General features: G+C 61.6%; 56 protein-coding genes, 1 tRNA gene and 1 pseudogene (1 of these 58 only partly in view). 36 read left to right on the plus strand and 22 right to left on the minus strand.

What is annotated here, in order from left to right; translation table 11 throughout:
- The 6 genes from SOP95_RS10455 to SOP95_RS10480 form a co-directional block, all read right to left on the minus strand.
- A protein-coding gene (locus tag SOP95_RS10455; protein ID WP_323607059.1) for an acetyl/propionyl/methylcrotonyl-CoA carboxylase subunit alpha crosses the window boundary here: on the minus strand, positions 1–367 show its start. Its footprint begins 1,595 nt before the window's first position; 367 of the gene's 1,962 nt are visible here — the first part of the coding sequence; its start codon is at positions 365–367; its stop codon lies off the left edge, out of view.
- Positions 368–484: 117 nt separating this feature from the next.
- Positions 485–1,282: an enoyl-CoA hydratase/isomerase family protein gene (locus SOP95_RS10460; protein ID WP_323607060.1), complete on the minus strand. Its 798-nt coding sequence runs from the start codon at positions 1,280–1,282 to the stop codon at positions 485–487.
- On the minus strand, positions 1,279–2,436 hold the full coding sequence (gene atuD / locus SOP95_RS10465) for a citronellyl-CoA dehydrogenase (protein WP_323607061.1): 1,158 nt from the start codon (positions 2,434–2,436) through the stop codon (positions 1,279–1,281). Before atuD ends, SOP95_RS10460 begins: the two co-directional genes overlap by 4 nt.
- A gap of 17 nt (positions 2,437–2,453) precedes the next feature.
- Entirely contained in the window at positions 2,454–4,070 is a 1,617-nt protein-coding gene (gene atuC / locus SOP95_RS10470; RefSeq protein ID WP_323607062.1) for a geranyl-CoA carboxylase subunit beta, read from the minus strand.
- Between the two features lie 3 nt (positions 4,071–4,073).
- Positions 4,074–4,943: an SDR family oxidoreductase gene (locus SOP95_RS10475; protein WP_274073115.1), complete on the minus strand. Its 870-nt coding sequence runs from the start codon at positions 4,941–4,943 to the stop codon at positions 4,074–4,076.
- Between the two features lie 12 nt (positions 4,944–4,955).
- The gene (locus SOP95_RS10480) at positions 4,956–6,758 is read right to left on the minus strand and encodes an acyclic terpene utilization AtuA family protein (RefSeq protein WP_323607063.1); all 1,803 of its coding nucleotides are present in this window, start codon (positions 6,756–6,758) and stop codon (positions 4,956–4,958) included.
- A gap of 178 nt (positions 6,759–6,936) precedes the next feature.
- Here SOP95_RS10480 and SOP95_RS10485 point away from each other — a divergent pair, with 178 nt between their 5' ends.
- The 3 genes from SOP95_RS10485 to SOP95_RS10495 all read left to right on the plus strand — a co-directional run bounded on the left by SOP95_RS10485 (position 6,937) and on the right by SOP95_RS10495 (position 9,541).
- Entirely contained in the window at positions 6,937–7,560 is a 624-nt protein-coding gene (locus SOP95_RS10485) for a TetR/AcrR family transcriptional regulator (protein WP_274073117.1), read from the plus strand.
- A gap of 93 nt (positions 7,561–7,653) precedes the next feature.
- Positions 7,654–8,448: a substrate-binding periplasmic protein gene (locus SOP95_RS10490; RefSeq protein WP_323607064.1), complete on the plus strand. Its 795-nt coding sequence runs from the start codon at positions 7,654–7,656 to the stop codon at positions 8,446–8,448.
- 88 nt (positions 8,449–8,536) lie between these two features.
- Positions 8,537–9,541: a GNAT family N-acetyltransferase gene (locus SOP95_RS10495; RefSeq protein ID WP_323607065.1), complete on the plus strand. Its 1,005-nt coding sequence runs from the start codon at positions 8,537–8,539 to the stop codon at positions 9,539–9,541.
- Positions 9,542–9,601: 60 nt separating this feature from the next.
- On the opposite strand, the gene SOP95_RS10500 is transcribed toward SOP95_RS10495, so the two are convergent.
- Positions 9,602–9,769 carry a DUF2897 family protein gene (locus SOP95_RS10500; protein ID WP_274073120.1) on the minus strand — a complete coding sequence of 56 codons (168 nt, stop codon included), beginning with the start codon at positions 9,767–9,769 and terminating at the stop codon, positions 9,602–9,604.
- 369 nt (positions 9,770–10,138) lie between these two features.
- Between SOP95_RS10500 and kdpF the strand changes: the two genes are divergently transcribed.
- From kdpF to SOP95_RS10535, 7 genes and pseudogenes are all read left to right on the plus strand, one after another.
- Positions 10,139–10,228, plus strand: a complete 90-nt coding sequence (gene kdpF / locus SOP95_RS10505) for a K(+)-transporting ATPase subunit F (protein ID WP_007899818.1) — start codon at positions 10,139–10,141, stop codon at positions 10,226–10,228.
- An 8-nt stretch (positions 10,229–10,236) separates the two neighbouring features.
- Positions 10,237–11,931 carry a potassium-transporting ATPase subunit KdpA gene (gene kdpA, locus SOP95_RS10510; protein ID WP_323607066.1) on the plus strand — a complete coding sequence of 565 codons (1,695 nt, stop codon included), beginning with the start codon at positions 10,237–10,239 and terminating at the stop codon, positions 11,929–11,931.
- Between the two features lie 10 nt (positions 11,932–11,941).
- On the plus strand, positions 11,942–13,999 hold the full coding sequence (kdpB, locus tag SOP95_RS10515; protein ID WP_274073122.1) for a potassium-transporting ATPase subunit KdpB: 2,058 nt from the start codon (positions 11,942–11,944) through the stop codon (positions 13,997–13,999).
- Between the two features lie 36 nt (positions 14,000–14,035).
- Positions 14,036–14,125: pseudogene (locus tag SOP95_RS10520) on the plus strand (outer membrane lipoprotein carrier protein LolA); the annotation flags it as partial.
- A 17-nt stretch (positions 14,126–14,142) separates the two neighbouring features.
- Positions 14,143–14,688 (plus strand): potassium-transporting ATPase subunit KdpC, encoded by a 546-nt coding sequence (gene kdpC, locus SOP95_RS10525; protein ID WP_323607067.1) that lies wholly within the window; start codon positions 14,143–14,145, stop codon positions 14,686–14,688.
- A 121-nt stretch (positions 14,689–14,809) separates the two neighbouring features.
- Positions 14,810–17,461, plus strand: coding sequence for a sensor histidine kinase KdpD (locus SOP95_RS10530; RefSeq protein ID WP_323607068.1), 2,652 nt, complete (start codon positions 14,810–14,812; stop codon positions 17,459–17,461).
- 48 nt (positions 17,462–17,509) lie between these two features.
- Positions 17,510–18,208, plus strand: coding sequence for a response regulator (locus tag SOP95_RS10535; protein ID WP_323607069.1), 699 nt, complete (start codon positions 17,510–17,512; stop codon positions 18,206–18,208).
- Between the two features lie 115 nt (positions 18,209–18,323).
- Here the strand turns inward: SOP95_RS10535 and SOP95_RS10540 are convergent, their stop codons facing one another.
- Positions 18,324–19,364, minus strand: coding sequence for a patatin-like phospholipase family protein (locus SOP95_RS10540; RefSeq protein ID WP_274073125.1), 1,041 nt, complete (start codon positions 19,362–19,364; stop codon positions 18,324–18,326).
- 218 nt (positions 19,365–19,582) lie between these two features.
- Here SOP95_RS10540 and SOP95_RS10545 point away from each other — a divergent pair, with 218 nt between their 5' ends.
- From SOP95_RS10545 to SOP95_RS10555, 3 genes are all read left to right on the plus strand, one after another.
- Complete coding sequence (locus tag SOP95_RS10545; RefSeq protein WP_008061821.1) at positions 19,583–19,861, plus strand: hypothetical protein; 279 nt, start codon at positions 19,583–19,585, stop codon at positions 19,859–19,861.
- A 90-nt stretch (positions 19,862–19,951) separates the two neighbouring features.
- Entirely contained in the window at positions 19,952–20,710 is a 759-nt protein-coding gene (locus SOP95_RS10550) for a CHAD domain-containing protein (protein WP_274073126.1), read from the plus strand.
- Positions 20,711–20,934: 224 nt separating this feature from the next.
- Entirely contained in the window at positions 20,935–21,732 is a 798-nt protein-coding gene (locus SOP95_RS10555; RefSeq protein WP_323607070.1) for an acyl-CoA thioesterase, read from the plus strand.
- A 13-nt stretch (positions 21,733–21,745) separates the two neighbouring features.
- Here SOP95_RS10555 and SOP95_RS10560 read toward each other — a convergent pair whose 3' ends face one another.
- Positions 21,746–22,111, minus strand: a complete 366-nt coding sequence (locus tag SOP95_RS10560; protein WP_323607071.1) for an Mpo1-like protein — start codon at positions 22,109–22,111, stop codon at positions 21,746–21,748.
- A 120-nt stretch (positions 22,112–22,231) separates the two neighbouring features.
- Complete coding sequence (locus SOP95_RS10565) at positions 22,232–23,713, minus strand: methyl-accepting chemotaxis protein (RefSeq protein ID WP_323607072.1); 1,482 nt, start codon at positions 23,711–23,713, stop codon at positions 22,232–22,234.
- A 177-nt stretch (positions 23,714–23,890) separates the two neighbouring features.
- Between SOP95_RS10565 and SOP95_RS10570 the strand changes: the two genes are divergently transcribed.
- The 7 genes from SOP95_RS10570 (at position 23,891) to SOP95_RS10600 (ending at position 29,062) form a co-directional block, all read left to right on the plus strand.
- Positions 23,891–24,421 (plus strand): hypothetical protein, encoded by a 531-nt coding sequence (locus tag SOP95_RS10570; RefSeq protein ID WP_323607073.1) that lies wholly within the window; start codon positions 23,891–23,893, stop codon positions 24,419–24,421.
- A gap of 82 nt (positions 24,422–24,503) precedes the next feature.
- Positions 24,504–24,695 carry a PLDc N-terminal domain-containing protein gene (locus SOP95_RS10575; protein WP_008061810.1) on the plus strand — a complete coding sequence of 64 codons (192 nt, stop codon included), beginning with the start codon at positions 24,504–24,506 and terminating at the stop codon, positions 24,693–24,695.
- Between the two features lie 87 nt (positions 24,696–24,782).
- A complete protein-coding gene (locus SOP95_RS10580; RefSeq protein WP_274073131.1) occupies positions 24,783–25,016 on the plus strand; it encodes a hypothetical protein in 234 nt (77 codons plus the stop codon).
- 220 nt (positions 25,017–25,236) lie between these two features.
- Complete coding sequence (locus SOP95_RS10585) at positions 25,237–25,581, plus strand: ribonuclease E inhibitor RraB (protein WP_007971898.1); 345 nt, start codon at positions 25,237–25,239, stop codon at positions 25,579–25,581.
- 302 nt (positions 25,582–25,883) lie between these two features.
- Positions 25,884–27,293 carry a circularly permuted type 2 ATP-grasp protein gene (locus SOP95_RS10590; protein WP_323607074.1) on the plus strand — a complete coding sequence of 470 codons (1,410 nt, stop codon included), beginning with the start codon at positions 25,884–25,886 and terminating at the stop codon, positions 27,291–27,293.
- 12 nt (positions 27,294–27,305) lie between these two features.
- Positions 27,306–28,256, plus strand: coding sequence for an alpha-E domain-containing protein (locus SOP95_RS10595; RefSeq protein ID WP_274073133.1), 951 nt, complete (start codon positions 27,306–27,308; stop codon positions 28,254–28,256).
- Positions 28,253–29,062 carry a transglutaminase family protein gene (locus SOP95_RS10600; RefSeq protein WP_323607075.1) on the plus strand — a complete coding sequence of 270 codons (810 nt, stop codon included), beginning with the start codon at positions 28,253–28,255 and terminating at the stop codon, positions 29,060–29,062. Before SOP95_RS10595 ends, SOP95_RS10600 begins: the two co-directional genes overlap by 4 nt.
- 112 nt (positions 29,063–29,174) lie before the next feature.
- Here the strand turns inward: SOP95_RS10600 and SOP95_RS10605 are convergent, their stop codons facing one another.
- Positions 29,175–29,996: a c-type cytochrome gene (locus SOP95_RS10605; RefSeq protein ID WP_323607076.1), complete on the minus strand. Its 822-nt coding sequence runs from the start codon at positions 29,994–29,996 to the stop codon at positions 29,175–29,177.
- 596 nt (positions 29,997–30,592) lie between these two features.
- On the opposite strand from SOP95_RS10605, the gene SOP95_RS10610 reads away from it, so the two are divergent.
- The 3 genes from SOP95_RS10610 to SOP95_RS10620 all read left to right on the plus strand — a co-directional run bounded on the left by SOP95_RS10610 (position 30,593) and on the right by SOP95_RS10620 (position 34,783).
- A complete protein-coding gene (locus SOP95_RS10610; RefSeq protein ID WP_323607077.1) occupies positions 30,593–31,798 on the plus strand; it encodes an acetyl-CoA C-acetyltransferase in 1,206 nt (401 codons plus the stop codon).
- Between the two features lie 24 nt (positions 31,799–31,822).
- Entirely contained in the window at positions 31,823–33,967 is a 2,145-nt protein-coding gene (locus tag SOP95_RS10615; protein WP_323607078.1) for a 3-hydroxyacyl-CoA dehydrogenase NAD-binding domain-containing protein, read from the plus strand.
- A gap of 93 nt (positions 33,968–34,060) precedes the next feature.
- A complete protein-coding gene (locus SOP95_RS10620; RefSeq protein ID WP_274073138.1) occupies positions 34,061–34,783 on the plus strand; it encodes an amidotransferase in 723 nt (240 codons plus the stop codon).
- Between the two features lie 95 nt (positions 34,784–34,878).
- Here SOP95_RS10620 and SOP95_RS10625 read toward each other — a convergent pair whose 3' ends face one another.
- From SOP95_RS10625 to SOP95_RS10635, 3 genes are all read right to left on the minus strand, one after another.
- The gene (locus SOP95_RS10625) at positions 34,879–35,850 is read right to left on the minus strand and encodes a magnesium and cobalt transport protein CorA (RefSeq protein WP_274073139.1); all 972 of its coding nucleotides are present in this window, start codon (positions 35,848–35,850) and stop codon (positions 34,879–34,881) included.
- A gap of 140 nt (positions 35,851–35,990) precedes the next feature.
- The gene (locus tag SOP95_RS10630; protein ID WP_274073140.1) at positions 35,991–36,713 is read right to left on the minus strand and encodes a lysophospholipid acyltransferase family protein; all 723 of its coding nucleotides are present in this window, start codon (positions 36,711–36,713) and stop codon (positions 35,991–35,993) included.
- A gap of 204 nt (positions 36,714–36,917) precedes the next feature.
- A complete protein-coding gene (locus SOP95_RS10635; protein WP_274073141.1) occupies positions 36,918–37,607 on the minus strand; it encodes a crotonase/enoyl-CoA hydratase family protein in 690 nt (229 codons plus the stop codon).
- A gap of 64 nt (positions 37,608–37,671) precedes the next feature.
- Here SOP95_RS10635 and SOP95_RS10640 point away from each other — a divergent pair, with 64 nt between their 5' ends.
- The 9 genes from SOP95_RS10640 (at position 37,672) to SOP95_RS10680 (ending at position 42,141) form a co-directional block, all read left to right on the plus strand.
- The gene (locus SOP95_RS10640; protein WP_323607079.1) at positions 37,672–37,908 is read left to right on the plus strand and encodes a hypothetical protein; all 237 of its coding nucleotides are present in this window, start codon (positions 37,672–37,674) and stop codon (positions 37,906–37,908) included.
- 8 nt (positions 37,909–37,916) lie between these two features.
- Positions 37,917–38,006: transfer RNA gene (locus SOP95_RS10645), tRNA-Ser, on the plus strand.
- A gap of 320 nt (positions 38,007–38,326) precedes the next feature.
- Complete coding sequence (locus SOP95_RS10650; RefSeq protein WP_274073285.1) at positions 38,327–38,509, plus strand: hypothetical protein; 183 nt, start codon at positions 38,327–38,329, stop codon at positions 38,507–38,509.
- Positions 38,510–38,571: 62 nt separating this feature from the next.
- Positions 38,572–38,892, plus strand: a complete 321-nt coding sequence (locus SOP95_RS10655; protein ID WP_274073156.1) for a YbjQ family protein — start codon at positions 38,572–38,574, stop codon at positions 38,890–38,892.
- A 143-nt stretch (positions 38,893–39,035) separates the two neighbouring features.
- Positions 39,036–39,224: a hypothetical protein gene (locus SOP95_RS10660; protein WP_274073157.1), complete on the plus strand. Its 189-nt coding sequence runs from the start codon at positions 39,036–39,038 to the stop codon at positions 39,222–39,224.
- A 312-nt stretch (positions 39,225–39,536) separates the two neighbouring features.
- A complete protein-coding gene (locus SOP95_RS10665; protein WP_047531564.1) occupies positions 39,537–39,905 on the plus strand; it encodes a hypothetical protein in 369 nt (122 codons plus the stop codon).
- A gap of 113 nt (positions 39,906–40,018) precedes the next feature.
- Entirely contained in the window at positions 40,019–40,486 is a 468-nt protein-coding gene (locus SOP95_RS10670) for a glycine zipper domain-containing protein (RefSeq protein WP_323607080.1), read from the plus strand.
- A 107-nt stretch (positions 40,487–40,593) separates the two neighbouring features.
- The gene (locus tag SOP95_RS10675) at positions 40,594–40,812 is read left to right on the plus strand and encodes a hypothetical protein (protein WP_274073159.1); all 219 of its coding nucleotides are present in this window, start codon (positions 40,594–40,596) and stop codon (positions 40,810–40,812) included.
- 633 nt (positions 40,813–41,445) lie between these two features.
- Positions 41,446–42,141 carry an HAD-IA family hydrolase gene (locus SOP95_RS10680; protein ID WP_274073161.1) on the plus strand — a complete coding sequence of 232 codons (696 nt, stop codon included), beginning with the start codon at positions 41,446–41,448 and terminating at the stop codon, positions 42,139–42,141.
- Positions 42,142–42,261: 120 nt separating this feature from the next.
- On the opposite strand, the gene SOP95_RS10685 is transcribed toward SOP95_RS10680, so the two are convergent.
- Complete coding sequence (locus tag SOP95_RS10685; protein WP_323607081.1) at positions 42,262–43,008, minus strand: 3-oxoacyl-ACP reductase family protein; 747 nt, start codon at positions 43,006–43,008, stop codon at positions 42,262–42,264.
- Positions 43,009–43,134: 126 nt separating this feature from the next.
- On the opposite strand from SOP95_RS10685, the gene SOP95_RS10690 reads away from it, so the two are divergent.
- On the plus strand, positions 43,135–44,058 hold the full coding sequence (locus SOP95_RS10690; protein WP_323607082.1) for a LysR family transcriptional regulator: 924 nt from the start codon (positions 43,135–43,137) through the stop codon (positions 44,056–44,058).
- 62 nt (positions 44,059–44,120) lie between these two features.
- Here SOP95_RS10690 and SOP95_RS10695 read toward each other — a convergent pair whose 3' ends face one another.
- The 3 genes from SOP95_RS10695 to SOP95_RS10705 form a co-directional block, all read right to left on the minus strand.
- Positions 44,121–44,849, minus strand: a complete 729-nt coding sequence (locus SOP95_RS10695) for an aspartate/glutamate racemase family protein (RefSeq protein WP_323607083.1) — start codon at positions 44,847–44,849, stop codon at positions 44,121–44,123.
- A 56-nt stretch (positions 44,850–44,905) separates the two neighbouring features.
- Positions 44,906–46,447: an NCS1 family nucleobase:cation symporter-1 gene (locus SOP95_RS10700; protein ID WP_274073164.1), complete on the minus strand. Its 1,542-nt coding sequence runs from the start codon at positions 46,445–46,447 to the stop codon at positions 44,906–44,908.
- A 578-nt stretch (positions 46,448–47,025) separates the two neighbouring features.
- Positions 47,026–47,766, minus strand: a complete 741-nt coding sequence (locus tag SOP95_RS10705; protein WP_274073165.1) for a phosphoadenylyl-sulfate reductase — start codon at positions 47,764–47,766, stop codon at positions 47,026–47,028.
- A 163-nt stretch (positions 47,767–47,929) separates the two neighbouring features.
- Here SOP95_RS10705 and thrH point away from each other — a divergent pair, with 163 nt between their 5' ends.
- A complete protein-coding gene (gene thrH / locus SOP95_RS10710; protein ID WP_323607084.1) occupies positions 47,930–48,547 on the plus strand; it encodes a bifunctional phosphoserine phosphatase/homoserine phosphotransferase ThrH in 618 nt (205 codons plus the stop codon).
- An 84-nt stretch (positions 48,548–48,631) separates the two neighbouring features.
- On the opposite strand, the gene pabB is transcribed toward thrH, so the two are convergent.
- The 4 genes from pabB to rloA form a co-directional block, all read right to left on the minus strand.
- On the minus strand, positions 48,632–49,969 hold the full coding sequence (pabB, locus tag SOP95_RS10715; RefSeq protein ID WP_323607085.1) for an aminodeoxychorismate synthase component I: 1,338 nt from the start codon (positions 49,967–49,969) through the stop codon (positions 48,632–48,634).
- 190 nt (positions 49,970–50,159) lie between these two features.
- Positions 50,160–51,146 carry an alpha-L-glutamate ligase-like protein gene (locus SOP95_RS10720; protein WP_274073168.1) on the minus strand — a complete coding sequence of 329 codons (987 nt, stop codon included), beginning with the start codon at positions 51,144–51,146 and terminating at the stop codon, positions 50,160–50,162.
- Complete coding sequence (rloB, locus tag SOP95_RS10725) at positions 51,146–52,681, minus strand: osmotic stress tolerance membrane protein RloB (RefSeq protein ID WP_274073169.1); 1,536 nt, start codon at positions 52,679–52,681, stop codon at positions 51,146–51,148. The genes SOP95_RS10720 and rloB overlap by 1 nt, the downstream gene beginning before the upstream one ends.
- 5 nt (positions 52,682–52,686) lie before the next feature.
- Positions 52,687–53,223, minus strand: coding sequence for a retropepsin-like aspartic peptidase RloA (gene rloA, locus SOP95_RS10730; protein ID WP_323607086.1), 537 nt, complete (start codon positions 53,221–53,223; stop codon positions 52,687–52,689).
- 303 nt (positions 53,224–53,526) lie between these two features.
- Here rloA and SOP95_RS10735 point away from each other — a divergent pair, with 303 nt between their 5' ends.
- Entirely contained in the window at positions 53,527–54,243 is a 717-nt protein-coding gene (locus SOP95_RS10735) for a GntR family transcriptional regulator (protein WP_172668661.1), read from the plus strand.
- Complete coding sequence (prpB, locus tag SOP95_RS10740) at positions 54,240–55,130, plus strand: methylisocitrate lyase (protein WP_274073170.1); 891 nt, start codon at positions 54,240–54,242, stop codon at positions 55,128–55,130. The genes SOP95_RS10735 and prpB overlap by 4 nt, the downstream gene beginning before the upstream one ends.
- The last annotated feature ends 108 nt before the right edge of the window (positions 55,131–55,238 follow it).

Consider the following 55,238-nt stretch of genomic DNA (forward strand, 5'->3'; position numbering starts at 1 on the left):
GTTTCGACAGCCGTTTGCTGCCCATCAGTTCGATGGCTTCGGGGCTGGGGCCGATGAAGGTGATGCCGGCGTTTTGGCAGGCACGGGCGAAACCGGCATTTTCCGAGAGGAAACCGTAGCCCGGGTGGATGGCGTCGGCCCCGGTACGTCGGGCCGCCTCGATGATCGCTTCGATGTTCAGGTAGGACTGTTGCACCGGGGCCGGGCCGATGTTTACCGCTTCGTCGGCCATGTGCACGTGCAGGGCGTCGGCGTCGGTATCGCTGAAGACGGCGACGGTGCGGTAGCCCAGGGCCTGGGCGGTGCGCTGGATGCGGCAGGCTATTTCACCGCGGTTGGCGATCAGGATTTTGTTGAATCCGGGCATGTTTTATTCCCTGGGTTTTTGCGGTGAATGTGACGGCCCCTTCGCTGGCAAGCCAGCTCCTACAGGGGGCGGTGGCGTTCACAAAACCTTGTAGGAGCTGGCTTGCCAGCGAAGCTTTTAAGAGGCCCACCCCGGTTTCCTTTTTTGTACAAAAGCCAGGGTCCCCTCGACCCCTTCAGCCCCGGTCACCGCCTCGCTGAACCACTCAGCCGCCTGATCCAGCAGCTCATCCGATGGCTGCCCCGCACTCGCCAGCAACAATTTCTTGGTCGCCGCATTCGCCTCCGGCGCACAACACAACACATGCGCCAACACCTCATCGAGCCGTTCGGCCAACGCCTGCGCATCGTGCTCGACAAAATGCACCAGCCCCATCCGCCGCGCCTGGGTGCCGTCGAAACGTGCCGCCGTCAGTGCCAGGCGGCGTGCCTGGGTCAGGCCGATGCGCTGGACCACGAACGGCGCGATCTGCGCTGGCAACAGGCCGAGGCTGGTTTCCGGCAGGCCGAATTGCGCCTGGTGATCGGCCAGGGCAATGTCGCTGACGCAGGCCAGACCGAAGCCGCCACCGAGCACCGCGCCTTGCAAGACCGTGATCACCACTTGCGGCGCGTGCTGCACTTCCTGCAGCAACGCACCGAACAGCCGATTCAGATCGCGGTGCGCGCTCGGGCCCTGGGCGCGCGCGTTGGCCATGTCCTTGAGGTCGGCGCCGGCGCAGAAATGCCCGCCGGCACCGCCGATCACCAGGGCCCGAATCCCCCGGTCCTCGTGCACCGCCGCCAGCACCGCACGCAGTTCGCTGACCATCTGCAGGCTCATGGCGTTGCGGCTGTCCGGTCGATTGAGAGTGATGTGCAGCACGCCGTTGTGCAATTCGAGCAGCAGGGTCTGGCAAGCGGGCAGGGTGCTCATGGCTTTTTCCCCGGCAGGATGCCCATGAGCTTGCAGATGATCCCCAGCATGATTTCGTCCGCGCCGCCGCCGATCGACACCAGGCGTACATCGCGATACGCGCGGGCCACCGGGTTGTCCCACATGAAGCCCATGCCGCCCCAGTATTGCAGGCAACTGTCGCTGACCTCGCGGCCCAGGCGACCGGCCTTGAGCTTGGCCATCGACGCCAGGCGCGTGACGTCCTGGCCCTTGATGTATTGCTCGGTGGCTTGATACACCAGCGCCCGCAGGCACTCGATCTCGGTTTGCAGTTCGGCCAGGCGAAAGTGAATGACCTGGTTGTCGATCAGCGCACTGCCGAAGGTCTTGCGCTCCTTGCAGTACTCGATGGTGCTGTCGACGCAATACTCCAGGCCCTTGATCATGTTGGCCGCACCGAACAGGCGCTCCTCCTGGAACTGCAGCATTTGCATCATGAACCCGGCGCCTTCATGGCCGATGCGGTTGCGCTGTGGCACCCGCACGTTGTCGAAAAACACCTGGGCGGTTTCCGAGCTGCGCATGCCCAGTTTGTCCAGGTGCGAGCTGAGGCTGATGCCGGGGCTGTTCATCGGCACCATGATCAGCGATTTGTTGACGTGGGGTTTGTCGTCCGAGGTGTTGGCCAGCAGGCAGATGAAGTCGGCGCTCGGCGAGTTGGTGATCCACATCTTGCTGCCATTGATCACGTAATCGTCGCCGTCCTTGCGCGCGCTGGTTTTCAAGCCGGCCACGTCGGAGCCGGCGCCGACTTCGGAGACGCCGATACAGCCAACCTGCTCGCCGCTGATGGCCGGCCGCAGGAATTCATCGCGCAACTCATCGGAACCGAAGCGCGCCAGGGCCGGGGTACACATGTCGGTCTGCACGCCGATCGACATGGGAATGCCGCCGCAATGAATGGTGCCGAACTCTTCGGCGGCGACGATCGAGTAGCTGTAGTCCAGGCCCATGCCGCCGAACTTTTCCGGTTTGGAAATGCCCAGCAGCCCCAGGTCGCCGGCCTTGCGAAAAATCTCGTGGATCGGAAAGCGCCCGGCCTTTTCCCATTCCTCGACGTGGGGATTGATCTCGTGATCGACGAATTGGCGAACGGTGCGACGCAGTGCTTCGTGTTCCTGGGTGAAGATCATTCTTGTTGTTCTCCTGATTAGAACCGGGCTACACCAAAACTGTTGGCTTGCAGCGGCCGCACCTCGGCCTCAAAACAGATATCCAGCAAGTAACCGAGCAGGGTCCGGGTATCCCGTGGGTCGATCAGGCCGTCGTCCCACAGATTGGCGCTGCCATACAGCGCCGTGGATTGGCTGTCGAGTTTCTGCGCAGTGACCTGTTCGAGCATGTCGAGCATCTTCGGGTCGGGCACCAGGCCGTCCTTGGCCTGCTTGGCCTCGGTGACGATGCGCAGCACTTTGCCGGCCTGGGCGCCGCCCATCACGGCGGTGCGGCTGTTGGGCCAGGCGAAGATGAAACGCGGGTCCAGGCCACGCCCGCACATCGCGTAGTTGCCGGCGCCATAGGAACCGCCCACCACGACGGTCAGTTTTGGCACCCGGGCATTGGCCACCGCCTGGATCATCTTGGCGCCGTGCTTGATCACCCCTTGCTGCTCCGATTCGGTGCCGACCATGAATCCGGTGGTGTTGTGGAAAAACAGCAGCGGCGTCTGGCTCTGGTCGCACAGCTGAATGAACTGCGCCGCCTTGCTCGCGCCCTTGGGCGTGATCGGCCCGTTGTTGCCGATGAAGCCACAGGCGTGCCCGTGGATTTTCAGTTGGCCGCAGACGGTCTGCTGATCGAACTCGGCCTTGAACTCGAGGAAGTTCGAGCCGTCGGCGATGCGGGCGACGATCTCGCGCACGTCGTAGGGCTTTTTCGGGTCGTCCGGGATCAGGCCCAACAACTCGTCGATGGGGTAGAGCGGCTCTTGCCATTGCCTGGCAGGCAGCACCGGCAGGCGCGCATTCCACGGCAGCAGGCTGACGATCTCGCGCACCAGGCGCACGCCGTCGGCATCGTTCTCGGCCAGGTATTCGGCGGTGCCGGCCGTTTGCGCGTGCATCTCGGCGCCCCCCAGTTCCTCGTCAGTGGCGACTTCTCCAGTGGCCGCTTTCAACAGCGGCGGGCCGGCCAGGAACAGCTTGGCCTTGCCGCGTACCACCACCACATAGTCCGACAGCCCTGGTTGATAGGCGCCGCCGGCCGTCGCCGAGCCGTGGACCACGGTAATCTGCGGCAGGCCCATGGCCGACATGCGCGCCTGGTTGGCAAAGCTGCGCGCGCCTTCGACGAAAATCTCCGCCGCGTAATTGAGGTTGGCGCCACCGCTCTCGGCGAGGGTAATCACCGGCAGTTTGTTTTCCATGGCGATCTGTTGCAGGCGCAGGGACTTTTTCAGGCCCGAGGGGGAAATGGTGCCGCCCTTGATCGCACTGTTGTTCGCCACCACCAGTACCCGTATACCCGACACGTAACCGATCCCGGCGATCAAGCCGCCACCGGCCGCGCTGCCATCTTTGTCGTCGTGCAGCTTGTAGCCGGCCAGGCCGGCCAGTTCGAGAAACGGCGCACCTGGGTCGAGCAACAGGTTGAGGCGTTCGCGAGGCAGCAACTGCGCGCGTTTTTCGAACTTGGGTCTGGCCTCGGCCGCCTTGTCCAGCAGGGTCTGTTCAAGGCTGCGCAGCTGCTCGACGGCAACCAGCATTGCCGCGCGGTGGCGGGCGAACGGTTCGCTGCGGGGGTCGAGTTGCGACTGAATCACCGGCATGGCTTATTCCTTGTCCTTGAGCACATCAGGCAGGTACGCGCGGTGGAAGCCGTTGTACGACTCGCTGTGGGTCGCCTTGTGGATCGGCCAGGCCCGCCCGCCGAGGCTGGCCGCGCCGTCGATGCGCAGGGTGCTGCCGCTGATGAACGCCGCGCCCGGGCTGAGCAGGAACACGATCGCCGCGCTGACTTCCGATTCGGTGCCGATGCGCTTGAGCGGCACGTGTTCACGCAAGGTCGGAATCACCGCCTTGAACGCACCTTCGTAGGTGTCCATGCCGCTGGACGCGATCCAGCCCGGCGCCACGGCGTTGACCCGGACCCCGGCGTGGCCCCATTCGAAGGCCGCGGTCTTGGTCAGGTTGTCCATGCCCGAGCGCGCCGCGCCCGAGTGGCCCATGCCCGGCATGCCACCCCACATATCGGCGAGCATGTTGACGATGGCGCCGCCATGTTTGCTCATGGACTGGTTGAACACTTCCCGGGCCATCAGGAAGCCGCCCAGCAGATTGGTGCGCATCACCGTTTCGAAACCCTTCAGGTTGATCGAGGCCAGTGGTGACGGGTACTGGCCGCCGGCGTTGTTGACCAGGCCGTGAATCGGGCCGTGCTTGCGGATCAGTTCGCTGACCAGATGCGTGACCGCTTCTTCCTCGCGGATATCGCAAGTGCTCCAGTCAGCCCTGCCGCCATCTTCGGCAATTTCGGCGGCGACGGTTTTCAGCTTGTCGGCCTTGCGCCCGACCAGCAGCACATGGGCGCCGAGGGCCGCCAGTTCGTGAGCGGTGCAGCGGCCGATGCCACTGCCGCCACCGGTGACGATGATGGTCTGGCCGGCAAACACATCGGCTTTGAAAATCGAATCGTAGGCCATGGCGGCAATCCTCTAGTTGACCTGGTCGGCGATGCGCTGGGGCACCGGAATCTGGATTTCCAGCAACTGCTGGGCGAACGCCTTGCCCTGCGGATCGATCCGCAGGCTGGCCACGCCACCGCCACCCAGGGCGTTTTCCAGGAGGAAATTCAGGCTGTGGGTGGCGGGCAAGTACCAACGCTCGACGCGCCCGTGGATCGGGTCGAGGACGTGGCTCATCCAGTCGACGATCACCTCCGGGGTCAGGGCTTCGGCGATCCACGGCAGGTACTGCGGGTCGCGGGCCATGACGCCGATGTTGCTGTGGTTGCCCTTGTCACCGGAGCGGGCGACCGCGAGCTTGACCAGGGCGACGCTGGCGTCGGCCGGGCCCGAAGGCCTGGGTGGCTCGAACGGCACCGGCAAGTCGGCGCTGTCGAGCACATCGAGGGCGGGCAGGGCGCAGGGGTGGCGCTGACCCATGAGTTCAATGTCCAGCGTGCAGGCGTTTTTGTCGATCAGGAACGAAAACAAGCGGATCAGCGGATACACCGTCGGCCGGCCACCGACGATCCCGGTCAGCCCCGGCGCCATACCGGTGGCGGCCTGGGCGATTTCCCGGGAGAACAGGATCAACGCCTGTTTGTGCGGATGGCGCACCGCGAGCTTGATCACCACTTCGCGGCTGTCCTGGCGCTGGCCGTGGGGGCCGTACGTGGCTTCGCTGCCAAGCAGTTCAATGTTCACCTCGCTGTAGGGCGCCCAGCCGCGCTGGCTGAACATCTGCGAGGTCTTGTTGATGATCGCTTCACTGACACGCCGGGCCTTGTCCACCGCATCGATGCCGGCGATCAGGCAACTGGCGGTGCAGCGAAAACCGTCCGGGTAGGTGGCGCTGACCTTGTACTGGGCGGTGGGCGGCAAGCCTTTTGCGCCATGCACCCGGACCGCGTTTCGGCCTTGCTGCACGAGCCGGACCTGGGTGAAATCGCAGACCACGTCGGGCAGTAGGTACGCCCGTGGGTCGCCGATTTCATAGAGCATCTGTTCGCCCACGGTCAGGGGCGTGACCAATCCGCCGCTGCCTTCGGGCTTGCTGACGATGAACTGGCTGTCGGCGCTGACTTCGACGATGGGAAAGCCGATGTGCTCGTAGTCGGGCACATCGCGCCAATCGGTGAAATTGCCGCCGGTGCATTGCGCGCCGCATTCGATGATGTGCCCGGCCAGCGCCGCCTGGGCCAGTTTGTCGTAGTCGTGCCACGACCAGCCGAACTCATGCACCAGCGCGGCACTGACCACGGCGCTGTCGACTACGCGCCCGGTGATCACGATGTCTGCGCCCAGGCGCAGGGCTTCGACGATGCCGGGCGCGCCAAGGTAGGCGTTGGTCGAGACACACATTGGCGGCAGGGGGGCGCCGCTGAACATTTCATGAATGCCCTGGCTGCCTAGCTGCTTGAATTGCGGTTGCAGGTCATCGCCCAGCAGGACGGCGATCTTCAGGGTGACGCCGGCCTCGTCGCAGGCCGCTTGCAGGGCAGCGGCACAGGCTTGGGGATTGACGCCGCCGGCATTGCTGATCACGCGGATCTTTTGTTCGGCGAGTTGGGAGAGCAGCGGCCCGAGGACTTCGACGAAGTCAGTGGCGTATCCGGCCTGGGGATCTTTCATCCGCGCGCCCGCCATGATCGACAGGGTGATTTCGGCCAGGTAGTCGAAGACCAGGTAGTCCAGGTGCCCGCCTTCCACCAGTTGCTCGGCGGCGGTCGAGGTGTCGCCCCAGAAGGCGCTGGCGCAGCCGATGCGAATCGTTCTTGGCGCAATCAACTCCATAACCACCTCCGGCAACAATGCTTCGAGACTACCAAGCAAGCGCTTGGTTTGTAAACGGCTGAACTATCTTCTGCCCGAGCGCTTGCTTGGTCGTCGCCAGTTGCTTAAATTGCCAGCGCAACCCCAATGTTTTCGCGGGGAGCGCGGCATTGGACTGATCGACTGTAGGAGAGAACGGGTGGATGAGCAAAAAGCCTTGAGCGTCATGCGCGAGTTGGTCGACAGCGGGCAATTGACCGACCCCGACAGCGCCCGTGGCAAGTTGCTGCAAGTGGCGGCCCACCTGTTTCGCCACAAAGGCTATGAACGCACGACCGTGCGCGACCTGGCCGGTGCCGTGGGCATCCAGTCGGGGAGCATTTTTCATCACTTCAAGAGCAAGGACGAGATCCTGCGGGCGGTGATGGAGGAGACCATTCGCTACAACACCGCGTTGATGCGGGCGGCCATCGCCGAGACGGGCGACGTGCGCGAACGGGTGCTGGCGCTGATCCGCTGCGAATTGCAGTCGATCATGGGCGGCAGTGGCGAAGCCATGGCCGTGCTGGTCTACGAATGGCGATCGCTGTCCGAGGAGGGCCAGGCCCAGGTCCTGGCGCTGCGCGATATCTATGAAGACATCTGGCTGCAGGTGCTGGGTCAAGCCAAGAGCGCCGGTTTTATCCGCGGCGATGTGTTTATCACCCGGCGCTTCCTGACCGGGGCGCTGTCCTGGACCACCACCTGGTTTCGTGCCGGTGGCAGCATGAGCCTGGATCAACTGGCGGAGGAGGCCTTGATCCTGGTGCTGGAGGGCAAGTAAGGCGGGTGTGCGGGTCGGCAGGAAACTGGCTAACTGGGCGAAACCGCCTAGCTTGAATGCATTGATGCAGTACTTCGGGAGTGGGTTGTTTTGATGTCTTCGCCAATTCGGACGGCTTCGCGGTTTTTACTGGCGGTGGTCGCGGCGTTATCGGTTCTACCGACCCAGGCTGCACAACTGGTGCGCATCGGTGCCGCACACTTTCCACCCTACACGGTGCGCCCTGAATCCGGGGCCGACACCGGCCTGTTGCCGCAACTGGTCGAGGCCCTCAACACCCTGCAAAGCGACTACCGGTTCGTGCTGGTACCCACCTCCATTCCCCGTCGTTTTGGCGATTTCAAGCAAGGCCGGGTGGACATGGCGATCTTCGAAAACCCCAATTGGGGCTGGAAGGACATTCCCCACACCAGCGTCGACATGGGCCTGGAAGATGCCGAAATCTTCGTCGCCCAACGCCTGCCGGAGCGCCAGCAAAGTTACTTCAGCGACCTCAGCGGCAAGCGCCTGGCGTTGTTCAGCGGGTACCACTACGAGTTCGCCAACTTCAATGCCGACCCCAAGTATCTCGCCACTCACTACAACGCCACGTCGACCTACTCCCATGACAGCAACCTGCTGATGGTGCTGCGTGGGCGCGCCGATGTCGCCCTGGTCACACGGTCCTACCTGAGCGACTACTTTCTGCGCAACCAGCAAGTCGCCAGCGAGTTGCTGGTATCCGAGCGCGTCGACCAGATCTATCACCACTACGCCATTCTGCGCCCGGCCGCGCCGATCAGCGGGGAGGCCTTCGGCAAGTTGCTGCAAGGGTTGCGGGACAATGGCCAGATGCTGAAGATTTTCGACCCCTACAAAATTGCGGTCTTGCCGGCGCCGGCTAACTGAGCGGGGCACCGTAAGTCGTGTATCGCTTAAATTTTCCGGCTTGGCTCACGTCAAACGTTGACCTGTCGACGAATCGTGAGCCCGACCCATGTCCAATCCGAATGTCCTGCCTTTACCAAACGGCAGCCGTCTCGTAGCCGATGAAACCGAAACCGGGCTGAGCCTGAGCCTTGAAGGCCAGTCGCTGATCCAGCTACACCTGACCCGCGCGCCCGAGTTGCTGCTGCAATTGCACGAGGGCGCTCCACGCCCCGACAGCCGGGCCATCTGGGCCGCGTGTTACTGGTTGTTCGCCCGTGACCCTGCTTGCCAGCGACTGGTCTGGCAACTCGATGAAGCGCCACCTGAAGCGTTGCTCAGCGCATTGCTGGTGTCTACCGAAACGGTCGGCCAGTTCCGTTGCGAACGCACGCTGTTCTGGCAGTTGCCGCAGCCGTGGCTGGGTCAGTCGCTGACGGGCTGTTACCCACAGCGGATGGTATTCAGCGGCGGCAAGCGTCACCCGTTGCGCCCACCGAAGCCACGGGGCGAGGTGTATCGGCGTTTCGATGCCAGGCTGGGGGCCTGGATTTCCCTGCGTACGGTGGACATCGACGAGGATCTTGCGCGTTTCAATCGCTGGCAGAACAGCCCTCGAGTGGCGAATTTCTGGCAGGAGCAGGGCAGTCTCGAACAGCATCGAGAGTACCTGGGCAAACTCCAGGACGATCCCCATACCCTGACCTTGATCGGTTGTTTCGACGATCAGCCCTTTGCCTACTTCGAAGCGTATTGGGCCAAGGAAGACCGCATCGCGCCGTTCTACGAGGCAGGTGATCACGACCGTGGCATTCATATGCTGGTGGGGGAAGAAAATCATCGTGGGCCGCACAAGGTAGCGAGCTGGCTGTCGGCGTTGGTGCACTACCTGTTTCTCGACGATCCACGTACCCAACGGGTCGTCGCCGAGCCCCGTGCCGACAACGCGAAGATGATCGGGCACATGCAAGGACAGGGATTTTACTGCGAGAAGGAATTCGACTTTCCACACAAGCGCGCAGCGTTAATGGCGCTGGGGCGCGAGCGGTTCTTCGATCGCTGCTCGTTGACCTGAACCGGAAGTAACGGCAGTAAATCGTCCGAATGCCGCGAAGGACTTCGGACGATTTTGCAGCTAGCGGTCCTGCGCTTCCTTGGCGTCCATTTCCGCATTGCGTTCGGCGACGCGTTTGCGCTGTTCATCGGTCAGCTCAACCTTGTGGGCGGTGTCACGCAGCATCATCAGACCGCCAACGATAGAGCCAATGGCAACTATCAGAATCAACCAGGCATACCAGGGCATGGGACCTCCTTGAAAGCCGGTCGGCGGGCGAGGGTTTCGCTTGCCGAACGTGCATACCACTTTGAGCGATTGGATTTCGCTGTGGTTCCATTCTATGCCTGTTTCACACCTGCGATGTTGCCTGTCATGCCGCCATCGCGAGCAAGCTCGCTCCCACAGGGTTTTCGCAGTGTCTGGGTGAACGCATTCCCCCTGTGGGAGCGGGCTTGCTCGCGAAGGGGCCAGCCAGAACAACGCAGTAACCAAGCCATAAACCCAGTCTTTACGCTTTCTTTATACCCCGCGCGCACCCTCGCTCTCGTTCCTTTACAGCCTCCCTGCCGACAATACCTCCACACGCGGCAATACGCCGTAACACGGAGAACTTCCATGAGCGTTCTGGACGGAGTGTCACTGCTGCTGGCAGTGGGACTGTTCATTTATCTGTTGGTTGCGCTGTTGCGCGCAGACCGGAACTAGGAGCGGCTATGCACAGTTATGACTATTGGCTGATCCTGGCGTTTTTCGCGCTGGTTTTGGTCCCGGCACCGTTCCTGGGGCGGTTCTACTACAAGGTCATGGAAGGCCAGCGCACCTGGCTGACGCCCATCCTTGGTCCGGTGGAACGCGGTTGTTATCGTCTGGCCGGCGTCGATCCCCAGGTCGAACAGAGCTGGCAGAAGTACACCCTGGCCTTGCTCGCCTTCAACCTCGCGGGTTTCCTGTTGCTGTTCGCAATCCTGCTGTTCCAGGACCACTTGCCGCTGAACCCGCAAAACCTGCCCGGCCAGGAGTGGACGCTGGCGTTCAACACCGCCGTCAGCTTCATGACCAACACCAACTGGCAGGGCTACAGCGGCGAAGCATCCCTGAGCTACCTGAGCCAGATGGTTGGCCTCACCGTGCAGAACTTCGTCAGCGCCGCCACCGGCCTGGCGGTACTGGTAGCCCTCTGCCGCGGCATCGGTCGCAAATCCACGGCGTCGCTGGGCAACTTCTGGGTCGACATGACTCGCGCCACCCTCTACGGCCTGCTGCCACTGTGCCTGCTGCTGGCGCTGTTCCTGGTCTGGCAGGGCGTGCCGCAAACCTTCGCGCAGTACGTCAATGCGCTGACGATGCAGGGTGTCGATCAGGTCATCCCGCTGGGGCCGGCCGCCAGCCAGATTGCGATCAAGCAACTGGGCACCAACGGTGGTGGCTTCTTCGGCGTCAACTCGGCGCATCCGTTCGAGAACCCGACGGCCTGGAGCAACCTGTTCGAAGTGGCGTCGATCATCCTGATTCCGGTCGCGCTGGTGTTCACCTTCGGCCATTACGTCAAGGACCTGCGCCAGAGCCGCGCGATCATTGCCTGCATGCTCGCCCTGTTCCTGATCGGCGGCGCGACCTCGATGTGGGCCGAGTACCAGCCCAACCCGAGCCTGGCCAACGTCGCCGTCGAACAGACCGCACCGCTGGAGGGCAAGGAGGCACGTTTCGGTACCACCGCCACGGTGCTGTGGTCGGTGACCACCACGGCGGCCTCGAACGGTTCGGTCAATGGCATGCATGACAGCCTCAACCCGCTCAGCGGCATGGTCGCGCTGGTCAACATGATGGTCGGCGAAGTGATCTTCGGCGGCGTCGGTGCCGGCCTCTACGGCATGTTGCTCAACGTGCTGATCGCAGTGTTCCTCGCCGGCCTGATGATCGGCCGGACCCCGGAATACCTCGGCAAAAAACTGCAGGCCCGCGAGGTGCAACTGTTGGTGGTGACCCTGCTGGTCATGCCGCTCGGCGTGCTGGTCCTCAGTGCGATTGCCGCCAGCCTGCCAGGGCCCGTGGCCTCGGTGAGCAACCCCGGCGCCCATGGGTTTAGCCAATTGCTCTACGCCTACACCTCGGCCAGTGCCAACAACGGTTCGGCGTTCGCTGGCTTCGGCGCCAATACGGCGTACCACAACCTGATGCTGGGCCTGGGCATGTTGATCGGTCGCTTCGGCTACATCCTGCCGGTGCTGGCCCTGGCCGGCAGCCTGGCGATGAAGAAGACCGCACCGATCGGCCAGAACAGCTTCCCGACCCACGGTCCGCTGTTCGTGACCTTGCTGACCGTGACCATCTTGCTGGTGGGTGGTTTGACCTTCCTGCCGACGCTGGCGCTGGGTCCGATTGCTGAACATCTGAGCATGGGCTTCTAAGGAATCCATCATGAATATGCCTGTAAGCAAAACCGCCGTCGTCAAGGCGCCGGAACAACCAAAAACCGCTATCTCGGCCCTCTGGCGCCCGGCGCTGGTGCAAGCGTTCGTCAAGCTCGACCCACGGCAATTGCAGCGTGCGCCGGTGATGCTGGTGGTCGAACTGACGGCGATCCTGACCACCGTGCTGTGCTTCATTCCCGACACGGCGGTGCCGACCTTCGTCGCCGCGCAGATTGCCCTGTGGCTGTGGTTCACCGTGCTGTTCGCCAACTTCGCCGAGGCCCTGGCCGAAGGTCGCGGCAAGGCCCGCGCCGACAGCCTCAAGGCCGGTAGCGAAGGCTTGAGCGCCCGACGCAGGACCAGCAACGGCAGCTTTCAAGTAGTGCCAGCCGCCAACCTGCGCAAAGGCGATGTGGTGCGCGTCGAAGCGGGGGAGATGATCCCCGGCGACGGCGAGGTGATCGAAGGCATCGCGGCGGTCAACGAAGCGGCGATCACCGGTGAATCGGCGCCGGTGATTCGTGAGTCCGGTGGCGACCGCTCGGCCGTGACCGGCAACACCCGCCTGGTGTCTGACTGGCTGCTGGTGAAGATCACCGCCAATCCCGGCGAGTCGACCCTGGATCGCATGATCGCCCTGGTCGAAGGCGCCAAGCGCCAGAAAACCCCGAACGAAGTGGCGCTGGACATCCTGTTGATCGGCCTGACCCTGATCTTCCTGCTGGTGGTGGTTACCCTGCAGCCGTTCGCCCACTTCGCCAATGGCAGCCTGCCGCTGGTGTTCCTGGTGGCCTTGCTGGTCACGCTGATCCCGACCACCATCGGCGGCCTGTTGTCCGCCATCGGTATCGCCGGCATGGACCGCCTGGTGCGCCTGAACGTGATCGCCAAGTCCGGTCGCGCCGTGGAGGCAGCGGGGGACGTGCACGTCCTGCTGCTGGACAAGACCGGCACCATCACCTTCGGCAACCGTCGTTGCTCGGCGGTGTATGCCGCGCCGGGTGTAAGTAGCAAGGAACTGGCCGAGGGTGCGTTGTTCGCGTCCCTGGCCGACGACACCGCTGAAGGCAAGTCCATCGTCGAGTACTTGCGCGGCCTTCATCCGCAGGCCGAGCCGTCCGCCGAACTGCTGACAGCCGTGCCGTTCAGCGCCGAAACCCGCCTGTCCGGTGTCGACTATCAGGGTCGCGTGTATCGCAAGGGTGCGGTGGATTCGTTGCTGGCGTTCGTGGGCCTCAAGCGCGCTGAACTGGCGCCGGCGCTGTCCCGTGAAATCGACAAGATCGCCCAGAGCGGCGGCACCCCGTTGCTGGTCTGTGCCGACGGCAAACTGCTCGGCGCGATCCACCTCAAGGACGTGGTCAAGCCGGGCATCCGCGAGCGTTTCGCCGAGCTGCGCAAACTGGGGATCCGCACGGTCATGGTCACCGGCGACAACCCGCTGACCGCCGCGGCGATTGCCGCTGAAGCGGGCGTGGACGACGTGTTGGCCGAAGCCACGCCGGAGAAAAAACTGGCGCGCATCCGCCACGAGCAAAACGACGGGCGCCTGGTGGCCATGTGTGGCGACGGTGCCAACGACGCCCCGGCCCTGGCCCAGGCGGACGTGGGCATGGCGATGAACGACGGCACCCAGGCGGCGCGCGAAGCGGCGAACATGGTCGACCTCGACAGCGACCCGACCAAGCTGCTGGACGTGGTGCAGATCGGCAAGGAACTGCTGGTGACCCGCGGCGCGCTGACGACCTTTTCCATCGCCAACGACGTGGCCAAGTACTTCGCCATCCTGCCGGCCCTGTTCGCCGCGATCTACCCGCAACTGGGCGTGTTGAACGTCATGCAGCTGCACAGCCCGCAGAGCGCGATTCTCTCGGCGATCGTGTTCAACGCCCTGATCATCGTGGTGCTGATTCCGTTGGCGCTGCGTGGTGTGCGGGTGCAGGCGGCGAGTGCGGCGGCGTTGTTGCGACGCAATCTGCTGATCTATGGGCTTGGCGGGATTGTCGTGCCGTTTGTGGGAATCAAGGCGATCGACATGTTGTTGACGGCGTTGCATCTGGTTTGAAACAACATCCCCTCTGTAGGAGCTAGCTTGCTAGCGATGGGCGTTAACGATGACGCGTTCCGTCTGGATGAACGCGGCGCCCTCCGGTTCTTCGCGAGCAAGCTCGCTCCTACAGGTTTTTGTGTGAATTCGAGGATTTTGAAATGTCCACAATGATACGCCCGGCCCTGAGCCTGCTGGTCCTGATGACCCTGATCACCGGCGTCGCCTATCCCCTGGTGGTCACCGGCGTGGCCCAGGTCGCCTTCCCGGACCAGGCCAATGGCAGCCTGGTGCGCGATGCCGACGGCAAGGTTCGCGGCTCAACGCTGATCGCCCAGGATTTCGTCGGCGACGCCTGGTTCCACCCACGGCCATCGGCCGGTGCCTTTGCCACCGTGTCGAGCAGCGCCAGCAACCTGTCGCCGAGCAACCCGGCCCTGGCCACCCGGGTGATCGACGATGCCAACAAACTCCAGGTCCCAGGGCAGGGGCCGGTACCGCTGGCAATGCTCACCACCTCCGGCAGCGGCCTCGATCCGCACTTGCCACCGGCCGCGATTGCCTATCAACTGGCGCGTGTCGCGGCAGCGCGCAATCTGCCGGTGGCGACCCTGCAGAATCTGTTGGATGCGCACATCGAGCAGCCATTGGTGGGCCCACCCGTGGTGAATGTGCTTGAGTTGAATCAGGCGCTGGAAAAGCTCTAAATCAAAAGATCGCAGCCTTCGGCAGCTCCTACAGGTGTCCGCCGATCCCCTATAGGAGCTGCCGCAGGCTGCGATCTTTTGAGGCCACACCCAAATCCGAAATCGAACAAGGCAAAGACAAATGAGCGACTCCGGCCGCGCCGACGCGCTGTTAGCAGACCTGCCCCGCGATGGCCGTGGCCGGCTCAAGGTGTTCCTCGGCGCCGCGCCCGGTGTAGGCAAGACCTACGCCATGCTGCAAGCCGCCCACAGCCAACTGCGCCAGGGCGTGAAAGTCATTGCTGGCGTGGTCGAAACCCATGGCCGCGCCGAGACCGAAGCGTTGCTCGGCGGCTTGCCGCAACTGCCGTTGGTGCGCTCGTCATACCGTGGCGTGGAGCTCGAGGAAATGGACCTCGACGGTCTGCTCGCGGCCAAGCCAAGGCTGGTGCTGGTGGACGAACTGGCCCACACCAACGCCCCCGGCAGCCGACACGAAAAGCGCTGGCAGGACATTCAGGAACTGCTCGCCGCGGGCATCGACGTGTACACCACGGTCAACGTCCAGCACCTGGAAAGCCTCAATGATCAGGTGCGCGGCATCACCGGCGTGCAGGTGCGCGAAACCCTGCCGGACTGGGTGTTGCAGGAAGCCTACGAACTGCTGCTGATCGACCTGCCGCCACGGGAATTACTCGAGCGCCTGCGCGACGGCAAGGTCTACGTGCCGGAGCAGGCGCGGGCGGCGATCGATGCGTTTTTCTCCCAGACCAACCTCACCGCCCTGCGCGAACTGGCGATGCAAACGGCCGCCGCCCAGGTCGACAACGACCTGACCCAGGGTTATCGCCAGATGGGGCAGGCGGCACCCACGGTGCGTGGTCGCTTGCTGGTCGGCGTCGATGGCGATGCCCAGGCCGAGCGCCTGGTGCGTCACGCCAGCCGGGTCGCCCAGCGACGGCATCTGCCGTGGAGCCTGGTGCATGTGGACAACGGCAGCCTGCGTGACGAGCAGTCGCGCCTGCACCTGCAAAGTGCCCAGCAACTGGCTGAACGCCTGGGCGGTGAAGTGGTGCTGCTGCGGGCCGGCGAGGTGGCGAAAACCCTGATCCAGCACGCCACTGAGCGCCGCGCCAGCCTGGTGCTGGTAGCCCAGTCGCGGCCGCGCCTGCGCCGTCGCCTGTTTGGTGGCGGCCTGGCGGCGCGCTTGCTGCGCAATGCCCGCGGGCTGGAAATCAACGTGCTCGACACCGAGCATGAACAGCATCAGCCACGCCAGCGCTCAATGCAGTCGCTGGTCTGGTTCGACTACGCCCTGGCCGTGGTGGCGACGGTGTTGGCCAGTGCCCTGGCCTGGGCGGTGGCGAGCGTGCTGCCGTTGCCGAACATCTCGCTGGTGTTCCTCGCCGCCGTGTTGCTGGTGGCGGTGCGCAGCAGTCTGGGCCCGGCACTGGCCTGTGCGGCGTTGTCGTTCCTGACCTACGATTTTTTGTTCATTCCGCCGAATTTTTCCTTCAGCATCCAGCGCGAAGAAGACGTCCTGACCTTGCTGTTCTTCCTGCTGATGGCGGCCCTCACCGGCAACCTCGCGGCGCGCCAGCGCCGGCAACTGCAGGCCCTGCGTGACACCCAGGAAGAGACCAGCGAACTGCTCGACCTGTCGCGCAAACTCACCGCCGCCACCGACCGCCAGGCCGTGGTCAGCGCGGCGACCCAGCACCTCAACGGCTGGAGCGATGTGCAACTGTGCCTGCTCAACCGCGATGGCCAGAGCGGCTGGAAAGTCGAGACCGGTGGCCCGCTGGAATTCACCGAAGCCGAACGCGCCGCCGCCGATTGGGCCTGGCAGCACGATCAACCGGCGGGCGCGGGCACCGGGACTTTACCGTTCGGCCGTTGGTGGTGGTGGCCTTTGTCGGTGGAGGACGGTCCGCTGGCGCTGCTCGGTGTGTGTGCGAAAGAGGGCCAGACCTTGAGCGGCCAGCGTCGGCGTCTGTTGACCGCATTGAGCCAGCCGCTGGCCCAGGCACTGGCCCGCGCGCAATTGGTCGATGACCTGGAAGCCGCGCGGTTGCACGGCGAAACCGAACAACTGCGCAGTGCGTTGCTGGCGTCGGTGTCCCACGATCTGCGCACGCCACTGACCTCCATGCGCGGCAGCATCGACAGCCTGCTGGCCCTCGGCGAGGCCATTCCACTGGAGGATCGCCGCGAGCTGTTGGAAGGCACCCGCGATGAAGCCGAACGCCTCGATCGCTACATTCAGAACCTGCTGGACATGACCCGCCTCGGTCACGGCGCGTTGAAGCTGGCGCGGGACTGGGTGTCACCGGCGGACATCGTCGGCAGTGCGCTCAATCGCCTGCGCGCGGTGCTGGCGCCGTTGCAGGTCAGCACTGAAGTGCCGGGGGAGCTGCCGCTGCTGTTCGTGCATGCGGCGCTGATCGAACAGGCGCTGGTCAACGTGCTGGAAAACGCCGCGCGGTTTTCGCCCGCCCATGGGCGCCTGCAATTGCGTGCCGGGGCGGACGACACCGAGCTGTTTTTCTCGGTGAGCGACGAAGGCCCGGGGATTCCGCAGGACGAGCGGGCGAAGATTTTCGACATGTTCTACACCGCCGCCCGTGGCGACCGGGGCGGGCAGGGCACCGGGCTGGGGCTGGCGATCTGTCAGGGCATGGTCGGTGCCCATGGCGGGCGGATCAGCGTCGCCGACGGCATCGAAGGGCGCGGCACCTGCATCACCCTGCACTTGCCGCTGCAGGCGCAGCCCGGATATGAGGGTGAAGCCTGATCGTGCGTGCGCTACTCTCTTGCCACTTCTTTGTGTTGACGTGAATTCATGAGCCAGACCGCGACCATTTTGGTCATCGACGACGAACCGCAGATCCGCAAATTCCTGCGCATCAGCCTCGCTTCCCAGGGCTACAAGGTACTGGAGGCGGGCACCGGCACCGAAGGCCTGGCGCAGGCGGCCTTGAACAAACCGGACTTGCTGGTGCTCGACCTCGGCTTGCCGGACATGGACGGCCAACAGGTGTTGCGCGAGTTTCGCGAGTGGTCGACGGTGCCGGTGCTGGTGCTCTCGGTGCGGGCCGCTGAAGGGCAGAAAGTCGAGGCGCTGGATGGCGGCGCCAATGACTACGTGACCAAGCCGTTCGGCATCCAGGAATTCCTGGCGCGGATTCGCGCGCTGTTGCGCCAGGCCCCGGTGGGCGAAACCCAGCCAGCGGCGCTGTCCTTCGGCCCGCTGATGGTGGACCTGGCCTATCGCCGGGTCTTGCTCGATGGCAGCGAAGTCGCGTTGACTCGCAAGGAGTACGCGGTGCTGGCGCAACTGGCACGGCATCCCGGACGGGTTATCACCCAGCAGCAATTGCTCAAGGACATCTGGGGGCCGACCCATACCGAAGACACGCATTACCTGCGGATCGTGGTTGGGCACCTGCGCCAGAAACTGGCGGATGACCCGACGCAGCCCAGGTTCATCGTGACCGAGGCGGGGGTGGGGTATCGGTTGTTGAGTGAGGGTAGTCTCTGATTTTGTGTTGCCTGTGGGGGCCCCTTCGCTGGCAAGCCAGCTCCTACAGGGATCTCAGCGTCCTCTGTAGGAGCTGGCTTGCCAGCGAAGAGGTCCGCACATTCACCGAAGAACCTCAGGAATCCCGCTCATTCTCATACCGGTCCAAAGTATCGCGCGCAATCTCCCGCCCCAGCGCGATCAACTCCGGCGCCTTGTAGAACTCGAAAAACCGGCACACCCGCTTCGGCACGTTGATCAGGATGTCCGGCGGATACCCGGCAATCTTGTATTGCGCCAACGAGGTCTGCATCACCTCGAAACTCTGGTTGATCAAGTCCAGCAGCGACGCCGGCCCCACGTTGTCGATGATGAACGACCCTGTGGCCGATTTCGGCGCGCCGTCCTGCTCGGGCGCGGCCGCCGGTTGTTGCGAGTCAGGCTTGGCCGACTCGACCCAAGGGTTGATCTCCGCCGCTTCGGCCAACAGCGCTTCCTTCTCCAGCAGCAGCAATTGCTCGGCCTGCTTGCGCCGGAACGGCATCTTCGAACCCAGGGAATTGATCAGGCTGTCGAAGCGGGTCTTGAACGCGGCCGGGCGCTGGATTACCGGCAACTGGTAGTGACGCTGGTTGGTGGAGTTGAGGTTGACCGCGATGATCAGGTCGCAATGGCTCGACACCACCGGCACGATCGGCAACGGGTTGAGGATGCCGCCATCGACCAGCATGCGATTGCCCTGCATCACCGGCGTAAACAGGCTGGGAATGGCCGCCGAGGCACGCATGGCCTGGTGCAGGCAGCCTTCCTGGAACCAGATTTCCTGCTGGTTGGTCAGGTCGGTGGCCACCGCCGTATAGGGGATGCGCAGGTCTTCGATATTGATTTCACCCACGATCTTGCGGATCTGCCCGAAGACCTTTTCCCCGCGGATCGCCCCTAGACGAAAACTGACGTCCACCAGGCGCAGCACGTCGAGATAATCCAGGCTCTCGATCCAGTCGCGATAATCATCGAGTTTGCCGGCGGCGTAGATCCCGCCGACCACCGCACCCATGGAACAACCGGCGATACAGGCGATATCGTAGCCACGCCGTTCGATTTCCTGGATAACGCCGATATGGGCATAGCCCCGGGCTCCACCCGAGCCCAACACCAGTGCGACACGCTTTTTCATTGATCGCCCTCGTTTGAATGGTTCAACAATGCACCCTTCAAGGGGCCCGCTTCAATCGTCAGGTCGTTCGGTCGCGCGAATGGGTCGTTTTTTCGACACTCCATGGCGGCTGATGGGTATTCTCCCGCCGCAGGGTTTGCGTTGGCGATGGACGGCACTTTTTGCCCGCCAGACCGTCCTACCTGCATGACTGTTTTCCTATCTTTGAGGTGTAAGAAATGAAAGCCTGGATCTGTGTGCCACTGATTGCCCTGGCACTGGCCGGTTGTGCCGGCAAAACCGCCTATCGCGACAGCTGCGGCAGCCAGCTCGATGCCGCGTGGCGAGAGCTGGACCTGGCCAAGGCCGAAGGCTTCGCCGGTACCGTCAGCTACTCCAAGGCGTTGTCGCTGCTGACCGCGGCCAAGACCCAGCAGCAATTCGAAGGCTTCGAGGGCTGCTCGAAAAAGGCCGAAAAGGCGCGTTTCTATATTCGTGAATCGCGCGCGGGGCGATAGAAGCAGCTACAAGTTATAAGCTGCAAGCTGCAAGTGAGTTCGCTTGCAGCTTATAACTTGCAGCTTGCAGCTGTTTAGGGAGTAAACCCCATGATCAACCGGCTGGTGGCTCGCGTCCTGGGCCTGGAAATTCGTCTGCTGGCCTGTCAGGCACGCTTGAGTGCCCATACCGACCCTGAGGCCTTGCACGACTTGCGTACCACGATGCGCCGGTTGCGTAGCCTGTTGCGACCCTTGCGTGGCTTGCCCGGCGTCGAACAGCTGGAAGTGGCGGCCTCCGCGGTCGGCGACCTGACCACGCCATTGCGTGATCGTGAAGTGATGGCGGCCTACTTGCTGGAGCACGATCAACCGCAAGCCGCGCAGCGACGCATGGCGCAAATGGCCAAGGCTTATCCCGCGGTGGCGACCAGTAATGAGCTGGCGCAGCTGCTGATGATCCTCGATGCCTTCCCGCGATTCCTGCGCGCCGCCCAACGCCAGGGGTTGCTCAAGGGGCTCGTCAAGCGCATCGAAAAACGCCTGGACAAGCAGTGGAAGAAACTCGACAGCGCCCTGCACGATCCCGCCCATGACCGTCATCGTTTGCGCCTGCTGATCAAGCGTGTGCGTTACGGCATCGACGCCTATCCCGAACTGGATCGCCTGCCCAAGGCCGCCATGCCCCGCTTGAAAGCAGCCCAGGGGGCCCTGGGGGACTGGCATGACTGTGTGCAATGGCTGGCCATGGCCGAGCAGGAGGCGGATCTGCAGCCTTGTGTCGCCGTTTGGCAAACCACCATGGCCAAGGCCGAACAGCGCGCCGACCGCGTCCTGGACAAGCTCAGCGCCGACTGCTTCAAATCCTGAAACCCCCACGGCCCCTTTGTAGGAGCGAGCTTGCTCGCGATGAACGTTAACGATAACGCGTTCATCCTGAATGTACGCGGTGTCCTTGAGTCCATCGCGAGCAAGCTCGCTCCTACAGGGGCACAGACGGCTCATCTGTCAGTCAAATTGACCGGAATAGGCACTGTACAGCCTCCGTGAGCTGGTTAAGATCCCCTCATCTTTTTCCTTTTCTTGAGGTCTTCATGCGCTTTTGCGATCTGCTCGACGCTGTTCGCCGTCAGCCACGCGAACTGTCTATCCCGGCCGGATGGGCACAAGGGCGCGCCAGCTTCGGCGGCCTGGTGGCCGCTCTGCAATACGAAGCCATGCGCGCCCAGGTGCCGGCGGACCGGCCGGTGCGCTCGCTGGCGATCACCTTTGTCGGCCCGGTCGAACCCGGCGTGCCGGTCAGTTTTGAAGTCGATGTATTGCGCGAGGGCAAGGCTGTCAGCCAGGTGCTGGGCCGGGCGATGCAAAAGGGCCAGGTGGTGACCCTGGTCCAGGGCAGCTTCGGCGCCTCGCGTCCATCGCAAGTGAAGGTACAGGCAGAGCCGGCGCCAGAGATGAAGCATTGGGAGGACTGCCAGGAACTGCCTTTCATCGAGGGCGTGGTCCCGCAATTCATGCAGCATCTGGCAATGCGCTGGAGTGTTGGCGGGCTGCCGTTTTCCGGCAGTACATCCCGTCAGATGGGCGGCTGGGTGCGCTTGCGCGGCGATGTGAAGGAGGAGCCGGTCACCGAGGCGCATATCCTGGCGCTGGTCGATGCCTGGCCACCGGCCCTGATGCCGTTCCTCAAGCAACCGGCGATGGGCAGCACGCTGACCTGGACCATCGAATTCGTCCAGCCGTTACTGGCGCTCAGCACTCTGGACTGGTGCAAATACCTGGTTGAAACCGAACACGCCGCCGACGGCTACGGCCATGCCGCCGCGAAACTGTGGGACGAGGAGGGGCGTTTGATTGCCATGAGCCGGCAGACGGTGACAGTGTTCGCCTGATCAATTCGCCTGATCAGTGCCGACGGTGGCGCTCCCGCCAGGCGCGCCACCAGCCGCCGCTGAGGAAAAATCGCGGGAAGGTCAGGAACTGCTCGACCAGCAGGCGCGATACCGCGTCTTTGCGATCGCTGAACGGCTCGGAGGCTTGCAGCTCCAGGGTATGGCCGTGACGCTGCAAACCCAGTGCGGCGATCACGCCGATGATGCCGATGGCGAAGTTCGCCAGGTTCAGGCCGAACACCCCGGTGACGATCAGCAGGAACGCGACGATGAACAACGGCACGGCGATCAGGTGCAGCACCAGGTTGGTCGGGTGCTGGTGATTGTTCGGGTAGGCACGCCATTGCCAGGCGGGAAGGTTGGGGTGACGTTTACCCATGATGCTGATCCTCGATCCATGTTGAACTGATGAATCAAGGATAGGCCCGGTCATTGCAGGCGGCGAATCAAGCTTGGCTATCGAAGCGATAGCGATCATGGGCATTATCGATGTTGGCCGTTACAGCTTGAGCTGCCCGATCGCCTTGCTCAACTGACCGGCCAACGCCGCCAGCTCATCACTGGTGGTTGCCGAACTGACAGTCTGGCGCACCGTGTTCTCGGTCACATCGCGAATGCTCACCACCGCGCGGTTCATCTCTTCGGCCACCTGGCTCTGTTGCTCGGCCGCCACGGCGATCTGGGTGTTGCTTTCGCGCATCTGCGCCACCGCCCCGGTGATCTGCGCCAACGCGGCCCCAGCCTCCTGCGCCTGCTGTACGCATTCGTCGGCCTTGAATGAACTCTCCTGCATGAAGTCCACCGCATCGCGAGTGCCTGATTGCAACGCGGACACCATCACGGTGATTTCATCGGTGGAGGTTTGCACACGCTTGGCCAGGTTGCGCACTTCATCGGCGACCACCGCAAAGCCACGGCCCATTTCACCGGCCCGGGCCGCTTCGATCGCCGCGTTCAGCGCCAGCAGATTGGTCTGCTCGGCAATGCTGTGAATCACATTGACCACCCCGTTGATCTTCTGACTGTCCTCGGCCAGGCGCTGGATCATCTCGGCGGTCTGCTGCACCCCGGTCGACAGCCCGGCAATCGATCGCTGCACGCGCATCACCACTTCCTGGCCGCTGCCGGCCAGGGTGTCGGCCGATTGCGACAGGTCGCGGGTGGCACCGGCGTGCTGGGCGATGTGATAGACGGTAGCGGTCATTTCATTGATGGCCGTCGCCGCCTGATCGGTTTCGCTCTGCTGGCCCAGCATGCCGTGACGCACTTCATTCATGCTCGAGGCCAGGCGTGCGGCACCGTCGTCCAGTTGCCGGACCGTGTTGGCGACGGTGCCGACCACGCGTTGGTAACCGGCCTGCATGGCGTTGAAAGCGTTGGCCATCTGCCCGACTTCGTCGCTGCAGGTCAGCGGGACGCGGGCCGACAGGTCGCCGGTTTTTTCGACGTGCAGCATCACGTCCTTCAAGGTATTGAGCTGGCTGAGCAAAAAACGGATCAACAACTGTGAGGCGCCAAGCATCGCCAGCATCAGGATGAACACCGCCACCGCATAGTTGGCGAAACGCTCGCCAAACACCTGGGCCAGGCTTGGGCCATGGGCAATCAGCGCGACCCGCTGACCATCAACGCGGGTGAAGACTTCGGCGCCGATCGGCAGGTTGTCACCGACATACGGCAGCGCATTGAGTTCGACCCAGCCGTTGGCATCGGCCAGTGCCTGCAGCGGCTGGCCGTTGAGCATCGGTGCCTGGCCCTGATCGAAAGTCAGCAGATGCTCGGCCCTGGGCAGCGGCTGCCCGGCAGGCCAGTCTGCGAGCAGTCGCGCCTGAGCCTGGGCCGATGCCTGGGCGGCATGACTACGGGCCTGTTGTTCGAGGTGCACGGCATAAAACACCAGCAGCAGCGTGGTGACGAAGGCGACGGCATTGACCGCCCAGAATTTGTACTTCAACGAGATGTTGCTAAGCCAGGCACCCATGGAGGTCTTCTCTGATAGCGGAAACAGTTTTGGCAAGGTGCCATTATTGTGCCGCTACTCGTAGGCTGATCGCTTGATGTGGGTCAAGATCACGAGCAATGCTTGCTCGCCGCCATCGCCGGGCGTAATGCGCTATCCTTCGCGCCCAGAAATTTACTTGCTACAGGATCCGCCTCCATGAAAGCCGCACTCATCGAACTCATCAGCAACATCAGCTCCGGGTGCATGGGCGATGACGAAATCGAGAAAGTCGCCGACGAAGCGGCCCAGGCCTACGCTGATCCAGCGGCTTTCCTGAGCGCCAACCCGGACATCAACTACGACGATACTTTCCCGATCCCGCTGGGTGAGTGGGTGGTCGTTGGCAGCCTGCCCGAGACCGTGCTGTTCCAGGCCGACACCTACATGGACCTGTTTGCCCAGATCGTTGCCTCGTTCGGCCCGGGGGTGGAGTTCAATCTCAAACCCAAGCAGCTGGCCAAGACCGAAGCCCTGACCGCGCTCAATCGCATCCAGGTGCAGATGAGCAGCCTGAACAAGGAAAACGGCGGTTACACGCTGATGAACTTCAGCCAGTTGCTGGATGATGAGCTGCAAGTGGTCCTGGTCTACGGCAATGCCGTGCCACGGGCACTGGAGCTGTGCGCCGAAGTCGGCATCGCCGCCGCCCCCTCGCTGGAAGCCTTGAAAGTGGCGATCCACGTCTGAACCGGTAAAGCTGTCAAAAAAAAGGAACCCTGGTCAGGGCCGGCTATCCTATGAGGGCATACCACTCTTCGGGAGCGTCATCATGGGTTCCACGTTCAATAGCCTGGTTGGCCTGATCATTCTTGCCTTGGACATCTGGGCAATCATCAACGTGCTCAAAAGCGGCGCCGAGACCGGGATGAAGATCTTCTGGGTGCTGTTGATCCTGTTGCTGCCGGTTCTGGGCCTGATCATCTGGGCCATCGCAGGGCCGCGAGGAAATGTACGCGTCTGACGAAAGAACACTCGCCGGAACATTTGCCCGGCGTCCAAGGTCGAGATAGATGTAGGCCCATCCATGGGTTTTATCGAGGAGGCACCGATGCAAAAGTGGAAAGTCACTTTCGTGGATGATCATGGTGAAGTAATCGACGAAGTCTTCGAGTGCGAGGAGTGCCCGAATCACGAGCAGGCCGCCAGACTCATCAAGGAACGGCTCCTTCCTGTGGCCGCCGAACTGGATCTGAATGATCTGGAGGGGCGAACCAGCGATGCAGGCGTAAAAAACCTGAAAACCCAGAACAGTATCGAAATCCGCAGCATTACCCCCATCTGAACCACTTCTTGTCCTTGACTGCTGTAAAACCAGGCCTTGGCAGCGCCTCTATCTTGGGGCTACTCTGCAATCGAGATCAGCGAATGGATCGCTAAGGTCTGGTCTTGTCAGCTCCATGCTTGTTTCCCATCGACATCTGGTTGTCGATTCGTGCGTACCCTCTGGGTCGCGCACCCAGGGAGTACGGAAAGTCTATCCATCAGTTTGAGGAGGACGTTTCATGAGCACAGCCTATCAAGAAGACATCAGCAGCAGTGTGCTGCGCCGCATGAAAGAAGGCGGTTTCGACTTTTCCCGGTTCCATCCCATCGAGTTCTACGCCATTTTCCCGGACGAGGAGCGGGCACGCAGGGCGGCAGGACATTTTCACCGTGGTGAATCCCTGGATGCGCAAGTCAGTGTGCGCGACGATGGCGCCTGGGCGTTGGAATTGTGCAAGGTCATGTATGCGACCTACGACGACATTGGCGATTTCGAACAGGGTTTCGAGGCAGTGGTAGAGCCTCTGGGCGGCATCATCGAAGGCTGGGGTGTGAAACAGGAGGTACGAGGGCGACTCGCATAATCTTATGAAAAGTGACACTCGGCAATGACGGCTGACCTTCGGGTTGGCCGTTTTCGTTTGTGCCGATGGGAAATTCCACACGGCTTTGCAGGAGACCGGCAAGCCGGCTCCTACAGACTATGCTAGTGATGGGCGACAACAACGCCTTGCAATGAAGCGGGGGCAGTCAGGTTGGGGCATTTGCCGCACAGGATTGGTGCGGTGCTCGCGTAGTGAATATCCAACCGATTGAAATCTAAGCGTTTCTGCCGATGGCACGGGCCTTGCGAAGGCCTGGATGTCCGGGTGACAAGGAGTACGGCATGATCCGCACCTATTTTGATGAAATGTACGATGCCGGCGGCCAGGTCCGCCCGCATTATCGGGAGTTTGCCCGTTGGCTGGCCGAAACGCCTGACGAGCTTCTGGCACAACGGCGACGCGAGGCCGATCTGTTGTTTCATCGCGCCGGGATTACCTTCACGCTCTACGGTGATGAGCAGGGGACAGAGCGCCTGATTCCCTTCGACACCATCCCGCGCAGCATCCCCGCCAGTGAATGGCGGGTGGTCGAGCGCGGCTGCATCCAGCGGGTCAAGGCGCTGAACATGTTCCTCGCCGACCTGTACCACGAGCAACGCATCATCAAGGCCGGGATCATTCCCGCCGAGCAAGTGCTGGCCAACGAGCAATACCAGTTGGCTATGCAGGGGCTCGACCTGCACCGGGATATCTATTCGCACATTTCCGGCGTCGACCTGGTGCGCGACAGTGACGGCACCTACTACGTGCTCGAAGACAACCTGCGTACACCCAGCGGCGTCAGCTACATGCTCGAAGACCGCAAGATGATGATGCGCCTGTTCCCCGAGCTGTTTGCGGCCCAGCGCATCGCCCCGATCGACCATTACCCGAACCTGTTGCTCGACACCCTGAAGAGCTCCAGCCCGATCGATGACCCGAGTGTCGTGGTGCTGACACCGGGGCGCTTCAACAGCGCATTCTTCGAGCATGCGTTCCTGGCGCGGGAAATGGGCGTCGAGCTGGTGGAGGGCGCGGATCTGTTCGTGCGCGACGACAAGGTGTTCATGCGCACCACCGACGGACCCAAGGCCGTCGACGTGATCTACCGCCGTCTCGACGATGCGTTCCTCGACCCGCTGGCGTTCAATCCCGATTCGATGCTGGGCGTGCCGGGGCTGTTGTCGTCCTATCGTTCCGGCAATGTCGTGTTGGCGAACGCCATCGGTACCGGGGTGGCGGACGACAAATCGGTGTATCCGTTCGTCACCGACATGATCCGTTTCTATCTGGACGAAGAGCCGATCCTGAAGAACGTGCCCACGTGGCAGTGTCGTAATCCATCTGAACTTTCCCACGTTCTGGCCAATCTTCCAGAGCTGGTGGTCAAGGAGACCCAGGGCTCCGGCGGCTACGGAATGCTGGTGGGGCCGGCGGCCACCGCAGGGGAAATCGAAGCCTTCCGCGCGCGCATCATCGCCAAGCCCCATGCCTACATCGCGCAGCCGACGCTGTCTTTGTCGACCTGTCCGACCTTTGTCGAAAGCGGCATCGCACCACGCCACATCGACTTGCGTCCGTTTGTATTGTCTGGCCGCGAAACCCGGGTCGTACCCGGCGGTTTGACCCGTGTCGCCCTGCGCGAAGGCTCCCTGGTGGTGAACTCCTCCCAGGGCGGCGGAACCAAGGACACCTGGGTGGTCGAGGAATGAAGGAAGCCTGACATGTTAAGTAGAACTGCCTCGGATTTGTATTGGATGTCGCGTTACCTGGAGCGGGCGGAAAACCTCGCACGGATGCTCGACATCAGTTATTCGCTGTCGCTGATGCCGCAGGATGGCCGGGGCGACGGCCTGCACGAACTGGCCATGCCGCTGCTGATCACCGGCACCCTGGATGATTACCTCGAACGCCACGGCGCGCTGCATGCCGAACGGCTGTTGCATTTCTTTGCCCTGGACGCGGAGAACCCGGCGAGCATCTACAGTTGCCTCGGCGCGGCGCGGGCCAGTGCCCATGCAGTGCGTGGGCGCATCACCGCCGACATGTGGGAAAACATCAACGCCACCTGGCTGGAGATTCGCGGCATTGCCCAACAGGGCCTGAGCCGCTACGGCATGAGCCGTTTCTGCGAGTGGATCAAGGAGCGTTCCCACCTGTTCCGTGGTGCGTCCTACGGCACCATCATGCGCAATGACGCGTTCCGCTTCATTCGCCTGGGGACGTTCATCGAACGCGCCGACAACACATTGCGCCTGCTCGATGCCCGCTACGAAATGGCCGGCGATCAGGCCGAAGCGGTCAGCGATGGCACGGCTCACGCCTATTACCAGTGGAGTGCGTTACTGCGCGCGTTGTCCTCCTTCGAGGCGTACACCGAGATCTACCGTGACGCGCCCGGTGCGCGGCATGTGGCCGAGTTGCTGCTGCTGCGCGCCGATGTGCCGCGCTCTTTGCGCGCCTGCACCGAAGAAATTGACCAGATCCTCGCCCAGCTTCCCGGGGCCAACGGCCGCCCGGCACAGCGCCTGGCGGCGGAGATCGATGCGCGATTGCGCTACACCGGCATCAGCGAAATTCTCGACGAAGGCCTGCATGCCTGGCTCACCGAGTTCATCCCGCTGGTGCGCCAGCTGGGCAATGCCATTCACAGTTCCTACCTGGAGGCTGCATGAGACTTTCCATAAGCCACGAGACCACCTATCACTACGAGGATCAGGTGCGGGCGAGCATCCAGTACCTGCGGCTGACCCCCCACGACAGCGAGCGCCAGCACGTGCTCAGCTGGCAGCTGGATCTGCCGCGGCCAGTGCGCGCGCAGCTTGATCCGTTCGGCAACATCCTGCATGTGCTGACCATGGACGAGCCCCACGAGGCGATCATCATCGGCGCCCGTGGCCAGGTCGACATCGACGAGCTGCGCGAGGCCGAGCACGAGAGCCAGTCGGCCTTGCCGTTCCTGCGTTTCACCCGGCTGACCGAGGCCGATCAGGCACTGCGCGCCTTCGCCGACAAGGCGTGCAAGCAGCGCCGCGATCGCACGGCGCTGATCGACTTGATGCACGGCCTGAACCAGCACATGACCTACACACCGGGCGCCACCGAAGTGGACACCAGCGCCGCGCAGGCTTTCGCCGGGCGTTCGGGCGTGTGCCAGGACCACACCCACGCATTCCTCGCCTGCGCGCGCAGCCTGGGCATCCCGTCGCGTTATGTGTCGGGGTACCTGTACAGCGAAAACAGCGAACACCTGGCCAGCCATGCCTGGGCCGAAGCCTGGCTGGATGACGCCTGGTACAGCTTCGATGTGACCAATGAACTGGCGCGACCGGAGCGGCACCTGAAACTGGCGGTGGGCCTGGATTACCTGGACGCCTGCCCGGTGCGCGGCATGCGCCGCGGGGGTGGGTGTGAGCAGATGCATGCGAAGGTATTCGTATCGCCGACGCCGATGCCGGTAATTTCCGTGCAACAGCAGTAATTCGCTGGTTCGCTCACTGTAGGAGCTGCCGCAGGCTGCGATCTTTTGACGTTGATTTTTCAAGATCAAAAGATCGCAGCCTGCGGCAGCTCCTACAAGGGGGGGGGCATGTTCAGGGATTAACCTTGCGCCCGACCATATGCTGCAAATACCCCACCAGCATCCCCAGATCTTCATCCGGCAACACCTCGGCCGAGAACCCCGGCATCTTCGCCTGGGGCCACTGGCGCAAACTCTGCGGGTCGCGGATATAGCGCTTGAGGAAATCCGCGCCGAAATACTCGGTGGGGTTGAAGGGAATATTCAGGTCCGGGCCGAACTGCGCATCCCCGGCGCCATTCAAGCGATGGCACGCCAGGCAGTTTTTCTGGAACAGCGCAAAACCCTGGTTGACCGGATCATCGGCCTTCAGCGCAGGATCCGGCAGCAGGGCAGGGAAGCGCTCGGCCACGGGGGCCATGCGCTTGATGCTGGCGACCTCGAACGGCCATTGTTCCGGGCTGATGTTGCCTGCCCGCGGATCGGTCCAGACCAGGTAAAACGGCCCGGCGCTGTGCTTGCCTTCCGCCAGCGGTGGCCATGGCTTGGCGGGGTCTTCGATCGCCAGCCAGGCACGCGCGCCCTGGGTGTTGAGCAGCGGGGCGGCCGCCAGCTCGGCGGCAAAGCCGTCCAGCGCCACGGCTTGCAGGTGGTCGTCAGGCTTGATGCCGGTCAATAGCGCGGCCAGCGGCACGGCGCGGTAGGCCATGTCACGCTTGTAGGACACGTCATTGCTGATGTTGATGGTCTGCACCTGAGGGTGCTTGAGCAGCTCCTCGGTTTGCCACGTGCGACTGTTCGCGCCCAGCTCCAGGTTCAGCTGTGCGGCATGAAGAGGCGTGCTGAGCAGCAGGGCCCCGAACACAATGAGCGTTTTCAAATGATCGCCATCCATGTCGTGGAAGTGCCGCAAAGGTTGGCACAGCCACGCTGGCCCGGGAAGGAAGCCAGTTACGTTTTTACTTGGCGATAAAACATCTGGCGCCGTTTTCCAAAGAACGACTATCCGATCACCTTGGTCAGGTTCGGCAAAATCAACAACAGAGTGGTGGCGAAAAGAATGAGCCCGGCTTGACGAACTTTCGATTGTTTGAACATGGCTGACCGCCTTTTTTTTGTTATTTCCTGATGCCTGCCTGCACATCTCCTGACGGCAAACGCTGCACTTCCTGTAGGACGAGCGCCTCGGCAAAACCCGACGACAACTTCGTACACCTTCACCTTAGAGCCCGCGTCACGCTTGGTTTAGATCCATTTAGTATGGTGTTCTCACAAGATGCTATTAAAAAGGCATGAGGCCTATTGCCAGCTTCTTGGGCGGCCTTTTGCTAGACACCTGCGTGTCCTGAACCGGTTCACCGGCTGCGGGATGACCGTCCGTCTGAGCGTGAGCGTCAATGCCTGTGAGCGCTGCGGTCATTGAATCCAACGCGCCGTGGGCCAACAGTGAGGGCTGTATTTTTCTCACCTGCATTGCGGTTCGAGGACGTCATGACCCAAGCTTTCATTTTCGACGCGTTACGTACGCCCCGTGGCAAAGGCAAGGCCAACGGTGCCTTGCATGGCGTCAAGCCGGTGAGCCTGGTGGCCGGGTTGCTTACGGCGCTGCAACAGCGAACCGACCTGGATACCAGCCAGGTCGATGACGTGGTGCTCGGTTGCGTGACGCCCATTGGCGATCAAGGCTCCGACATCGCCAAGACCGCGGTCCAGGTGGCGGATTGGGACGTCAGCGTGGCCGGTGTGCAGATCAATCGTTTCTGCGCCTCGGGGCTGGAGGCGGTGAACCTGGGGGCGATGAAAGTCCGTTCCGGTTTCGAAGACCTGGTGGTGGTCGGCGGCGTCGAGTCGATGTCGCGAGTCCCCATGGGCAGCGACGGCGGGGCGTGGGCGCTGGACCCGGCAACCAACCTGCACGGCCATTTCATTCCCCAGGGGGTGAGCGCCGATCTGATCGCTACGCTTGAAGGCTTCAGCCGTCAGGACGTCGATGCCTACGCGCTGCACTCGCAACAGAAAGCCGCGCGGGCGCGGGCCGATGGCTCGTTCAAACAGTCATTGGTGCCGGTGCAGGACCAGAACGGCATCATCCTGCTCGATCACGATGAATTCATCCGCGCCGAATCGACCCTGGAAGGCCTGGGCAAGCTCAAGCCTAGTTTCGAAATGATCGGACAAATGGGTTTCGACGCCACCGCGCTGCGGGTCTACAGCCAGGTGGAGCGGATCAATCATGTCCACACCCCCGGCAACAGTTCCGGAATCGTCGATGGCGCGGCGTTGATGTTGATCGGCTCCGAAGCCAAGGGCCTGGCGTTGAGCCTGCAGCCGCGGGCGCGGATCGTCGCCACGGCGGTCACCAGCACCGACCCGACCCTGATGCTCACCGGCCCCGCGCCGGCCACCCGCAAGGCGTTGGCCAAGGCCGGGCTGCGGGTCGAAGACATTGACCTGTTCGAGGTCAACGAAGCGTTTGCCTCGGTGGTGTTGAAGTTCATCAAGGACATGGCCATCGAACCGGACAAGGTCAATGTCAACGGCGGTTCCATTGCCATGGGCCACCCGTTGGGCGCCACAGGCTGCGCCATTCTCGGCACGCTGCTCGATGAGCTGCAAGCCCGGCACCTGCGTTATGGCCTGGCGACCCTGTGTGTCGGCGGCGGCATGGGCATTGCCACCATCATCGAACGCCTCTGAACCCGGACTTCAAGGAACCTGTCTATGAACCAAGCCATTCGTTACGAAAAGGGCCAGGACCGGATCGTCCTCCTGACCGTCGACATGCCGGGCCAGAGCGCCAATACCATGAATGCGGTCTACCGCGAGGCCATGGCCGAGTGTGTCGCCCGCCTGGTGGCCGACAAGGACGACATCGCGGGGGTGATCATCACCTCGGCCAAGAAAACCTTTTTTGCCGGCGGCGATCTCAATGAGTTGATCAAGGTCGGCAAACCCCAGGCCAAGGCTTTTTTTGACAGGGTGCTCACGCTCAAGGGCCAACTGCGCACCCTGGAAACCCTCGGTAAACCCGTGGTCGCCGCGATCAATGGCGCGGCGTTGGGCGGTGGCTGGGAAATCTGCCTGGCCTGCCATCACCGCATCGCGCTGGACGATCCCTCGGTGCAACTCGGCCTGCCGGAAGTGACCCTCGGCCTGCTGCCGGGTGGCGGCGGGGTGGTGCGCATGGTGCGTATGCTGGGCATTGAAAAGGCCCTGCCGTACCTGCTCGAAGGTAAGAAGATTCGCCCGCAGCAGGCCTTGCAGGCGGGCTTGATCGATGAACTGGCGGTGGATCGCGAGGCACTGCTGAGCAAGGCGCGCAGTTGGATCATTGCCAACCCGGCGGCGGTTCAGCCCTGGGACGTGAAGGGCCATCAGATTCCCGGTGGCACACCGGCGAACCCGAAAGTCGCGCAAATGCTGGCGATTGCGCCGTCGATCCTGCGCAGCAAAACCCAGGGCACACTGCCCGCGCCGGAGAAAATCCTCTGCGCCGCGGTGGAGGGCGCCCAGGTGGATTTCGACACGGCGCACTTGATCGAAACCCGTTACTTCACCGAGCTGACCACCGGCCAGGTGTCGAAAAACCTGATCGGCACCTTCTGGTTCCAGCTCAACGAAATCAATGCCGGCGGTTCGCGGCCTCAAGGTTTCGCGCCTTATGTGACGAAAAAAGTCGGGGTGCTCGGCGCCGGGATGATGGGGGCGGGCATCGCTTTTGTCAGCGCGTCGGCCGGTATCGATGTGGTGCTCAAGGACATCAACCTGGCGGCGGCCGAGAAGGGCAAGGCGCACTCGGCGGCGTTGCTGGACAAGAAGGTGGCACGCCGGCAGATCAGCGCCGAGCAGCGTGAAGCCGTGCTGGCGCGCATCCATACCAGCGACAACGATGCCGAACTGGCGGGTTGCGACCTGATCATCGAAGCGGTGTTCGAGGACCGTGAGTTGAAGGCCAAGGTCACATTGGCCGCGCAACAAGTGGTGGGTGCGGATGCGGTGATTGCCTCCAACACTTCGACCCTGCCGATCAGTGGCCTGGCCACGGCGGTGCCGGACCCAGGCAAGTTCATCGGCCTGCATTTCTTCAGCCCCGTGGAAAAAATGCCCTTGGTGGAAATCATCAAGGGCGCCAGCACCAGCGACGAAACCCTGGCTCGGGGATTCGATTACGTCCTGCAGATCCGGAAAACCCCGATCGTGGTCAACGACAGTCGCGGTTTCTTCACCTCTCGGGTGTTCGGCACCTTCACCAATGAAGGCATTGCCATGCTGGGTGAAGGGGTTTGCGCGGCGATGATCGAGACCGAGGCGCGCAAGGCCGGCATGCCGGTCGGGCCATTGGCGATCTCCGACGAAGTTTCCCTCAGCCTCATGAGCCATATCCGCCAGCAAACCGCCAAAGACTTGCAGGCAGAAGGCAAGGCGCTGATCGAACACCCGGCCTACGCCGTGATCGACTTGCTGCTCAACGAGTACAAGCGTCCGGGCAAGGCCGCCGGGGGTGGTTTTTATGAATACCCGGCGGGTGGCCAAAAACATCTATGGCCGGAACTGAAAACCCGCTTCGAAAAGGCCGACGGGCAGATTTCGCCAAAGGATGTGCGCGATCGCCTGCTGTTCGTGCAAGCCATCGAGACCGTGCGCTGTGTGGAAGAAGGCGTACTGACCTCGACGGCGGACGCCAATGTGGGCTCGATCTTCGGCATCGGCTTCGCCGCCTGGACCGGCGGTGCACTGCAGTTCATCAATCAGTACGGGGTCCAGGACTTCGTCGCCCGCGCCCAGTATCTGGCCGGGCAATACGGCGAGCGCTTTGCACCGCCCGCGCTGCTACTGGAGAAAGCCGCCAAAGGGGAGGCGTTTTAGGGATAGGTGACACACTGCGGGGCTTGCCTTGTCACGGTGTTCAAGGCAGGCTCTGGGGTGTGCATTATTCCCATCATGTGTCAGGTATTTTTTATGTCGTTACGCATCTGCATTCTGGAAACCGACATCCTGCGTCCGGAATTGGTTGACCAATATCAGGGCTACGGGCAGATGTTCAAACACCTGTTTTCGCAGCAACCCATCGCCGCCGATTTCACCGTCTATAACGTGATGCAGGGCGAGTATCCCGGCGATGACCTGACGTTCGACGCCTACCTTGTGACCGGCAGCAAGGCCGATTCCTTTGGCACCGACCCGTGGATCGAAACCCTCAGGGCCTACTTGCTCAAGCGCTACGAGCGCGGCGACAAGCTGCTGGGCGTGTGCTTCGGCCACCAGTTGCTGGCGCTGCTGCTGGGCGGCAAAAGCGAACGTGCGACCCAGGGCTGGGGCGTTGGCACCCATAATTACAAACTGGCCGCCAAGGCGCCCTGGATGAGTCCGGTGCGCGAAGAGCTGACCCTGTTGATCAGTCACCAGGACCAGGTTACCTCGCTACCGGAAAACGCCACGGTCATCGCCTCCAGCGATTTCTGCCCGTTCGCCGCCTACCACATCAACGATCAGGTGCTGTGCTTCCAGGGGCATCCGGAATTCATCCACGACTATTCCCGGGCCCTGCTGGAAATTCGCCAGCAGGCGCTGGGCGAGCAGATTTATTCCAAAGGCATGGCCAGCCTGGAGCATGAGCACCACGGCACGACCGTCGCCGAGTGGATGATGCGTTTTGTGGCGCACAAGCCGGAAACCGTGTAGGAGCCTGGCTTGCCGGCGAACGCGGTGTGTCAGGCCGGTCGCCTTCGCTGGCAAGCCAGTTCCTACAGCGATTCTCACGAACGCCTCGGTCTCGCCTACAACCACCCCGACTTCTTGAAGCTCGCCCACAACCCCACACACCCCACCGCAATAAATCCCAGAACCCCGAAATATCCGTAATGCCAGGTCAACTCCGGCATGTTCTGGAAGTTCATCCCGTAGATCCCCGCCACCGCCGTCGGGAACGCCAGGATGGCCGCCCAGGCCGCGAACTTGCGTTGCACTACGCTCTGGCGTGAGGCCTCGAGCAAGACCCCGACCTCGATGGTCTGGCTGGCAATGTCCGCCAGGGTCGTCAGGTCTTCCATCTGCCGCGTCACATGAATCTGCACATCGCGAAAGTACGGGCGCATGTTCTTGTCGATGAATGGGAAGCTCAGCTTTTGCAGTTCTTCACCGATCTCCACCATCGGCGCCGCGAACCGGCGCAAGCGCAATACATCGCGGCGCAGGCTGTGGAGTTTTTGAATGTCGCGCTCGTTCAGTGAGCTGCACATGACGTTGCGTTCCAGCTCGTCGATCTGCGCATGGATGGCTTCGCCCATCGGCTGGTAGTTTTCAATGACGAAGTCGAGGATGGCATAGAGTACGAAATCTTCCCCGTGCTCCAGCAACAACGGACGCGCCTCACAACGCTGCCTTACATAGGCGTAGGACGCCGAATGACCGTTACGCGCGGTAATGATGTAGCCGTTGCCGGCAAAGATATGCGTCTCGATGAATTTGAGTTTGCCATCTTCCATGATGGGCGAATACGTGACGATGAACAGCGCATCGCCAAAGGTTTCCAGCTTCGGGCGGCTGTGTTTTTCCAGGGCGTCTTCAATGGCCAGTTCATGCAGGTTGAACTGGCGTTGCAGGTTGTACAGTTCCTCTTCATTCGGCTCTTCGAGGCCGATCCAGACGAAGTGCCCCGGCTTCGCAGCCCAGGCGGCGCCTTCGTCGAGGGTGATATTGGTGACTTTCTTACCAGCGCTGTAAACGGCAGCAGCAACAACTCTACCCATGATGTTGATTCACTTCTTCTTGGCAGCGTTCAGCTTAGCCTTGTCTGCTACCGGGAGTCAGTGAAATCTTGTAGGAGCCCGGCTTGCCGGCGAAGGCGCCCGTCCAGTCGTTGGGTTTATCGACTGGACGTGCTGCATTTTCAAGCAGCCTGCAGCTGCCGATCCATCGAATCGATGCACTCGCGCATCTGCTCGCGGCACTGGGCGATCAACATGGGCATGTCATCCAGGCTCAATCCCGCAGTAGGAATGGCCGGCAAGGAACGGATCAGAATTTTCCCACTGCGCCAGCGGTTCAATCGCATGTGTTTGACGTAACTGCTGACACACACCGGGACGATTGGCACCCCCGCCGCGATGGCCATCTGGAAAGCGCCTTTTTTGAACGGCAACAGCTCTTCGCCCAGATTGCGTGTGCCCTCCGGGAAAACCCAGATCGAAGTGTCTTCGTTTTGCAGGGTATGGGTGGTGGTCAACATCGACTGACGCGCCTTGTGCGCATTGCCACGGTCGATCAGCACATTGCCGGCCAGCCAGAACAACTGACCGAACAATGGCACCCATTTCAGGCTCTTTTTACCGATGCACACCGTACGGCGGGGTACTACATTGCCAAACACGAACAAATCGTAGTTGGACTGATGGTTGGCAATGATCACGCAGCTGTCGGGTTTATCCATCAATGGCCCGACGTCGGCTTTTACCCGCAGGCGCAAGATGCACATCGCCGGCCACGCATAGAGGCGCGCGCACAGGCGGCTGTTGTCCGGATTGAACGGGCGACACAGGCCTAGCACCACGCCCAGCACACCCGCCACGATAAAGTGCAGGGCCATCAATGACATACGTAAAGCAAAGAGCATTTGCAGGCCCCACCGGGACAAAAGGTGGCGCAGTGTACGGATGTGCACTGTTTTCGGCAATTGCCACTATTGAGGCGGGAGATAGACGATGTTTGAGTAAATGTTTCCGACTGACGGGTCAGACTTGTCCTAGAGCGCTCCCAGCGTTTTCAACGCAAAAGCCCGACACAGCGGTCGGGCTCCTGGGTTACTGCAACATCGGGCTTAGCCCATATGTTCCTGATCCAGAATGATCGCGTTGTCCAGCGCTTCCAGCAGCGCCTTGCGCACTTTCAACTTGGTGTTCTTGTGGGCAATCATGTTGATTTTCTTCAACTGGCGAGCCGCCGCCAGCGCCGCGCCTTGCAGTTCTTCGGCCGCGACCACGACGTCCAGGTAACCGGCAGCCACGGCGCTTTGCGGGTTGAACATCTCACCGTTGACCACGGAACGCTGGAAGGCCGATTTGCCCAGGCGATCGCGGGCAATCTCGATACCGGCGTGGTGCATGGTCATGCCGATCTGCACTTCGTTCAGGCCAATGCTGAAGGGGCCATCGACACCCAGGCGGTAATCCGCCGACAGCAGCAGAAACGCACCCTTGGCGACCGCATGCCCAGGGCAGGCGACGACGACGGGGAAGGGGTGCGACAACAGGCGACGGGCCAGCGTCGAGCCGGATGTCACCAGCGACACCGCTTCCTTGGGGCCGGAGGTCATCACCTTCAGATCGTACCCGCCCGACAGAATCCCGGGCTGACCGGTAATGATCACCACCGCGCGATCAGTCACCGCCTGATCCAGCGCAGCGTTGAACGCCGCAATCACGTCCGGAGAGATGGCATTGACCTTGCCGTTGCTCAAGGTCAGGGTCGCGATACCGTCTTCGAGGTGGTAGGTAATCAACTCACTCATGACGCTAATCCTTTCAATAAAGTAGGGCAGAAGTTACTCACCGCCATCGGCAAGGTAAAGCGCCATGACTGACTCGCCAGTCACCCTTTACCCGCTCGGCCAGCGTCACCCGGCACGCCTGCCGCGTATCGCCTGCTATATAGAGGTGGGGTGCCAGGCCGGAGATTGGCCGGTTTGCCATTACCCTTGGCAACCAAAAACACCCAAGCGCCTTAAGCGCATGAAAATTCTCAAAAAAATGTTTGCCAACAGAAAAGCTTTCGACTACATTAGCGCGCCTCGACAGACAGAACATGTTTGAAGAGATACGGTGAAGTGTCCGAGTGGCTTAAGGAGCACGCCTGGAAAGTGTGTATACAGGAAACTGTATCGAGAGTTCGAATCTCTCCTTCACCGCCAAATTCGATGTAAACAGAACCCCTGGTTTCGAGAGAAGCCGGGGGTTTTGTGTTTTTTGGCGTGTCATTTACATATACACCGCGCAACTGCGACAGATAACCGAGCAAAGGTAATTCCTAAATTCCCGTAGGAAATGAGCTGGGCGTGTAGGACGTCATGCTGGAGAGTCGGGTGGATAACTGCTTTCATGGGACTTGCTACTTGAAACAAGTCGTCTTGGAAAAGGGTATTGGTTTTATGTTTTCCGGGTGAAAATAAATGACCGCACCCAACGCGACCCACTCCAGGATGGAAAGGTAACCGCCATGCAGGAATTCACCATGAAGCAGGCCGAACTTGAAAAGGTTCATGTGGAAATCGTCAAGCTGATGGCTGAACAGCGCAAGCTGAACGCCGAAGCGGGCAAGATGACCCGTGAAACCTTTTGGTATCCGGTGGCGGTGGCCACCGGACTGATTGGCACGGTAGCCACCGTCACTGCGGTGCTGGTGAAGTTGCTCTGACGCTATTCGATCGGTCTGTCCGGGGCCACGGCCAGATCCGACCTGAACAACAAGGACATCCCATGATCACGACGACCACCCACACAATCGAAGGCCGCCACATCACCGCCTACCTGGACATCGTCAGCGCCGAGTCGGTGCAGGGCGTCAACCTTGTCCGCGACCTTTTTGCCGGTATGCGGGATATTTTCGGCGGGCGTTCCCAGACCTTGGAGCGGGCGTTGCAAGAGGCACGTAGCCAGGCCACCGACGAGATCAGGGAGCGAGCGCGGGCACTGCAGGCGGATGCGGTGGTGGGGCTCGATTATCAGATCAGCATGCCATCAGGAAAGGGCGGCATGGTGGTGGTTTTTGTATCCGGAACGGCAGTCAGACTGAAGTGAAAGTTCCTGCCCATTCGTCGGGCATTCGCTGATCCGAACTACAAGTCCGTTAATGACCGGCTAGTCTCAAAATCCTTGGTGATCGATATTTTTCGTGCAAAGGGCTTGCCGGTGTCGATCCCGCTTTTGAGAGGGGTGAAGCGATGACTGAACCGTATATCGAAGACGACGGCGCAGAATATCCGATCAACAACTACGTTCAGTGCGGCCAGACGGAGTACGTGGCCAGCTTCGGCGAAGACCAGGTCAAGGTCCTCAAGATCAAGACCAAGGCTTGTCGAGTGTTGAAGGGGAAATTCCTACCCAAGCTAAGGGAATCGGCCAGGCAGTAGTAAATGTACCCGCGAGCAAACCCCGTCATCGAACGGGGTTTTTTGTGCCCGGAATGTGAACGAATATTTAATCTGGATTATTTTCACAAACTTTTCACAAGGCCCTACGTAGGCTCAACTCATCCGTTAGAAGCAACACCCTGCCCGTTCCCCAGCGGGCTTTTTTTTGCCTGCGATAAAACCTTTCCCAAAATTGCTGTCCAACCGTCGCCTATAACGAGGTTGAGCGCGCGCATGTCTGGACTTTGTCTCCTCTAAAGCATTCAATCTCGCCCCTTTGAGTTTCATCCCTATTTTTTTGAGGTTTCTGTCATGCGTTTCACACTGCCTGCTCTGGTTCTGGGTCTTCTGGTTGCTCAAGGTGCAATGGCCGGCGACGGCACTGCCGCCGTTGGTGGTGGCCTGGGTGGCGCACTGGGTAACGTCGTTGGCCAGAGCATGGGCGGCAGCACCGGTGCCGCGATTGGTGCCGGTGTCGCTGGCGCAGCCGGCAGTGCGGTTGCCGCCAAGAAAGGCCACCGTACCAGCGCTGCCATCGGTGGTGGCGTTGGCGCTGCCGGTGGTTCGGTGATCGGCAACAGCCTGGGTGGCAAGACCGGTTCAACCATCGGCGCAGGCCTGGGTGGCGCCCTGGGCGGCGGCGTCGGCAGCAACCTGGCCAAAGGTCACAAGCGTCACTGATCCCGAAGGATCTCACGCAAAAGCCCGGCTTGATGCCGGGCTTTTGCGTTTTGAACGTTTCTGCCGTTTGCGCCTCGAATGCTCCATACCCCCGATAAAATACGAGGCGTGCCATGACCCCGAAAACCAAAGGCAATGAAGTGCGATACCCAGGTACTCGACGCTTGACGTTGCCGGCGCTTGTTTTTGGATTGTTTCTGTCACCGTTCGCGCTGGCGGCAGGCGACGGTACTGCCGCCGTTGGCGGTGGACTTGGTGGTGCATTGGGCAATGTGGTTGGCGGACAAATGGGCGGCAGCACAGGCGCCGCCATTGGTGCCGGTGTCGGCGGCGCTGCCGGCAGTGCGGTCGGCGCACCCAAGGGCAGCCGCACCGAGGCCGCGGTTGGCGGTGGATTAGGTTCGGCAGGCGGTTCGGTGATCGGCAACAGCCTGGGTGGCTCCACCGGCTCGACCATTGGTGCAGGCCTGGGTGGCGCAGCCGGTGGTGCGGTGGGCAACAATCTGGGAAGCGACGATGGCGGGTCCCATTCCGGTGGCGGCCATAAACACAAGAACAAACACAAGAACAAGCATCACTGACGGGCATCGCTCAGCGACGCAACCGATGGTCTCCCTGATCGAACCTGACGATCACCCATCCCTCCAACGGTCAGGGCCTGCCTTTCAGGCCCGTTGAGAGGTGTCACATGAACGCTGATCCAAAAGTCTCCGACATCGACGAAACCCCCGAATACCCCCTGCCTTCGCCCACCGATTCGCTGAGTCGGGACCAGCGTCCGCCCGATGACGAGCCCGGCGTCGAGCAGGTTCCCAACGATGATCTCAAGCGCACGGATTCTGATGTCGAAGCAGACCCGAGCGATCCGGACATCGCCGGGGAGGATGCCTCCGGCGAGCCAAGCTGATCGACGTCGGGTGCGAGACCGCCTGTCGAATGAGCGGCAACCATGCCAACACATCGTTGCCAGACATAAGGTATGCAACTCGTAAAGGAGACGCACCATGATCAGGTCAAGATGGATGGCCCTGACAGTGGCCGGTCTGTTGTCGCTCGGGTCCGGCATGGCATTTTCCCAGTCCTCTGGCAATGATGCACCCATCGACAAAGGCGGGATGCCACCGTCCACTGAAATGAATGCAGGCTCTGGCCCGGAAAATGCGCTGCCGCCTGGCTCCATCAATAATGGCAATGCAGGCGATGCCAATGGGAGCAGCACCCGCCCGGAGACGAAAAGCGGCTCGACCAGCGGTGGCAATTCGATGGGGAGCGGTTCTGGGAGTGGGTCTGGAGGATCAGGTAATTCTGCCCACGGGACCACAGCGCCCGCGGATGGCGGGACTGGCAAAAAAGCGGGCAGTTAGCCTGCCAAAAGGATCTACAGCAGTGAACTTGACGAGCCCGGCGATTTGCCGGGCTTTTTGCGTACTCCTCCGTTGCTCTTGGTAGCGGCTGCTCGTTATGCTGCTGAAACCTTTAATCTGTCGCGGAGCCGGCCGTACTGAGCCGCCTGGGATGTCATGAAAACGGATCAGATGCGATGAATTCACTGTGCAAAGAATTCGGCCCGATCAAGGCCGTGATTTTCGATATGGACGGCCTGCTGCTGGACACCGAGGGGATCTACACCGAAGTCACGGCGACGATTGCCGCGCGCTATGGACGCACGTTCGACTGGAGCGTCAAGCAGAACATCATCGGCCGTGGTGCCGGTGATCTGGCGCGCTATGTGGTGCAGGCGCTGGACTTGCCGATCAGCGCCGAAGAGTTCCTGGTGATTCGCGAGCCGCTGATGCGCGAGCGTTTTCCTGCCGCGCAGGCGATGCCGGGTGCGGAACAACTGGTCCGGCACTTGAAGGCGCATAACATTCCCATTGCGGTGGGTACCAGTTCCTCGAGCCAGTCGTTCGGCCAGAAAACCACCTTGCACCGCGACTGGTTCGCCTTGTTCGACTTCATCGTCACTGCCGATGATCCAGACGTCGGCGCGGCCAAACCGGCGCCGGATATCTTCCTGACGGCAGCGCGACGCCTGGGTGTGGAGCCACAGGATTGCCTGGTGTTCGAGGATTCGCCGTTCGGTGTCACGGCAGCCAAAGCGGCGGGGATGACGGCGATTGCGATTCCGGATGCGGCGATGGCTGACGAAAAATACGCCCATGCCGACGGTATTCTTCGTACGTTGAAGGCATTTATACCGGATGCCTGTGGCCTGCCTGCACTTGAGTGGACCTGATGACATTAACTGTGGGAGCGGGCTTGCTCGCGAAAGCGGTGTGTCAGCCCACGTCAATTTCGACTGACACTCCCTCTTCGCGAGCAAGCCCGCACCCACAGTTTGATTGCATTCAATTCATCAGGCGCCAAAACCACCGTCGATGGTCAGGCTCGCGCCGGTGATGTAGCCGGCTTCGGGGCCGACCAGGTAGGCGACGAAACTGGCGATCTCTTCGGCTTTGCCGTAACGCCCCACTGCCATCAATGGAATCAGGCTGTCAGCGAAGTCGCCGTGGGCAGGGTTCATGTCGGTATCGACCGGGCCCGGCTGCACGTTGTTGATGGTGATGCCTTTGGGGCCGAGGTCGCGGGCCAGGCCCTTGGTCAAGCCGACCAGCGCCGATTTGCTCATGGCGTACGGGCCGCCACCGGCGAAGGGCATGCGGTCGGCGTTGGTGCTGCCGATGTTGATGATTCGACCGCCTTCGGTCATGTATTTGGCGGCAGCCTGGGTGGCGATGAACACGCTGCGTACGTTGATCGCCAGGGTCTGGTCGAAGTCTTCGAGTTTGAAATCTTCCAGCGGTGCAACGGCCAGCACGCCCGCGTTGTTGACCAGGATATCCAGCTGACCAAAGGCCTCTACAGTAGTCGTTACGGCGCTGCGGATGGCCTCGGCGTCGGCGCTGTCAGCCTTGATCGCCAGGGCTTTGCCGCCGGCGTTGGTGATGCTGTCTTGCAGTTCCTGGGCCTTGGCAGTGGAGCTGACATAGGTAAAGGCGACAGTCGCGCCTTCAGCGGCCAGGCGCTTGACAATGGCAGCGCCGATACCGCGGGAACCGCCCTGGATCAAAGCCACTTTGCCACTGAGGTTCTGAGTAGTCATATCGATCTCCAAAGTCCCGAGGCGAGATGTCCCGGTTGATGGAGCCTAGTATCGATTCAGGATTGCACGCTGAGTAGGGGGTAATTGCGATAGTCTGTGTAAACCAGAAGTTTATAATGGTTGGCCATGGAAACCTTCAGCAGTATCGAATGCTTTGTACGCAGCGCCGAGGTCGGCAGCTTTGCCGAAGCCGCGCGACGCTTGAGCCTGACCCCGGCGGCCGTGGGCAAGAGCGTGGCCAAGCTTGAAGCCCGGCTGGGCGTGCGGCTGTTTCAGCGCAGCACCCGCAGCCTCACGCTCACCGAGGCCGGTCAGCTGTTTCTCGATGAAGTCAGTGGCAGCCTGCTCACCATCCAGAATGCCGTAGCCAATCTGGCCAGCGCCGAAGGCCGTCCTGCGGGCACCCTGAAGGTCAGCATGGGCACCGTGTTCGGACGTTTGTACATCGTGCCGCTACTCGGTGAGTTTTTGCGGCGCTTTCCGGCGATCAATCCGGACTGGCATTTCGATAACCGGCAGGTCGACCTGATCGCCCAGGGTTTCGACGCCGCGATTGGTGGCGGCTTCGAACTGCCCCAAGGGGTGGTGGCGCGCAAGCTGACGCCAGCCCATCGCGTGTTGGTGGCCTCTGCCGATTACCTGGCGGCGCACGAGGCGATCCTTGAGCCTGACGATCTCAAGCCGCGCGACGGCATCCTTATTCGCTCGCCGCAGACCGGTCGCGTGCGTTCCTGGCAGTTGACCAGTCGCACCCAGCAACACAGTCCCTTGACCCTCAAGGCGCGGATGACCATGAGCGATTCTGAGGCGGCCTGTGCCACGGCGGTCCAGGGTTTGGGTATTGCACTGGTGAGCATGCCCTTTGCGTTGGGCTATCTGGAGGCAGGGACGTTGCAGCGGGTGTTGCCGGACTGGTATGTCGACGATGGCAATATTTCTATCTATTACGCCGAGCACAAGCTGCTGCCCGGCAAGACCCGGGCGTTTGTGGATTTCATCATCGAGCAGTTTGCGGAGCGGGGGTTGGGGCAGCGTTTTAGTGCGGTATGAACCAGGTTGGAAACCGAGGCGCCCCCTTCGCGAAGGGGGCGACTCGGTTCAATGTTGGGAATTCAGCGCCCAAACCGCCCAGGCCAGCCGACGATATTCTTCGGCCGCGGTGTCGCATAAGTGCGCACCTTGGACGTCGACAACCCCAGCCGCACCAGCGATTCGGCGATGGTCACCGCCGCGGTCACGCCATCGATCACCGGCACGCCGGTGCGCAGGCGAATCTGCTCATCCAGCCCGGCCATGCCGCCGCAGCCCAGGCAAATCACTTCGGCCTTGTCCTGGGTCACCGCCAGTTCAGCCTGATGCACGATGGCTTCCAGCGCGCGTTGCGGCTCGTGCTCCAGTTCCAGCACCGCCAGGCCACTGGCCCGCACCGAGGCGCAGCGGTCCCAGAGCCCGGACAGTTTCAGGCGGTCTTCGATCAGCGGCACGGTGCGGTCGAGGGTGGTGACCACCGAGTAGGCGTGACCGAGAAACATCGCGGTGCTCGCGGCCGCATCAGTGATGTCGACCACCGGTACGTTGACCAATTCCTGCAGGCCTTCGCGGCCGTGTTCGCCGTAGCCGGCTTGAATCACCGCATCGAAAGGCTGGTCGTAGGCCATGACCCGGTCCATCACCGCAATGGCAGCCAGGTAGCTTTCGAAGTTGCCTTCGATCGAGTCGGCACCGAAGTAGGGCGTCAGGCCAACGATCTCCGTGCCGGGCGCGGCCACGGCCTGGGCCGAGCGGGCGATCGCCTGGGTGATGGATTCGGTGGTGTTGACGTTGACCACGAGAATGCGCATGGGAAGTCCTTATAACGGGTGGTTCAGCGGCCCGATACTGTCGGGCCGCGAGGGAGTTAATGGCTGACGTTGTCCACGGCGATGGCTTCACCGCTGACGTCGGCGTAGTGGGGTTGGCGCTTGGCGATGATCAGGTAGAGCATCCCGGCAATCCCGGCACCGATCAGCCAGGAGAACGGCGACACCAGGTGGAAACCCGGTACCAGCGCCAGGACGATGGCGATCAGCGCGGCGGGAATGAAGGCCACCACCGCGCGCAGGTTGACCCCGCGGCTGTAGTAATAGGCGCCGTTGGGGTCTTCGCTGTACAACTGCGGCACGTTGACCTGGCCTTTTCGCACCAGCCAGTAGTCGACCATGATCACGCCGTACAGCGGGCCGAGCAGGGCGCCGAGGCCGGAGAGGAAGTAGACGATCACCAGTGGGCTGTTGTAGAGGTTCCACGGCAGGATCAGCACGGCAATGGTCGCGCTGATCAGCCCGGCACGGCGGAACGTCAGGTACTTGGGCGCCAGGTTGCTGAGGACAAAGGCCGGGGCGACGAAGTTGGCCATGATATTGACCGCCACGGTGACGATCAGGAACGCCAGGCAACCCAGGACCAGGAAGAAGGTGTTGGGGATCGAGGCGATGATCTCGGTCGGGCTTTCAATGATCCGGCCGTTAATCTGGAATTGCGCGCCACAGAGCAGGACTGTGATGGCGGCGAAGACCAGGATGTTCACCGGCAGGCCCCAGAAGTTGCCGACCTTGATGGTCTTGCGGCACGGCGAAGAGCGGGCGAAGTCGCAGAAATTGAGGATCAGCGTGCCGTAGATCGCCAGCCACAACGCTCCGCCGGCAAAGATATTGCGCCACATCTCGCCACCGCTCAGCGGCTCGCGGATCGACCAGGCGATGGTCGCATTGGCCTGGAAGTACATCCAGGCGGCAAGGGCGGCGACGGTGAGCAGGATCACCGGCCCGGCAAACCCTTCGTAGCGCCGCACCATCTCCATGCCATAGGCGAGGATCGCCAGCTGCACGAGCCAGATCGAGACGAAACACACCCAACCCAGTGTCGACAGACCGAGGATCGAGTCGTGGTCGTACTCGGCGAAACCGGGATGGATGGCGGTCAGCAACACCCGAAAGACCACCGAGGCCAGGTAGGTCTGGATGCCGAACCAGGCGATGGCGATCACGGCGCGGATCAAAGCGGGAATCTGTGCCCCGTGGATGCCGAAACTGATGCGGCTGATGACCGGAAATGGCACGCCGGTTTTCTGGCCCATGTAGCCCGACAGGTTCATGAAGCAATACACCAGCGCCGCTCCGATGCCCAGGGACAGGAGAATCTGCCAGCCGCCCAGGCCCAGGGCGTAGAGGCCGATGGCAAACGAGTAGTTGGCGATGTTGTGCACATCGTTGGTCCACAACGCGAAGATGCTGTAGCGACCCCAGCGCCGGCCTTCCGCCTTCGTTGGCGCCAGGTCCTTGTTGTGCAGGCGGGGGCTGAGCACGACAGAGGATTCAAGCGATTGCCCAAAAGCTGTCTGGGTGACGTGGGAGGAGGGTAGATCCAGCGCGACATTGTTATTGGAGAGACTTGTACGCATTCCGGCAGGCTCCTGATGCTCGACGCCGCGATGACTGTGCTTGAGCCTTTGCTCGGCAATCTTCGTCGCGGGTGGCGAATATCATTGGTTACGGGGCATCTGCAGCCTGTACGGGATAGGGCGCTTCAGGCTTGCGGATCTAAGTGTTTTTATGTTTTGGCTTTATTGTATACAAAACATGTATGCACTTAAGCGAGATGCGTGCCAGTCGGGAGATATATGAAATGCGCTGCTCATTTCGTTTTGTTATGGTTTTTCTCCAAGTTATTGAAAAAATGGAAATATAAATTGACCGTTTGAACAGGTATTTATTTTTCAGCGGGATTGTTGGGTTTGGTCGACTGGGGAAGTCAGGAAAGGAGGATGTAACTTTTTGGGGCGTGGAAATTAAAAGTGCACACATTAATGGCACCTATGGTGACATTCCTGTGTACACATTTTTCGGCTCGGTCACGAATCCTGTAGGAGCAAGCTTGCTCGCGATGGTCGTCAACGATAACGCGGGGTGTCTGATACCCCGCGGCGTTCCAGGGTTCATCGCGAGCAAGCTCGCTCCTACAGGGGGATTTGCAGAGAGATCAGGCCTTGGACTTGCTGATGATATTGCCTGCATGCAATCCGCATTCTTTCTGGGTCGCTTCTTCCCACCACCAGCGGCCTTCACGCTCGTGCTGGTTCGGCAGCACGGGGCGGGTGCACGGTTCGCAGCCGATGCTGATGAAACCGCGTTCGTGCAGGCTGTTGTACGGCAGTTCGAGCATGCGGATGTAGCCCCAGATTTCCTCGCTGGTCATCTGTGCCAGCGGGTTGAACTTGTACAGGGTGCGTTCCGGGGTGGAGAACGCGGTATCGACTTCCATCACCGCCACGGCGCTGCGCGTGCCGGGGCTCTGGTCGCGGCGCTGGCCGGTGGCCCAGGCCTTCACGCCAGACAGCTTGCGACGCAGCGGCTCGATCTTGCGGATGCCGCAGCACTCGCCATGGCCGTCCTTGTAGAAACTGAACAGGCCTTTTTCCTTCACGAACGGTTCCAGCCTGGTGTAGTCCGGTGACACCAGTTCGATGTCGATCTTGTAGTGCTCGCGCACCTGATCGATGAAGCGGTAGGTCTCGGGATGCAAGCGGCCGGTGTCGAGGCTGAACACCTTGACGTTCTTGTTCAGCTTCCAGGCCATGTCCACCAGCACCACGTCTTCGGCGCCGCTGAAAGATATCCACAGCTCATCGCCAAACTCGGCAAAGGCGAGTTTGAGGATGTCCTGGGCGGATTTATTGGCATAGGTCGTGGCGAGTTCCACGACGTCGAACGTTGGGCTCATCAGGGCGGCTTCCTACAGGTCGGTGGCGCTTGGCGCTCTATATGGGGCCGATGGTAACAAAAAGCGGCACTGGCCGGGGCGTCCTCTGCGTTGCGTGGTGGGGGAGTTATCGCTAGAGTTCGGGCTCGCTCGACTCAATAAACAATACCAATGGGAGTGTCTTGTGGAAATTGCCTGTCTGGATCTTGAAGGTGTGCTGGTCCCGGAAATCTGGATCGCCTTCGCGGAAAAAACCGGGATCGAATCCCTCAGGGCCACCACCCGGGACATTCCCGACTATGACGTGCTGATGAAGCAGCGTTTGCGGATTCTGGACGAACACGGCCTGAAGCTCGCCGACATCCAGGAAGTGATCGCGACGCTCAAGCCGCTGGACGGTGCCGTCGAGTTCGTCGATTGGCTGCGCGAGCGCTTCCAGGTGGTGATTCTGTCGGATACCTTCTACGAGTTCTCCCAGCCGCTGATGCGTCAGCTGGGCTTCCCGACCTTGCTCTGCCACCGTCTGATCACTGACGACAGCGGGCGCGTTACTGACTATCAGTTGCGTCAGAAAGATCCCAAGCGTCAGTCGGTCTTGGCCTTCAAGAGCCTTTACTACCGGGTGATTGCGGCGGGTGATTCCTACAACGACACCACGATGCTGGGCGAAGCGGATGCCGGGATTCTGTTCCATGCGCCGGACAATGTGATCGCCGAATTCCCGCAGTTCCCGGCGGTGCACACGTTTGAAGAGTTGAAGCAGGAGTTCATCAAGGCTTCGAATCGGGCCTTGAGTCTGTAGTCGTCTGCTCGGACGCCTTCGCTGGCAAGCCAGCTCCTACAGGATCGTCGCAATCCTTGTAGGAGCCGGCTTGCTGGCGATGTTTTAAAGGCTTTGCAGGGTGTCGAGCAGCACCTTCACCTTGGTGATCGATTCCTGATACTCGGCCTGCCACTCGGAGTCCGCGACGATTCCGCCACCGCCCCAGCAACACACCTGCCCATCCTTGACCAGCAGGCTGCGGATGGCGATTGAGCTGTCCATCTCGCCGCGCACGTCCAGATACAGCAATGAACCGCAGTACAGTCCGCGTCGAGTGGGTTCCAGCTCGTCGATGATCTGCATCGAGCGAATTTTCGGCGCGCCGGTAATCGAGCCGCCCGGGAAGCTGCCGGCGATCAGGTCCAGCGCATCCCGATCAGCCGCCAGTTCGCCGGTCACGCTGCTCACCAGGTGATGCACATTCGGGTAGCTTTCCAGGCTGAACAACTCAGGCACGCGAACCGAGCCGGTGCGGCAGGTGCGGCCGAGGTCGTTGCGCAGCAGGTCGACAATCATCAGGTTTTCCGCGCGATCCTTGGGGCTGGCCAGCAGTTCGGCGGCGTTCGCCGCGTCTTCGCCTGGCGTGAGGCCCCGTGGGCGCGTGCCTTTGATCGGGCGGGTTTCAACCAGGCGCTCTGTGACTTTGACGAAGCGTTCCGGTGACAGGCTCAGCACCGCGCCGCCGTCGGGCAGGCTCTGGAAGCCGGAAAACGGAGTGGGGCACGCCTGTCGCAACGCGCAATACGCCGTCCATGGATCACCCTGGCAGGGCGCGCGGAAGCGTTGGGCGAAGTTGACCTGGTAGCAGTCACCGGCCTGGATGTATTGCTGGATGCGTTCGATCGCCTGGCAATACTGCTCAGCGCTCAGGTCGGCCTGCATTGGCGCCTGCAACCTGAACGGCTCGCCCACGGCAACGGCTGGCTGGCTGAACAGCTGGATCAGGCGCTGACGTTCGCTGTCGGCCAGCGTCGGGTGGAACACCAGTTGGCTGGTGGCCTGCTGGTGATCGCTAATCAGCGCCCAGTCGTACAGGCCGAACCGCGCATCCGGCAAATGCAGGTCATCCAGGGCCCGGCTCGGCAGGTTTTCCAGGTGGCGGCCGAAATCGTAGCTCAGGTAGCCGATCAGGCCACCGGCGAACGGCAGGTCATTGGGTAGTGTCGCTTCGCCCAGGCGCGTCAGATTGTCCCGCAGGCGTTGCAGGAAATCGCTGCCACGTTCGTCAGGCGCGACCGCCAGTTGTTCCAGCGGCCAGGCGCTGAGCAGGTCAAAGCGCCCGCGCTCGGCACTCGGGCGGCCGCTGTCGAGCAGCACGGCACCGGGGGCATGACGAATGGCCGCAAAGTAGTCGGCGGGATTGGCGCGATAGGGCAGCGGGTGTACGGAACAGGTCAGCATGGGCGAGGGAGATCAGCCATCGAGGCGGGGTGGCGATTGTAGTCCTCTCGGGGAATTGCTCCTAGAGGGATGTCGGGTACATGTAGGAGCGAGCTTGCTCGCGATGAACCTGAGAGCAACGCGTACATCCAGGAAGCACGCGTTATCGTTGACGTCCATCGCGAGCAAGCTCGCTCCTACAAGGAGGAACTCAGCCCTCGACCGGCGGAATATGCCCAAACATCTCCTGCACGAACGCTACCCGCTCTTCGACGGTTTCGGTCACACCCCGGGCCTTCAACTCTTCCAGCCGCGCCTCGACCGCGTGGGTGCGCAACGTCAGGCCGCAATCATTGGCAATCTGGATGTTCAGCCCCGGCCGGGCGTTGAGCTCGAGGATCAGCGGGCCTTTCTCCTGGTCCAGCACCATGTCGACACCGATGTAACCCAGCCCGCACAGCTCATAGCAGCCTGCGGCGAGTTTCATGAAGCCGTCCCAGTAGGGCAGTTGCACGCCGTCAACCGCGTTGGTGGTGTCCGGGTGCTTGGCGATGATGTTGTTCAGCCAGGTGCCGCGCAGGGTCAGGCCGGTGGCCAGGTCGACACCGACGCCGATGGCGCCCTGGTGCAGGTTGGCCTTGCCGCCCGACTGGCGGGTGGGCAAGCGCAGCATGGCCATCACCGGGTAGCCCATCAGCACGATGATGCGGATGTCCGGCACGCCTTCATAGCTGATGCTCTTGAAGATCTGGTCCGGAATCACCCGGTATTCGATCAGTGCCCGGTCGCGATGCCCGCCAAGGGAGTACAGCCCGGTCAGGATGCTCGAGACATGGTGCTCGATCTCTTCGTGGCTGATGATCTTGCCGGACACCGTGCGATAACGGCCCTCGAAGCGGTCGGCGATGACGATGATGCCGTCGCCGCCCGCGCCCTGGGCCGGCTTGATCACGAAATCGTTGCGCCCGTCGATGATCTCGTCGAGCTTGTCGATTTCCTTCTCGGTGGAGATCACCCCGTACAGCTGCGGCACGTGGATGCCGGCGGCAATCGCCCGTTCCTTGGTGATGATCTTGTCATCGACGATCGGGTACAGGCTGCGCTTGTTGTACTTGAGCACGTAGTCCGCGTTACGCCGGTTGATGCCCATGATGCCCCGGGCTTCCAGGGCTTTCCAGGTCTTCCAGAAGCCGAACATCAGGCGTCAGCCTTCTTCAGGAAGGCCTTGAAGCGCACCAGCTCGGTCAGGCGGTAGCCGCGATAGCGACCCATGGCCAGCATGAAGCCCACCAGGATCAGCAGGATCGCCGGGAAGGTGAATACGAAGTACACCAGTTCCGGCACGCTCATGATCAGGTGCGCCAGGGAGGCCGCGAACAGGGTGCCGATCGCCACTTTCATGGCATGGCTGGCGCCGCGTTCTTCCCAGGTGATCGACAGGCGTTCGATGGTCATGGTCAGGATCACCATCGGGAACAACGCCACCGACAGTCCGCGCTCCAGGCCGAGCTTGTGGCTGAACAGGCTGATGGCCGCGATCAACACCACCACGAACGTCAGTACCACCGACAGCCTCGGCAGCATTTGCAGCTTCAGGTGTTCAAGGTAGGAGCGCAGCGACAGCCCCAGCGCCGTGATGATGGTAAACAGCACGATGCCGAAGCCGAGCTGGGTTTCGCGGAAGGCCAGGGCGATCAGTACCGGGGTAAAGGTGCCGAGGGTCTGCAGGCCGATCAGGTTGCGCAGGATCAGGATCACCAGCACGCCGATCGGGATCATCACCATGATCATGAAGGTCTGCTGGGTTTGCAGCGGCAGGCCGTACAGCGAGTATTCGAGGAAGTTGGCGTCGGTATTTTCGTCGGTCAGCTTGGCCAGGCGAATGGCGTTCATTTCGCTGTTGTTCATGCTGAAGGTCACAGTGGCCTTCTTGCCGCCGTCGACGGTGATCAGGTTTTCGTCGCCGGTCCACCACAGCAGGCGGTCGGTCGGCAGGCCCTGTTCGCCGGTTTCCGGGTTGAAGTACAGCCAGTCGGTGCCGTTGAAGCTGCGCAGCCAGAGTTCCGGGGTTTGCGGCTGGTCGGCCACTAGGCGAATGGTGTGGACCTTTTCCACCGGCACGTGGGCGATGGACAGCAGCAGTTCGACGATCTTCGCCTTGTGCGCCGGCGTCGGGTCGCCGGCCAGGAGCATCTTGGCATTGTCGTCGTTGCTGTTGTTGACCCGCTTGATCGCTTCGCTGATGAAGGTCTCGACGTCGGCCGAGTGCTGGCGAATCGGCGCCAGCAGCGCTTCGGCGGCGAGTTTCTCAGGGCCCTCCAGGGCAATGCTGTCGCGGAAGGTCGGCCCCTTGATCTTGGCTTTTTCGGCGGTGTAGCGCTTGGTCAGCACCAGGCGGTAATAAAGGGTCTGGTTGCCTTTGGCCCGGCGCGCCGACCAGGTGACCTTGCGGTTGCCGTCGACCCGGTTCACGGCCACGCCGTAGTTATTGGAGATGAAGCTTTCGTTGAGGCTCACGTAATCGCGGCTCAGCGGCGGCACGAACATCTGGATCTTGACCGGGTCCTTGGCACTGGCGACGAACTCGACCTTGGCGTCGATGTTCCACAAGTCGTCGGTGGCGTCTTCGGTCACGGGAATGCCGAGTACGAAAATCTGGTAGGCCGTGACTGAAATGCCCAACACCACCAGGATGGCGATCAGCATTTTCAGATGAAGGGTAAGAGAGCGCATTTGAATTACTCGGCGGTATGAGCGTCGGTGGCGCAGGCGGGTTTGCCGGCAGCGTATTTAAGACTGGGGTCGACCAGCGCATCGAAGCGTTTGAGCGCTTCGGAGCCGATTAGGAGCGGGTATTGGAACGCGCTTCGGTCGGTCAGGTTCACTTCTATGCTGCGTAAAGCTGAACCCATGCAGATATCCAGCTCGATCACCGGACGGGCGGTGTACTTCTTGCCCTCTTCCGGATCGTAGTCACCAGCCCGGCGCTTGATCTTGCTGACACGGGCCAGCGGTCGTTCGATCGGGTGCGAATGGGCGGCGTCGATGGCCAGGTAGAAACGTACCCAGGACTCGCCATTGCGTTTGAAACGCTTGATGTCGCGGGCACTCAGGGACGCGGTTTTCGCGCCGGTATCGAGTTTGGCAGCCACTTCCAGGTCGATACCGCCCAAGGATGCGTATTCGTTGAGGCCATAGACGGTCTTTTCCCCCGCCACGGCCAAACCTGGCAGGCAAAGACAATAAAGGAGTGTGGAGAAGGGCTTGAGTCTCATAAATCCTGGTGCGCAGCGGTGCGTATTTCGGTTCAAGGCCCTGGCATCACTGCGCAAGCTCCCTCGTAGGCCTATCAGCTACTTATGACAAGCCGTGCAGATGTGACAGACAAATGCGGGCGGCATTCTAGCACGGTGGGTTTATGGCGCCACCGGTGGGGGGCGGCTATAAACAGAGGGCCCTGCTTGGTTATGGTGCAGTCGGTTATTAGACGATTGTCGACAATATCGAATTATCCTTTGACTGGCGCGCCTGTTTTGGTTAGTTTTTGCGGCACTGGCTTTCAAGGTGTCGACAATATGTTGGATCAACTGGATCCCCCGCTCATCGTTCAGGACGACTCGGAAACGCTTTCCGAGAACGTCTTCCGGCGTATTCAGGCGGCCATCGTCAAGGGCGATATTGCCCCCGGCAGCAAAATCTCCGAGCCGGAGCTGGCCCGGACCTACGGCATCAGCCGCGGCCCGCTACGCGAGGCCATCCACCGTCTGGAAGGCCAGCGCCTGCTGGTGCGCGTGCCGCACGTCGGGGCGCGGGTGGTGTCGCTCGATCATGCCGAGTTGATCGAGCTCTACGAAATCCGCGAATCCCTTGAAGGCATGGCCTGTCGTCTGGCCGCCGAGCGCATGAGCGTCGAAGAAATCGACGAACTGCGTCGCGTCCTCGAAACCCACGAGCGCGACGAGGCCTTCCAGGCCGGTCGCGGCTATTACCAGCAGGAAGGCGATTTCGACTTCCACTACCGGATTATCCAGGGCAGCGGTAACCGCACCCTGACGCAAATGCTCTGCGGCGAGCTGTATCAACTGGTGCGCATGTACCGCATGAAGTTTTCCAGCACGCCCAATCGCCCACACCAGGCGTTCGCCGAGCACCACCGAATTCTCGATGCCATCGCCGACCGTGACGGTGAACTGGCCGAGTTGTTGATGCGCCGTCACATCGGCGCCTCCAAACGCAACATCGCCCGTCATTACCAGGACGGCGCCAACCCGACAGCCAAACGAGGTGAGTCATGAGTTTGAACAAGAGCACTCCAGGCCAGCGTTTCCGCGATGCGGTCGCCAGCGAGCATCCACTGCAAGTGGTCGGCGCGATCAACGCCAACCACGCGCTGCTGGCCAAGCGCGCCGGTTTCAAGGCGATCTACCTGTCCGGTGGCGGGGTGGCTGCTGGCTCCCTCGGCCTGCCGGACCTGGGCATCACCGGCCTGGATGACGTGCTGACCGACGTGCGCCGTATCACCGACGTTTGCGACCTGCCGCTGCTGGTGGACGTGGACACCGGTTTCGGTTCCTCGGCCTTCAACGTGGCCCGTACCGTGAAGTCGATGATCAAGTTCGGCGCGGCGGCGATTCACATCGAAGACCAGGTTGGCGCCAAGCGTTGCGGTCACCGTCCTAATAAAGAGATCGTGACCCAGCAGGAAATGGTCGATCGCATCAAGGCGGCGGTCGATGCCCGTACCGATGACAGCTTCGTGATCATGGCCCGTACCGACGCCCTGGCGGTGGAAGGCCTGGAATCTGCTCTGGATCGCGCCGCTGCGTGCATCGAAGCTGGCGCCGACATGATTTTCCCGGAAGCCATCACCGAACTGGACATGTACAAGTTGTTCGCCAACCGTGTGAAAGCGCCGATCCTGGCCAACATCACTGAATTCGGCGCGACGCCGCTGTACACCACCGAGCAGCTTGCTGGAGCGGATGTATCGCTGGTGCTGTACCCGCTGTCGGCCTTCCGCGCCATGAACAAGGCCGCGGAAAACGTCTACACCGCGCTACGCCGCGATGGCACGCAGGCGAATGTCATCGACACCATGCAGACCCGCATGGAGCTTTACGATCGCATCGACTACCACACCTTCGAGCAGAAGCTCGATGCGTTGTTTGCTGCGAAGAAATGAAGATCAAAAGATCGCTTTCCCCTGTAGGAGCTGTCGAGTGAAACGAGGCTGCGATCTTTTCGGCAACACCCAAAAGACCTGATGAATCACAATTTGCCGATTCCCTGA

The organism is Pseudomonas sp. YuFO8, assembly GCF_035065025.1.
In the GTDB taxonomy this organism is placed as follows: Bacteria; Pseudomonadota; Gammaproteobacteria; order Pseudomonadales; family Pseudomonadaceae; genus Aquipseudomonas; species Aquipseudomonas putida_AE.

What these genes read in the sequence shown, in the direction of transcription:
- SOP95_RS10460 (WP_323607060.1), bottom strand. Translation starts at nt 1,282, where the DNA reads ATGAGCACCCTGCCCGCTTGCCAGACCCTGCTGCTCGAATTGCACAAC.
- atuD (WP_323607061.1), bottom strand. Translation starts at nt 2,436, where the DNA reads ATGATCTTCACCCAGGAACACGAAGCACTGCGTCGCACCGTTCGCCAA.
- atuC (WP_323607062.1), bottom strand. Translation starts at nt 4,070, where the DNA reads ATGCCGGTGATTCAGTCGCAACTCGACCCCCGCAGCGAACCGTTCGCC.
- SOP95_RS10475 (WP_274073115.1), bottom strand. Translation starts at nt 4,943, where the DNA reads ATGGCCTACGATTCGATTTTCAAAGCCGATGTGTTTGCCGGCCAGACC.
- SOP95_RS10480 (WP_323607063.1), bottom strand. Translation starts at nt 6,758, where the DNA reads ATGGAGTTGATTGCGCCAAGAACGATTCGCATCGGCTGCGCCAGCGCC.
- SOP95_RS10490 (WP_323607064.1), top strand. Translation starts at nt 7,654, where the DNA reads ATGTCTTCGCCAATTCGGACGGCTTCGCGGTTTTTACTGGCGGTGGTC.
- SOP95_RS10495 (WP_323607065.1), top strand. Translation starts at nt 8,537, where the DNA reads ATGTCCAATCCGAATGTCCTGCCTTTACCAAACGGCAGCCGTCTCGTA.
- SOP95_RS10500 (WP_274073120.1), bottom strand. Translation starts at nt 9,769, where the DNA reads ATGCCCTGGTATGCCTGGTTGATTCTGATAGTTGCCATTGGCTCTATC.
- kdpF (WP_007899818.1), top strand. Translation starts at nt 10,139, where the DNA reads ATGAGCGTTCTGGACGGAGTGTCACTGCTGCTGGCAGTGGGACTGTTC.
- kdpA (WP_323607066.1), top strand. Translation starts at nt 10,237, where the DNA reads ATGCACAGTTATGACTATTGGCTGATCCTGGCGTTTTTCGCGCTGGTT.
- kdpB (WP_274073122.1), top strand. Translation starts at nt 11,942, where the DNA reads ATGAATATGCCTGTAAGCAAAACCGCCGTCGTCAAGGCGCCGGAACAA.
- kdpC (WP_323607067.1), top strand. Translation starts at nt 14,143, where the DNA reads ATGTCCACAATGATACGCCCGGCCCTGAGCCTGCTGGTCCTGATGACC.
- SOP95_RS10530 (WP_323607068.1), top strand. Translation starts at nt 14,810, where the DNA reads ATGAGCGACTCCGGCCGCGCCGACGCGCTGTTAGCAGACCTGCCCCGC.
- SOP95_RS10535 (WP_323607069.1), top strand. Translation starts at nt 17,510, where the DNA reads ATGAGCCAGACCGCGACCATTTTGGTCATCGACGACGAACCGCAGATC.
- SOP95_RS10540 (WP_274073125.1), bottom strand. Translation starts at nt 19,364, where the DNA reads ATGAAAAAGCGTGTCGCACTGGTGTTGGGCTCGGGTGGAGCCCGGGGC.
- SOP95_RS10545 (WP_008061821.1), top strand. Translation starts at nt 19,583, where the DNA reads ATGAAAGCCTGGATCTGTGTGCCACTGATTGCCCTGGCACTGGCCGGT.
- SOP95_RS10550 (WP_274073126.1), top strand. Translation starts at nt 19,952, where the DNA reads ATGATCAACCGGCTGGTGGCTCGCGTCCTGGGCCTGGAAATTCGTCTG.
- SOP95_RS10555 (WP_323607070.1), top strand. Translation starts at nt 20,935, where the DNA reads ATGCGCTTTTGCGATCTGCTCGACGCTGTTCGCCGTCAGCCACGCGAA.
- SOP95_RS10560 (WP_323607071.1), bottom strand. Translation starts at nt 22,111, where the DNA reads ATGGGTAAACGTCACCCCAACCTTCCCGCCTGGCAATGGCGTGCCTAC.
- SOP95_RS10565 (WP_323607072.1), bottom strand. Translation starts at nt 23,713, where the DNA reads ATGGGTGCCTGGCTTAGCAACATCTCGTTGAAGTACAAATTCTGGGCG.
- SOP95_RS10570 (WP_323607073.1), top strand. Translation starts at nt 23,891, where the DNA reads ATGAAAGCCGCACTCATCGAACTCATCAGCAACATCAGCTCCGGGTGC.
- SOP95_RS10575 (WP_008061810.1), top strand. Translation starts at nt 24,504, where the DNA reads ATGGGTTCCACGTTCAATAGCCTGGTTGGCCTGATCATTCTTGCCTTG.
- SOP95_RS10580 (WP_274073131.1), top strand. Translation starts at nt 24,783, where the DNA reads ATGCAAAAGTGGAAAGTCACTTTCGTGGATGATCATGGTGAAGTAATC.
- SOP95_RS10585 (WP_007971898.1), top strand. Translation starts at nt 25,237, where the DNA reads ATGAGCACAGCCTATCAAGAAGACATCAGCAGCAGTGTGCTGCGCCGC.
- SOP95_RS10590 (WP_323607074.1), top strand. Translation starts at nt 25,884, where the DNA reads ATGATCCGCACCTATTTTGATGAAATGTACGATGCCGGCGGCCAGGTC.
- SOP95_RS10595 (WP_274073133.1), top strand. Translation starts at nt 27,306, where the DNA reads ATGTTAAGTAGAACTGCCTCGGATTTGTATTGGATGTCGCGTTACCTG.
- SOP95_RS10600 (WP_323607075.1), top strand. Translation starts at nt 28,253, where the DNA reads ATGAGACTTTCCATAAGCCACGAGACCACCTATCACTACGAGGATCAG.
- SOP95_RS10605 (WP_323607076.1), bottom strand. Translation starts at nt 29,996, where the DNA reads ATGGATGGCGATCATTTGAAAACGCTCATTGTGTTCGGGGCCCTGCTG.
- SOP95_RS10610 (WP_323607077.1), top strand. Translation starts at nt 30,593, where the DNA reads ATGACCCAAGCTTTCATTTTCGACGCGTTACGTACGCCCCGTGGCAAA.
- SOP95_RS10615 (WP_323607078.1), top strand. Translation starts at nt 31,823, where the DNA reads ATGAACCAAGCCATTCGTTACGAAAAGGGCCAGGACCGGATCGTCCTC.
- SOP95_RS10620 (WP_274073138.1), top strand. Translation starts at nt 34,061, where the DNA reads ATGTCGTTACGCATCTGCATTCTGGAAACCGACATCCTGCGTCCGGAA.
- SOP95_RS10625 (WP_274073139.1), bottom strand. Translation starts at nt 35,850, where the DNA reads ATGGGTAGAGTTGTTGCTGCTGCCGTTTACAGCGCTGGTAAGAAAGTC.
- SOP95_RS10630 (WP_274073140.1), bottom strand. Translation starts at nt 36,713, where the DNA reads ATGCTCTTTGCTTTACGTATGTCATTGATGGCCCTGCACTTTATCGTG.
- SOP95_RS10635 (WP_274073141.1), bottom strand. Translation starts at nt 37,607, where the DNA reads ATGAGTGAGTTGATTACCTACCACCTCGAAGACGGTATCGCGACCCTG.
- SOP95_RS10640 (WP_323607079.1), top strand. Translation starts at nt 37,672, where the DNA reads ATGACTGACTCGCCAGTCACCCTTTACCCGCTCGGCCAGCGTCACCCG.
- SOP95_RS10650 (WP_274073285.1), top strand. Translation starts at nt 38,327, where the DNA reads ATGAAGCAGGCCGAACTTGAAAAGGTTCATGTGGAAATCGTCAAGCTG.
- SOP95_RS10655 (WP_274073156.1), top strand. Translation starts at nt 38,572, where the DNA reads ATGATCACGACGACCACCCACACAATCGAAGGCCGCCACATCACCGCC.
- SOP95_RS10660 (WP_274073157.1), top strand. Translation starts at nt 39,036, where the DNA reads ATGACTGAACCGTATATCGAAGACGACGGCGCAGAATATCCGATCAAC.
- SOP95_RS10665 (WP_047531564.1), top strand. Translation starts at nt 39,537, where the DNA reads ATGCGTTTCACACTGCCTGCTCTGGTTCTGGGTCTTCTGGTTGCTCAA.
- SOP95_RS10670 (WP_323607080.1), top strand. Translation starts at nt 40,019, where the DNA reads ATGACCCCGAAAACCAAAGGCAATGAAGTGCGATACCCAGGTACTCGA.
- SOP95_RS10675 (WP_274073159.1), top strand. Translation starts at nt 40,594, where the DNA reads ATGAACGCTGATCCAAAAGTCTCCGACATCGACGAAACCCCCGAATAC.
- SOP95_RS10680 (WP_274073161.1), top strand. Translation starts at nt 41,446, where the DNA reads ATGAATTCACTGTGCAAAGAATTCGGCCCGATCAAGGCCGTGATTTTC.
- SOP95_RS10685 (WP_323607081.1), bottom strand. Translation starts at nt 43,008, where the DNA reads ATGACTACTCAGAACCTCAGTGGCAAAGTGGCTTTGATCCAGGGCGGT.
- SOP95_RS10690 (WP_323607082.1), top strand. Translation starts at nt 43,135, where the DNA reads ATGGAAACCTTCAGCAGTATCGAATGCTTTGTACGCAGCGCCGAGGTC.
- SOP95_RS10695 (WP_323607083.1), bottom strand. Translation starts at nt 44,849, where the DNA reads ATGCGCATTCTCGTGGTCAACGTCAACACCACCGAATCCATCACCCAG.
- SOP95_RS10700 (WP_274073164.1), bottom strand. Translation starts at nt 46,447, where the DNA reads ATGCGTACAAGTCTCTCCAATAACAATGTCGCGCTGGATCTACCCTCC.
- SOP95_RS10705 (WP_274073165.1), bottom strand. Translation starts at nt 47,766, where the DNA reads ATGAGCCCAACGTTCGACGTCGTGGAACTCGCCACGACCTATGCCAAT.
- pabB (WP_323607085.1), bottom strand. Translation starts at nt 49,969, where the DNA reads ATGCTGACCTGTTCCGTACACCCGCTGCCCTATCGCGCCAATCCCGCC.
- SOP95_RS10720 (WP_274073168.1), bottom strand. Translation starts at nt 51,146, where the DNA reads ATGTTCGGCTTCTGGAAGACCTGGAAAGCCCTGGAAGCCCGGGGCATC.
- rloB (WP_274073169.1), bottom strand. Translation starts at nt 52,681, where the DNA reads ATGCGCTCTCTTACCCTTCATCTGAAAATGCTGATCGCCATCCTGGTG.
- rloA (WP_323607086.1), bottom strand. Translation starts at nt 53,223, where the DNA reads ATGAGACTCAAGCCCTTCTCCACACTCCTTTATTGTCTTTGCCTGCCA.
- prpB (WP_274073170.1), top strand. Translation starts at nt 54,240, where the DNA reads ATGAGTTTGAACAAGAGCACTCCAGGCCAGCGTTTCCGCGATGCGGTC.